Source organism: Xanthomonas sp. F14, from assembly GCF_014199865.1.
Map to the genome: position 1 here is coordinate 1,936,649 of NZ_JACHOM010000001.1, position 57,391 is coordinate 1,994,039.

49 protein-coding genes, 1 other RNA gene and 1 pseudogene (2 of these 51 cut by a window edge) are annotated in these 57,391 nt (G+C 67.1%); 21 read left to right on the forward strand and 30 right to left on the reverse strand.

Annotation, left to right across the window (positions count from 1 at the left end):
• Window positions 1–135, forward strand: the 3' end of a protein-coding gene (locus GGR73_RS08330) for an ATP-binding protein (protein ID WP_184456378.1). The gene continues 1,059 nt to the left of window position 1, outside the view; only the last 135 of its 1,194 coding nucleotides appear in the window; the start codon falls outside the window, past its left edge; its stop codon occupies window positions 133–135.
• Between the two features lie 62 nt (window positions 136–197).
• Here the strand turns inward: GGR73_RS08330 and GGR73_RS08335 are convergent, their stop codons facing one another.
• From GGR73_RS08335 to rraA, 3 genes are all read right to left on the reverse strand, one after another.
• Window positions 198–1,463: a cation:proton antiporter gene (locus GGR73_RS08335; protein WP_104554007.1), complete on the reverse strand. Its 1,266-nt coding sequence runs from the start codon at window positions 1,461–1,463 to the stop codon at window positions 198–200.
• 323 nt (window positions 1,464–1,786) lie between these two features.
• Window positions 1,787–3,460, reverse strand: a complete 1,674-nt coding sequence (locus tag GGR73_RS08340) for a serine hydrolase (RefSeq protein ID WP_160954497.1) — start codon at window positions 3,458–3,460, stop codon at window positions 1,787–1,789.
• Entirely contained in the window at window positions 3,402–3,902 is a 501-nt protein-coding gene (rraA, locus tag GGR73_RS08345; RefSeq protein WP_024939752.1) for a ribonuclease E activity regulator RraA, read from the reverse strand. Before rraA ends, GGR73_RS08340 begins: the two co-directional genes overlap by 59 nt.
• 279 nt (window positions 3,903–4,181) lie before the next feature.
• Between rraA and GGR73_RS08350 the strand changes: the two genes are divergently transcribed.
• Together GGR73_RS08350 and GGR73_RS08355 are read left to right on the forward strand one after the other, a co-directional pair.
• The gene (locus GGR73_RS08350; protein ID WP_184456380.1) at window positions 4,182–5,015 is read left to right on the forward strand and encodes a DUF72 domain-containing protein; all 834 of its coding nucleotides are present in this window, start codon (window positions 4,182–4,184) and stop codon (window positions 5,013–5,015) included.
• A 37-nt stretch (window positions 5,016–5,052) separates the two neighbouring features.
• Complete coding sequence (locus GGR73_RS08355) at window positions 5,053–6,000, forward strand: DMT family transporter (protein ID WP_016903967.1); 948 nt, start codon at window positions 5,053–5,055, stop codon at window positions 5,998–6,000.
• An 87-nt stretch (window positions 6,001–6,087) separates the two neighbouring features.
• On the opposite strand, the gene GGR73_RS08360 is transcribed toward GGR73_RS08355, so the two are convergent.
• The 4 genes from GGR73_RS08360 to GGR73_RS08375 form a co-directional block, all read right to left on the reverse strand.
• Entirely contained in the window at window positions 6,088–7,212 is a 1,125-nt protein-coding gene (locus GGR73_RS08360) for a GGDEF domain-containing protein (RefSeq protein ID WP_202397395.1), read from the reverse strand.
• Between the two features lie 74 nt (window positions 7,213–7,286).
• Window positions 7,287–8,009 (reverse strand): pseudouridine synthase, encoded by a 723-nt coding sequence (locus GGR73_RS08365; protein WP_016903964.1) that lies wholly within the window; start codon window positions 8,007–8,009, stop codon window positions 7,287–7,289.
• A 48-nt stretch (window positions 8,010–8,057) separates the two neighbouring features.
• On the reverse strand, window positions 8,058–10,463 hold the full coding sequence (locus tag GGR73_RS08370; RefSeq protein WP_184456382.1) for an EAL domain-containing protein: 2,406 nt from the start codon (window positions 10,461–10,463) through the stop codon (window positions 8,058–8,060).
• Between the two features lie 273 nt (window positions 10,464–10,736).
• On the reverse strand, window positions 10,737–12,653 hold the full coding sequence (locus tag GGR73_RS08375; protein ID WP_184456384.1) for a DEAD/DEAH box helicase: 1,917 nt from the start codon (window positions 12,651–12,653) through the stop codon (window positions 10,737–10,739).
• A 172-nt stretch (window positions 12,654–12,825) separates the two neighbouring features.
• On the opposite strand from GGR73_RS08375, the gene GGR73_RS08380 reads away from it, so the two are divergent.
• The 4 genes from GGR73_RS08380 to GGR73_RS08395 all read left to right on the forward strand — a co-directional run bounded on the left by GGR73_RS08380 (window position 12,826) and on the right by GGR73_RS08395 (window position 14,721).
• Entirely contained in the window at window positions 12,826–13,326 is a 501-nt protein-coding gene (locus tag GGR73_RS08380; protein ID WP_184456386.1) for a sigma-70 family RNA polymerase sigma factor, read from the forward strand.
• Between the two features lie 27 nt (window positions 13,327–13,353).
• Window positions 13,354–14,001 (forward strand): hypothetical protein, encoded by a 648-nt coding sequence (locus GGR73_RS08385; RefSeq protein ID WP_184456388.1) that lies wholly within the window; start codon window positions 13,354–13,356, stop codon window positions 13,999–14,001.
• A 160-nt stretch (window positions 14,002–14,161) separates the two neighbouring features.
• Entirely contained in the window at window positions 14,162–14,404 is a 243-nt protein-coding gene (locus tag GGR73_RS08390; RefSeq protein WP_024939760.1) for an RNA-binding S4 domain-containing protein, read from the forward strand.
• Window positions 14,401–14,721: a hypothetical protein gene (locus GGR73_RS08395; RefSeq protein ID WP_046343502.1), complete on the forward strand. Its 321-nt coding sequence runs from the start codon at window positions 14,401–14,403 to the stop codon at window positions 14,719–14,721. Before GGR73_RS08390 ends, GGR73_RS08395 begins: the two co-directional genes overlap by 4 nt.
• A 210-nt stretch (window positions 14,722–14,931) precedes the next feature.
• Here the strand turns inward: GGR73_RS08395 and ubiM are convergent, their stop codons facing one another.
• The 6 genes from ubiM to GGR73_RS08425 all read right to left on the reverse strand — a co-directional run bounded on the left by ubiM (window position 14,932) and on the right by GGR73_RS08425 (window position 18,991).
• The gene (gene ubiM, locus GGR73_RS08400) at window positions 14,932–16,110 is read right to left on the reverse strand and encodes a 5-demethoxyubiquinol-8 5-hydroxylase UbiM (protein ID WP_184456390.1); all 1,179 of its coding nucleotides are present in this window, start codon (window positions 16,108–16,110) and stop codon (window positions 14,932–14,934) included.
• A 31-nt stretch (window positions 16,111–16,141) separates the two neighbouring features.
• Window positions 16,142–16,217: non-coding RNA, sX9 sRNA (locus GGR73_RS08405), on the reverse strand.
• A 201-nt stretch (window positions 16,218–16,418) separates the two neighbouring features.
• Window positions 16,419–16,820 carry an MAPEG family protein gene (locus GGR73_RS08410; RefSeq protein WP_102253783.1) on the reverse strand — a complete coding sequence of 134 codons (402 nt, stop codon included), beginning with the start codon at window positions 16,818–16,820 and terminating at the stop codon, window positions 16,419–16,421.
• Window positions 16,821–16,845: 25 nt separating this feature from the next.
• Window positions 16,846–17,355, reverse strand: a complete 510-nt coding sequence (locus GGR73_RS08415; protein WP_047126840.1) for a DUF4019 domain-containing protein — start codon at window positions 17,353–17,355, stop codon at window positions 16,846–16,848.
• 150 nt (window positions 17,356–17,505) lie between these two features.
• A complete protein-coding gene (locus GGR73_RS08420; protein WP_054591543.1) occupies window positions 17,506–17,754 on the reverse strand; it encodes a hypothetical protein in 249 nt (82 codons plus the stop codon).
• Window positions 17,755–17,818: 64 nt separating this feature from the next.
• Window positions 17,819–18,991, reverse strand: coding sequence for a COG3904 family protein (locus GGR73_RS08425; protein WP_102584936.1), 1,173 nt, complete (start codon window positions 18,989–18,991; stop codon window positions 17,819–17,821).
• A 148-nt stretch (window positions 18,992–19,139) separates the two neighbouring features.
• Here GGR73_RS08425 and GGR73_RS08430 point away from each other — a divergent pair, with 148 nt between their 5' ends.
• Genes GGR73_RS08430 through GGR73_RS08445 form a run of 4 tightly spaced genes read left to right on the forward strand, consistent with a single transcriptional unit; the run spans window position 19,140 to window position 23,861 of the window.
• Window positions 19,140–20,603 carry an AlkA N-terminal domain-containing protein gene (locus tag GGR73_RS08430; RefSeq protein WP_184456392.1) on the forward strand — a complete coding sequence of 488 codons (1,464 nt, stop codon included), beginning with the start codon at window positions 19,140–19,142 and terminating at the stop codon, window positions 20,601–20,603.
• Window positions 20,600–21,142, forward strand: coding sequence for a methylated-DNA--[protein]-cysteine S-methyltransferase (locus GGR73_RS08435; protein ID WP_016904575.1), 543 nt, complete (start codon window positions 20,600–20,602; stop codon window positions 21,140–21,142). The genes GGR73_RS08430 and GGR73_RS08435 overlap by 4 nt, the downstream gene beginning before the upstream one ends.
• Before the next feature lie 36 nt (window positions 21,143–21,178).
• Window positions 21,179–22,474, forward strand: a complete 1,296-nt coding sequence (locus tag GGR73_RS08440; RefSeq protein WP_184456394.1) for an alkaline phosphatase family protein — start codon at window positions 21,179–21,181, stop codon at window positions 22,472–22,474.
• Window positions 22,475–22,517: 43 nt separating this feature from the next.
• Window positions 22,518–23,861, forward strand: coding sequence for a chloride channel protein (locus GGR73_RS08445; RefSeq protein ID WP_102581349.1), 1,344 nt, complete (start codon window positions 22,518–22,520; stop codon window positions 23,859–23,861).
• 255 nt (window positions 23,862–24,116) lie between these two features.
• Here GGR73_RS08445 and GGR73_RS08450 read toward each other — a convergent pair whose 3' ends face one another.
• Window positions 24,117–24,299: a 30S ribosomal protein THX gene (locus GGR73_RS08450; protein ID WP_016904806.1), complete on the reverse strand. Its 183-nt coding sequence runs from the start codon at window positions 24,297–24,299 to the stop codon at window positions 24,117–24,119.
• 135 nt (window positions 24,300–24,434) lie between these two features.
• A complete protein-coding gene (locus GGR73_RS08455; RefSeq protein ID WP_024939915.1) occupies window positions 24,435–24,851 on the reverse strand; it encodes a MerC domain-containing protein in 417 nt (138 codons plus the stop codon).
• Between the two features lie 163 nt (window positions 24,852–25,014).
• On the opposite strand from GGR73_RS08455, the gene GGR73_RS08460 reads away from it, so the two are divergent.
• The 5 genes from GGR73_RS08460 (at window position 25,015) to GGR73_RS08480 (ending at window position 32,245) form a co-directional block, all read left to right on the forward strand.
• Window positions 25,015–27,081 (forward strand): TonB-dependent receptor, encoded by a 2,067-nt coding sequence (locus tag GGR73_RS08460; protein WP_184456396.1) that lies wholly within the window; start codon window positions 25,015–25,017, stop codon window positions 27,079–27,081.
• 417 nt (window positions 27,082–27,498) lie between these two features.
• On the forward strand, window positions 27,499–27,927 hold the full coding sequence (locus tag GGR73_RS08465; RefSeq protein WP_104625756.1) for a MarR family winged helix-turn-helix transcriptional regulator: 429 nt from the start codon (window positions 27,499–27,501) through the stop codon (window positions 27,925–27,927).
• Complete coding sequence (locus GGR73_RS08470) at window positions 27,924–29,147, forward strand: MFS transporter (RefSeq protein WP_184456399.1); 1,224 nt, start codon at window positions 27,924–27,926, stop codon at window positions 29,145–29,147. The genes GGR73_RS08465 and GGR73_RS08470 overlap by 4 nt, the downstream gene beginning before the upstream one ends.
• 399 nt (window positions 29,148–29,546) lie before the next feature.
• The gene (locus GGR73_RS08475; RefSeq protein ID WP_102251659.1) at window positions 29,547–31,922 is read left to right on the forward strand and encodes a TonB-dependent receptor; all 2,376 of its coding nucleotides are present in this window, start codon (window positions 29,547–29,549) and stop codon (window positions 31,920–31,922) included.
• Between the two features lie 74 nt (window positions 31,923–31,996).
• A complete protein-coding gene (locus tag GGR73_RS08480; RefSeq protein ID WP_184456401.1) occupies window positions 31,997–32,245 on the forward strand; it encodes a hypothetical protein in 249 nt (82 codons plus the stop codon).
• A gap of 7 nt (window positions 32,246–32,252) precedes the next feature.
• Here GGR73_RS08480 and GGR73_RS08485 read toward each other — a convergent pair whose 3' ends face one another.
• Both GGR73_RS08485 and GGR73_RS08490 read right to left on the reverse strand, forming a co-directional pair.
• The gene (locus GGR73_RS08485) at window positions 32,253–33,284 is read right to left on the reverse strand and encodes an aldo/keto reductase (protein ID WP_184456403.1); all 1,032 of its coding nucleotides are present in this window, start codon (window positions 33,282–33,284) and stop codon (window positions 32,253–32,255) included.
• Between the two features lie 153 nt (window positions 33,285–33,437).
• A complete protein-coding gene (locus GGR73_RS08490) occupies window positions 33,438–34,649 on the reverse strand; it encodes an MFS transporter (RefSeq protein WP_102251656.1) in 1,212 nt (403 codons plus the stop codon).
• Window positions 34,650–34,749: 100 nt separating this feature from the next.
• Between GGR73_RS08490 and GGR73_RS08495 the strand changes: the two genes are divergently transcribed.
• Window positions 34,750–35,664, forward strand: a complete 915-nt coding sequence (locus tag GGR73_RS08495) for a LysR family transcriptional regulator (RefSeq protein ID WP_046343521.1) — start codon at window positions 34,750–34,752, stop codon at window positions 35,662–35,664.
• A gap of 914 nt (window positions 35,665–36,578) precedes the next feature.
• On the opposite strand, the gene GGR73_RS08500 is transcribed toward GGR73_RS08495, so the two are convergent.
• Window positions 36,579–36,782: a hypothetical protein gene (locus tag GGR73_RS08500; RefSeq protein ID WP_184456405.1), complete on the reverse strand. Its 204-nt coding sequence runs from the start codon at window positions 36,780–36,782 to the stop codon at window positions 36,579–36,581.
• Window positions 36,783–37,016: 234 nt separating this feature from the next.
• Here GGR73_RS08500 and GGR73_RS08505 point away from each other — a divergent pair, with 234 nt between their 5' ends.
• Window positions 37,017–37,925, forward strand: coding sequence for an AraC family transcriptional regulator (locus GGR73_RS08505; protein ID WP_184456407.1), 909 nt, complete (start codon window positions 37,017–37,019; stop codon window positions 37,923–37,925).
• Between the two features lie 113 nt (window positions 37,926–38,038).
• Here GGR73_RS08505 and GGR73_RS08510 read toward each other — a convergent pair whose 3' ends face one another.
• Window positions 38,039–38,512 (reverse strand): (R)-mandelonitrile lyase, encoded by a 474-nt coding sequence (locus tag GGR73_RS08510; RefSeq protein WP_024939905.1) that lies wholly within the window; start codon window positions 38,510–38,512, stop codon window positions 38,039–38,041.
• Between the two features lie 169 nt (window positions 38,513–38,681).
• Between GGR73_RS08510 and GGR73_RS08515 the strand changes: the two are divergent.
• Window positions 38,682–39,331: pseudogene (locus GGR73_RS08515) on the forward strand (LysR substrate-binding domain-containing protein); the annotation flags it as partial.
• Window positions 39,332–39,841: 510 nt separating this feature from the next.
• Here GGR73_RS08515 and GGR73_RS08520 read toward each other — a convergent pair.
• Genes GGR73_RS08520 through GGR73_RS08535 form a run of 4 tightly spaced genes read right to left on the reverse strand, consistent with a single transcriptional unit; the run spans window position 39,842 to window position 46,402 of the window.
• Window positions 39,842–40,525 (reverse strand): TetR/AcrR family transcriptional regulator, encoded by a 684-nt coding sequence (locus GGR73_RS08520; protein WP_184456410.1) that lies wholly within the window; start codon window positions 40,523–40,525, stop codon window positions 39,842–39,844.
• A complete protein-coding gene (locus GGR73_RS08525) occupies window positions 40,518–42,014 on the reverse strand; it encodes an efflux transporter outer membrane subunit (protein ID WP_184456412.1) in 1,497 nt (498 codons plus the stop codon). The genes GGR73_RS08520 and GGR73_RS08525 overlap by 8 nt, the downstream gene beginning before the upstream one ends.
• Before the next feature lies 1 nt (window position 42,015).
• Window positions 42,016–45,159, reverse strand: coding sequence for an efflux RND transporter permease subunit (locus GGR73_RS08530; RefSeq protein WP_184456414.1), 3,144 nt, complete (start codon window positions 45,157–45,159; stop codon window positions 42,016–42,018).
• 16 nt (window positions 45,160–45,175) lie between these two features.
• A complete protein-coding gene (locus tag GGR73_RS08535; RefSeq protein WP_184456416.1) occupies window positions 45,176–46,402 on the reverse strand; it encodes an efflux RND transporter periplasmic adaptor subunit in 1,227 nt (408 codons plus the stop codon).
• A 130-nt stretch (window positions 46,403–46,532) separates the two neighbouring features.
• Between GGR73_RS08535 and GGR73_RS08540 the strand changes: the two genes are divergently transcribed.
• Window positions 46,533–47,150, forward strand: coding sequence for a TetR/AcrR family transcriptional regulator (locus tag GGR73_RS08540; protein WP_039526278.1), 618 nt, complete (start codon window positions 46,533–46,535; stop codon window positions 47,148–47,150).
• A 158-nt stretch (window positions 47,151–47,308) separates the two neighbouring features.
• On the opposite strand, the gene rtcA is transcribed toward GGR73_RS08540, so the two are convergent.
• The 3 genes from rtcA to GGR73_RS08555 all read right to left on the reverse strand — a co-directional run bounded on the left by rtcA (window position 47,309) and on the right by GGR73_RS08555 (window position 51,847).
• On the reverse strand, window positions 47,309–48,379 hold the full coding sequence (rtcA, locus tag GGR73_RS08545) for an RNA 3'-terminal phosphate cyclase (RefSeq protein ID WP_456362931.1): 1,071 nt from the start codon (window positions 48,377–48,379) through the stop codon (window positions 47,309–47,311).
• Between the two features lie 135 nt (window positions 48,380–48,514).
• Window positions 48,515–49,735 carry an RtcB family protein gene (locus GGR73_RS08550; RefSeq protein WP_039526275.1) on the reverse strand — a complete coding sequence of 407 codons (1,221 nt, stop codon included), beginning with the start codon at window positions 49,733–49,735 and terminating at the stop codon, window positions 48,515–48,517.
• Window positions 49,736–50,296: 561 nt separating this feature from the next.
• Entirely contained in the window at window positions 50,297–51,847 is a 1,551-nt protein-coding gene (locus GGR73_RS08555) for a VWA domain-containing protein (protein WP_184456418.1), read from the reverse strand.
• Between the two features lie 187 nt (window positions 51,848–52,034).
• On the opposite strand from GGR73_RS08555, the gene rtcR reads away from it, so the two are divergent.
• Window positions 52,035–53,645 (forward strand): RNA repair transcriptional activator RtcR, encoded by a 1,611-nt coding sequence (gene rtcR / locus GGR73_RS08560; RefSeq protein WP_184456420.1) that lies wholly within the window; start codon window positions 52,035–52,037, stop codon window positions 53,643–53,645.
• Between the two features lie 208 nt (window positions 53,646–53,853).
• Here rtcR and GGR73_RS08565 read toward each other — a convergent pair whose 3' ends face one another.
• The 4 genes from GGR73_RS08565 to GGR73_RS08580 all read right to left on the reverse strand — a co-directional run.
• Window positions 53,854–54,348: a Fur family transcriptional regulator gene (locus tag GGR73_RS08565; protein WP_167763960.1), complete on the reverse strand. Its 495-nt coding sequence runs from the start codon at window positions 54,346–54,348 to the stop codon at window positions 53,854–53,856.
• A gap of 15 nt (window positions 54,349–54,363) precedes the next feature.
• Window positions 54,364–55,767 carry a glutamate--tRNA ligase gene (gltX, locus tag GGR73_RS08570; protein WP_054592981.1) on the reverse strand — a complete coding sequence of 468 codons (1,404 nt, stop codon included), beginning with the start codon at window positions 55,765–55,767 and terminating at the stop codon, window positions 54,364–54,366.
• A 67-nt stretch (window positions 55,768–55,834) separates the two neighbouring features.
• Window positions 55,835–56,926: a DUF3616 domain-containing protein gene (locus GGR73_RS08575; protein WP_184456421.1), complete on the reverse strand. Its 1,092-nt coding sequence runs from the start codon at window positions 56,924–56,926 to the stop codon at window positions 55,835–55,837.
• 172 nt (window positions 56,927–57,098) lie between these two features.
• Window positions 57,099–57,391: the end of a carbon-nitrogen hydrolase family protein gene (locus GGR73_RS08580; RefSeq protein WP_184456423.1), read on the reverse strand. The gene runs 592 nt beyond the window's last position; only the last 293 of its 885 coding nucleotides appear in the window; its start codon lies off the right edge, out of view — the gene reads right to left on this strand; the stop codon is at window positions 57,099–57,101.

A 57,391-nucleotide genomic window follows, 5' to 3' on the forward strand; every position in this document is an offset into this window, starting at 1 on the left:
CGCCATTCCGGTGGCAGCGGCCTGGGCCTGGCGATCGCCTCGGCCATCTGCCAGGCGCACGATGGCCGCTTGATCCTGGGCAATCGCGTCGGCGGCGGGTTGTCGGCCAGCGTGCAACTGCCGTTGTCGCGCTGAGGGGTTCGCGCGGTTGCGCCGCCGCGCTCGCGGCGACCTGGCATGCCAGGCAGCTGCGAGCATCAACGTTGCTGCAGGCTCGGCACCGCAGCGGTCACGTCGGCATGGCGACGCATGATCCAGTTGAACAGCGGCGTGGCCATCAGCGTGGAGAGGATCGCCATCAGCACCAGCACCGAGAACAGGCCTTGTTCGATCACGCCGGCCTGCAACCCGATGTTGATGATGATCAGTTCCATCAAACCGCGTGCATTCATCAGCGAGCCGATCGCCATCGCATCGCGGTTGTTCTCGCCGGTGATGCGTGCGGCGGCCCAGCAGGCCAGTCCCTTGCCGATGAACGATGCGGCCAGAATCGCCACGCCGGCCAGCATGATCTGCGGCTGCAGCAACACGCTCAGCTGCGTCTTCAAGCCGGAATAGGTGAAGAACATCGGCAACAGGAACACCACCACGAACGGCTGCATCATCTCGCGCAATTTTTCGGTCAACGCGCCCCTGGGCAGGCAAACGCCGAGCAGGAAGCCGCCGAAGACTGCATGGATGCCGATCGCATCCATCGCCCAGGCGCTGAGGCAGAACAGCATCAGGATGACCGCCAACACGCCATTGCTCAGCGGTTGGTCCTGCACCACGTAACGCTCGAGACGGCGCAGCAGATGCCGGCCGACAAAGATCATGAACGCCGCATACGCAACGCCACCGCCGATGGCCAGATAGGCGCTGCCCCAGCTGCCGCCAAAGCTGGCCAGCACCACGGCAAGAATGCACCAGGCCGCCGCATCGTCGAACGCACCTGCAGTGAGTGCCAGCGTGCCCAACGGGCTATTGGTCAGCCCGCGCTCGTGGATGATGCGCGCCAGCATCGGGAAGGCGGTGATCGCAATGGCCGCGCCCAGGAACAGCGATGCCTCCATCAACTTGGCTTTTTCCGAGAACAAGCCCTCCACGTTGATCAGCCACGGACACATCGCGAAGGCCAATGCGAACGGCACCGCGATCCCGGCCAGCGACACGCTCATCGCGCTGCGATAGCGTGCGCGGAAATGATCGCTGCGGAAGTCGGTGCCCACCAGGAACATGTACAGGCCCACGCCGAACTGGGCCAGCACATACAGCACGTCCAGCGTCTGCTTGGGAAACAGCGCCGCCTGCACATCCGGCAGTAATATGCCGAACAGCGACGGTCCCAACGCCACGCCGGCAATCATCTCGCCCACCACCTGCGGCTGCCCCACCCGCTTGGCCAGCAATCCCACCAGACGACAGATCAGCAGGATCACCGCAGCCTGCAAGAAGAAATACACCGACATCTGCGGAGTGGTCATGCGTTGGGCAACATCCCTGAGAAGTGCGCGGATCATAACGAGCCATGCCGGCTGGCGATAGCCATCGTGCAGCTGGCGCCAACGCGCCGTCGGGCGTCGGCACGCCTGCCTGCACCGGCAGGCCCGACCACGTGACGCATGCCCGCCGAGCCCGGTTGCCGGCACACGCCACGATCAATGCATGCTGCAGCGCGCATTGCGGCGCAGATGACACGCCAAAGCATCGCAATCGGTTGGGGATGGCGTGGACGCCACACCACCGGCCGCCGGCCACTACACGCTCCGTTCAGTGACCGTGCCCCGCTTGCAGGACGAGGGATGTGTCACTTGTGCCCCGCTTGCTCCGCTGCCACCGGCGTCAACACCAGGTCCTGGAAATCGAAGCTGAAATCGGTCAGCGGTGAGATCGCCTCCATCCGCATCTCGCGCACCGCGCCATCCGGGGTCAGCGCGAAATTGACGAAGGCATCGGCATTCAGGCTGCGATCGTCCCAGCGCACGATGAAGCTGTCGTGTTGCCAATGCTCCAGCGTGCCAACGAGCTGCGCGGTCTTGGAAAACTGCAGACGCAGGCGCTTGCCGTCCTGACGGATCACCACATCGCCGTACCACGGGTCGCGATAGGTCGCCGCATAGCTGCGCAGCGGCAGCGACGGCGTGGAGCGCGCTGCGCGTGCGTCCTGATGCTTCCTCCAGCTGGTGTCCGCATCGCCATCGGCCTTGGCCACTGCCTTGGCATAGGCGGCGGTCCAATCGGTGGCCGGCATCTGCAGGAACGCATCCAGCACCTGCAGGGTCACCGCATTGAAGGCCGCACCGATCTCCTGATTGGTCAGCACCACCACGCCCAGCTGCTGGTCGGGCACCAGCGTCAGCCGCGACACCATGCCCGGCCAGCCGCCGGTGTGCCATACCAGCCGATGGCCGCGGTAGTCGCTCAGGCTCCAGCCCTCACCGTAGCCGGCAAAATTGGGGCGTGCCGCCGCCAGCTCCGGCACGGCCGGGTCGGCAATCGCGATCGGCGTGATCATCGACCACATCTCCTGCTGCCGTTTGGCACTAAACAGCGGCGTGCCATCGGGCAGGATGCCGCCGGCCAGTTGCACCTTCATCCACAACGCCATGTCGTGCGCGCTGGAATAGATGCCGCCGGCACCGGAGTTGTTGGACCAGGTCAGCGGCGCGACAGTGCGCAATTCGGTGAAGTCGTACTTGGCATGGCCCACGGCCGCGTTGTCGCCCGGTTGCAGATGGTCGGCATTGAAGCGCGTACCGCGCATGCCCACCGGGGCGAAGATGCGTTGCTGCAGAAACGCCGCATAGGTCTGCCCGGAGACCTGCTCGATCACCTTCTGCGCCACCGCATACAGGATATTGTCGTAGGCGTAGCGATCGCGGAAACCGCCCTTCAGCGGCACCTTGGACAGGCGCTGCACCACTTCGTCGGTGCTGTAGCTGGTGGTCGGCCAGAACAACAGATCGCCCGCGCCCAGGCTCAGGCCGCTGCGGTGCGCGAGCAGATCGCGCACACGCATCTCGCCGCTGACGTACGGGTCGGACATCCGGAACCACGGCAGGTGGTCGATGACCTTGTCGTCGAGCGAGAGCTTGCCCTCGTCGGCCAGGATCGACAGCGATGCGGCAGTGAAGGCCTTGGTGTTGGAGGCGATCGCAAACAGCGTGTCGGCCTGCACCGGCGCAGGCTTGCCGATCTCGCGCACGCCGTAGCCGCGCTCCAGCACCACCTGCCCATCCTTGACGATGGCCACCGCAATGCCGGGCACATCGAACTGCTTGCGCACGCGTTCCATCTGCGCGTCGAACTGCTGCATGCCGGCGGGAAGCTCGGCCGCCTGCGTCGTCACCAAGCTTGCCAGCATCAGCACGCCTCCACTCAGCCATCGGTTCACGGTCACTGTCGCACGTCCTCTCGTTCGCTCAGGTCGATCCGCCGGCACTGTCCAGCGACAGCGGCAGCGGTGCCACCAACACGCCATTACCATCCGCATACAGCCAATGGCCGGGCACGAAGGCCACGCCGGCAAAATTCACCGGCACATCCACATCACCCAGATCGCGGCGCTCGGTGCGGCGCGGGCAGGCGCCCAGCGCCAGCACGCCCAGCGGCAGCGTGGCCAGGATCTCCACATCGCGCACGCAGCCGTGGATCAACACGCCGGCCCAGCCGTTGGCGACCGCCTGCATCGCGATCTGGTCGCCCAGCAGCGCGTGCTTCAACGAGCCCTGCCCGTCCACCACCAGCACGCGGCCGTCACCAGGCGTGGAGGCCAGCTCGCGCACCCGCGAGTTGTCCTCGAAACAGCGCACGGTGACGATCGGCCCGGAGAATGCCGCACGTCCGCCATAGGAGCGGAACAGCGGTTCGGCGATGCTCACCTCGGGAAAGCGGTCACACAGATCGGGCGTGGTCCAGGTCATCGCTGCGGTCCGAAAGTGGCGATCTCCGATGGTAGCGGCATGGCCGCGTCCGCGTAAGCGCCGATCGCCCCGCCGGCTGGCCGGGCGGTGCCGGCATCGAGTGCACAACGCCTGCATGCCGCCCCGCGCCAACGGCCGCGCCTGCCTGGCAGTGCGCGCAAGCGTTCGGGGCCGCGCTGCTTCGCTGCGGAGCCGGCGGGGCTATCATCTGGGCGGCTTGCCACATCTGCGCGTCTGCGAACATGCCAGGCGCGCGCTCACGCCAACGTGGAATCTGTCATGACCGATCTGTTCGCCGCCACCCCGCCCGCGCTCGATGGCATCCACGTCGGTATCGGCGGCTGGGTGTATGCGCCATGGCGGGAGGGGATGTTCTATCCGCAAGGGCTGGTGCAGCGCCGCGAGCTGGAATACGCAAGCCGCCACGTCACCGCCATCGAGATCAACGGCACGTATTACGGGACGCAGAAACCGGCCACCTACGCGAAGTGGCGCGACCAGGTGCCGCCCGGGTTCGTCTTCTCGGCCAAGGCACCGCGCCGCATCACCCAGTCGCGCAGACTGGCCGGCACCCAGGCGCAGGTGGACGACTTCATCGGCGGCATTGTCGAGCTCGGCGATACGCTGGGGCCGCTGGTGTGGCAGTTCGAACAAGGGCATCGGCTGCAGGCCGACGACCTGGACGCCTTCCTGTCGTTGCTGCCCAAACGCGCCGGCAAGCGCGTGCTGCGCCATGTGCTGGAAATCCGCGACCACGACGCGGTGGATGCCGCGCTGCCGGCATTGGTTCGCCGGCATGGGGTGGCCACGGTGTTCACCGATTCGGACGAGCATCCGTCCTTTGCCGATCTGTCCACCGACTTTGTCTATGCGCGGCTGATGCGCAGCCAGGCGCGCCTGCATGCCGGCTACCCGGCGCCGGCACTGGCGCGCTGGGCCGAGCGCATCCAGGCCTGGCGGCGCGGCGACGATGTGGCGGACCTGCCGCATATCGACGCATCGACGCACGCCGCAGCCACGCCGCGCGAGGTATTCGTGTTTTTCATCAGTGCCGCCAAGGAGCGCAATCCGGCCGCGGCAATGGCGTTGCTGCAGGCGTTGGGGGCGCGCTGACAGGGGCGTTGCGTCGCGTCTTCGGCGACAATGGCGCATGCCCACGACCGACCTGCGCAAGGCGCAACTGCAAATCCATTTCTGCGTCCTGCTCTGGGGCATCACCGCGATCCTGGGCAAGCTGATCACGCTGCCCGCGTTGCCGTTGGTGTGGTGGCGCATGTTGATCGTGGTGGTGGCGCTGGCGCTATTGCCGCGGGTTTGGCGCGGATTGCGCGGGCTGTCCGGCCGCGTGGTGCTGGGCTATTGCGGCATCGGCGCCCTGGTGGCCCTGCACTGGCTGACCTTCTACGGCGCGATCAAGCTGGCCAATGCCTCGGTGGCGGCGACCTGCATTGCACTGGCGCCGGTGTTCACCGCCGTGATCGAGCCATGGGTGACGCAGCGCCCCTTCCGCCCGCGCGAACTGCTGTTCGGCCTGGCAGTGCTGCCCGGCGTGGCGCTGGTGGTCGGCGGGGTGCCGGATGGCATGCGTGCCGGCGTGGTGGTCGGCGCGATTTCGGCGGTGTTCGTCGGCCTGTTCGGCTCGCTCAACAAGCGCATGGTCGCGCATGCCGACCCGCTCACCGTCACCGCACTGGAGCTCGGTGCCGGCACCTTGACCCTGACGGTGCTGGCGCCGGCCATGCCGCTGTTGCTGCCGTCGCTGCATGGCGACCTGATGATCATCCCCAGCCTGCACGACGGCGTCCTGCTGCTGGTGCTGTCGCTGGCCTGTACGCTGCTGCCGTTTGCGCTGGCCCTGGTGGCACTGCGCCATCTCAGCGCCTACTCGGTGCAGCTGGTGACCAACCTGGAACCGGTCTACGCCATCGTGCTGGCGATCGCCCTGCTCGGCGAGCAACGCGAGCTGACCGTGCAGTTCTATCTCGGCGTGGCGATCATTCTCGGCGCGGTGTTCCTGCATCCGGTGCTGGAACGCCGGCGCAAGATCGTGCATCCGGAGCTGCTCGGCACTGCCGAGGCGAAGAACATCGTCGACTGACCGCACGGCGCAACCAACAAACGCCACTGTCGCAGCGGCCCAGGCCGCGACCGACCTATCGATGACGCACCCGCGTGCGCACGCCCCCTACCCCAACGCCACCACCTGGTCGCGCCCGCCACGCTTGGCCGCATACAGGGCCTGGTCGGCGCGCTTGATCACCGCGTCCACGCTTTCCTGCGGATGCAGCGTGGCCACACCGATACTCACCGTCACCGGCAGCGCGATCGTCATCACCGCCACGCTCTGGCGCAGGTATTCGCACTGCACGCGCGCCTGCAGCAGATCCACGTTGGGCAGCAGCAGCACGAACTCCTCGCCGCCATAACGCGCAATGGTGCCGGCACCGGCCACATGCGCACGCAGCAACGCCGACAGTTCGCGCAGCACCACATCGCCCTGGTCGTGCCCATGCACGTCGTTGACGGTCTTGAAGTGGTCCACGTCCAGCAACGCCACCGACAACGGCTGGCCTGCCGCACGCGTCTGTTCCATGGCCGCGGCCAAGGCCACTGAAAACGCGCGTCGATTGGGCAAGCCGGTCAGCGGATCGGTGCGGGTCTGCTCGACCAGATCGGCATTCAGCGCGTCCATCTGCGCGTAATAGCCGGCCAGCTGCTGCTCGTACCATTCGCGCTCGTGCAGTTGCTGGCGCAGGCGCTTGCCGGCCAGGCGCAGTTCCAGCAGATGCGCGGCCTGCCGCGACAATGCCTGCAGGGCAGCACGCTGCTCTTCGCGCAGATGCGCCGGGGTCTGGTCGAAGACGCAGAGCGAGCCCAGCGCCATGCCCTCGCTGGTCACCAACGGCGCGCCGGCATAGAAGCGTACCGCCGCGCTGCCGGTCACCATCGGATTGTCGTGGAAGCGCGGGTCGAGCAAGGTGTCGTCGACCATCATCACTTCGTCCGGGCGCAGGATCGCATGCGCGCAGAACGAGATGTCGCGCGATGCTTCGCTGCGCGGCGCGCCATGCGCGGACTTGAACCATTGCCGCTGTTCGTCGACCAGCACCACCGCCGCCATCTGCGTCTCGCACAGCGTGGACGCAATCATGGTGAGGTCGTCGAAGGCACGCTCGGGCGGCGAATCCAGCACTTCGTACTGACGCAGCGCTGCAAGCCGCTCGGCCTCGTTGTCCGGCAATGTCGGTTTGATCACTCTGCCCGCTCCCCAGCTGGCTGTCGGCGGCGGAAGTATGACCGAGCCGGTCATGCACGGCCATCGGGTTGCGCCTGCGCAGCCGATGCACCGTGTTGTTGCGGTTCAGTCCAACGCGCGAGAAACGCTCACCAGTCGGTGCGTTGCGGCAGCAGGCCGCGCAACTCCGCATCGCTGAGGTTGCGCCACTGTCCGGGCTTGAGCGCGGCCAGCTTGATGTTGTCGATGCGCACCCGGCGCAGCTGGGTCACGCGGTAGCCGAATTCGGCAGACATCAGGCGGATCTGCCGGTTCAAGCCCTGCTCCAGCACGATGCGGAAGCCGAACTTGGCGATGCGCGCGGTGCGGCACGGCAACGTGGTCTCGTTGTGGATGCGCACGCCACGCGCCATGCCGCGCAGGAATTCGTCGGTGACCGGCTTGTTGACCGCCACCAGATATTCCTTCTGGTGGCGATTTTCCGCGCGCAGGATCTCGTTGACGATGTTGCCGTTGCTGGTCATCAGGATCAGACCTTCTGACTCCTTGTCGAGCCGGCCGACCGGGAAGATGCGCTGCTCGTGGCCGACGAATTCGACGATGTTGCCCTTGACCGAACTTTCGGTGGTGCAGGTGATGCCCACCGGCTTGTTGAGCGCGATGTAGACATGCTTGCGGCCACCGGGCTTGCTGGCGGCGCGCGTGCGCAGCGGCTGGCCGTCCACCAGCACGGTGTCGTCCTCGCCCACCACCGCACCGGTGCCGGCAGCCACGCCATTGACGGTGACCCGGCGTTCGCCGATCAGGCGATCGGCCTCGCGGCGGGAGCAGAAGCCGGTTTCGGCGATGTATTTGTTGAGTCGGGTCGTCATCGGCCGATTATCGGCGATTTGGAGCGGCGCGCGTGCACCAATCTGCGATCAGGACAGCGCCAGCAGCGGCTGCCCGGCGTGCAGCAGCTCGTCCAGCGGGCATGGACGATGCAGGCTGAAACCCTGCACCTGGCCGACACCGGCCTCGCGCAGGCCGGGAATGTCCGCCTCCGACTCCACGCCCTCGGCCACCACTTCGATCCCCAGCGCAAGGCCCACCTGCGCGATCGAGTGCACTGCCGCGCGGTCCACCGCGTCATGCGCGTAGTTGCGCACGAAGCCGCAATCGATCTTGAGGACATCCACGGTGAACTGCTTGAGATAGCCGAACGAGGCCAGGCCGTTGCCGAAATCGTCCAGCGCCACATGGCAGCCGCGCGCACGCACGCTCTGCACGAAGCGCTGCGCGTGCTCCAGATCGCCGATGACCGCGGTCTCGGTGATCTCCATGCATAGCTTGGGCACCAGGCTCGGGTAGCGCTCGAACAAGGACCACACGAAATCGAGAAAATCCGGCTGCGCGATCGACTGTGCGGACAGATTGACGTGGCACAGGTCCAGCGTGGCCACATGCATCGGACTGGCCGCCAGCTGCGCGCACAGCGTTTCCAGCACATGCACGTCGACCATGCGCCCCAGGCCGTAGCGCTCCACCGCAGGCAGGAATTCGCCTGGGCTCAGCACCCGCCCGTCGCGCGCGCGCATGCGCACCAGCACTTCGTACTGCAGGCGTTCCGGATCGCTCAACACCTGGATCTTCTGCGCATACAGCAGCAGCCGGTCCTCGGCGATCGCCTGCTGCACCGCGCTGATCCAGCCGCCGTCGTGGCGCCGCCGCGCCAGCGCCAGATCGTTTTCGCCGAAGCAGCGAATGCGGTTGCGCCCTTCTTCCTTGGCCGCATGGCAGGCCAGATCGGCAGCGGTCATCAAGGCATTGACGTCGCTGGCGCCCTGGCGGATTTCCACCACGCCGAAACTGCAGCTCGGCGTCAGCGGCCGTCCGCCCTGGTGGCTCCACGGCTGACCCAGCACCGCATGCATGCGCTCCAGCAAGGTCTGCGCCTGCGCCAGATCGGTATTGGCCAGCAGGATCGCGAACTCGTCGCCGCCCAGCCGCCCCAGCCAGTCGCCGGGGCGCAACTGCATGGTGATCACGTCGGCGAAGTGGCACAGGAACTTGTCGCCTACCGCATGCCCGAAGGTGTCGTTGACCAGCTTGAAGTGATCCAGGTCGACAAAGCACAGCGCGTGGCAGAGCTGCGGCGATTGCGGCGGCTCGATCAGGCGCAGCAGCCGGCGTTCGATCTCGCGGCGGTTGATCAGGCCGGTCAAGGCATCGTGGCGCGCATGGAAGGCGACTTCATCGGCCAGCTCGTGCGCATGCGAGACGTCTTCGATCACTGCCAGCACCAGGGTCGGCTCCTCCGGGCCGGGCTCCACCAGCGACGCGCTCCAGCGCCCCCACATTACCCCGCCGTCGGCGCGCAGCAAGCGCCGCTCGCCGGACTGCAGCAGTGTCGGCCAGTCGATCAGGCCGCGGCTGTCCAGCGCGATGTGGTCCGGATGCAGCACCTCGGCCAGCGTGCAGGCCTGCAGTTCCTCCGGCCGGTAGCGCAGGATGTTGGCCATCGCGGCATTGGCATCGAGCACGCGGCCGCGCAGGTCGAACTTGACCATGCCCAGCGCCGCCTGCTGAAACGCGGTGCGGAAGCGTCCTTCGTGCGAGAGCAGATAATTGCGGATGCGGCGCATCGCCAGCACGCAGGTGATCAGCACCAGCAACAGGGTCGCCAGGCTGCAGACCACCATCACATCGTGCAGCAGCCGCGCGCAGCGGACCAGCAGCGACTGGAACTGCGCGGTATCGCCGCGCATGCGGCCGTCGAGCAGGTGCAGCTCGTCGCGCAGGGCCTGCAGCGCGCGCAGATCCGGGCGGCTGGCGGCCTGCACGGAGGCGGCCCGGTCGGCCAGGGTGCTCAGTTGCAGCAGGTCGGCGTCGGTGTGTTTCCACATCGCGATGGCGTCGCCCAGATACGGAAAGACATGGCCGTAGCGATACAGCCGCACCATTTGCGGCATGTCCTCACGGGCATTGCGGCCGGCGGCCAGCCCGGCATGGACCGCAGCCCAGTCGATCACCGGCTGCTCGACCGCCTCGCGTGCGGCGCGGTCGCCGAGCGGCACTTCCAGTGCGCGGCAGGCGGCCTGCAGGTCGGCCGGATCGCCGCTGCCCAGATAGCGCTCCAGCCAGTACACCGACTCCTGCTGGGCATTGGACCAGTGGCTCTGGCCGACGATCCAGGCCATTGCCCCGGACTGGATCTCGATCACCAGTGCCGAGAGCACCGCCATGCTGACGGCCATGCCGATCAACAAGGCCAAGGGAAGCGTCAGCCAGCCGCGCATCAGGTGCATGGTCCGCCCACCGCTCGTGCCGCCCGCCATCTGCGCCATTGTCATCCTCGCCCCCCCCTGCTGCTGCCCATGCGATTCAGGCGCCCAGTGGGCGCCTGAAGGCAGTAGCGGCCGCAACGGCGCAGTCTGTATGGCTGCGCCCGCCCGGCCACGGTTGGCGCGGAACTTAGCATGGCTAACAGGATGCCGCCGACAATCGCTGCGGTACCGACGCGTGACGCGCGCACACCGCTATGCATAGATCAGCATAGCGACTGCGGCGACCGGCCGGATGGGCCGGGCAGCCGCACGCCGCCGGGTTGTCAGCGGTGCTTACTCGCCGCGGGGCTTGGGCGGGCCCTTGCGATGTGGCGCGCCGGCGCGGTCCATCGGACGGTTCGGGCCATTCGGGCGACCGGACGGCTTGCCGCCGCGCGGGAAGCGCGGCTTGGACGGCGACGCGGCCGCTTCGCCTTCTTCCAGCTTGCGCATGTTGAGCTGCTGGCCGGACACCCAGACCTTCTTCAGGTGCGTCAGCAGCTCGCGCGGCATGTCGGCCGGCAGGTCCAGGATCGAATAATCGTCCTGGATGTCGATACGGCCGATATAGCGGCTTTCCAGGCCGGCTTCGTTGGCGATCGCGCCGACGATGTTGGCCGGCTTCACGCCGTGGGTGTGGCCCACTTCGATGCGGTAGCTCTCCATGCCGAACTCCGGCTCGCCACGCGGGGCGACCGGATCGCGACGCGGACGCTCGGCGCCCGCGCCATCGCTGGCGAACGCCGGACGTTCCGCACGCGGCGGGCGTGCCGCACGCTCGCCATCGGCACGCGGGCCACGCTCGAACTTCGGCTCGAAGCGCGGACGCTCGCCGCGATCGTTGCGCTCGCGCGGTGCAAATTCCTCGCGTGCACCACGCACCGGCGGGGTCAGCAGGAACGGCGCATCGCCCTGCAGCAACTTGGCCAATGCTGCAGCGATATCGATCGCCGGTACGTTGTTCTCGCTCTCGTAGCGCTGCAGCAGATCGCGATACATCTCGATCTGGCCGCCGGCCAGGGTCTCGGTGATGCGGGTCATGAAACGTGCCACGCGGGTGTCGTTGACCGCATCCACGCTCGGCAACTGCATTTCTTCGATCGGCTGGCGGGTGGCGCGCTCGATCGCGCGCAGCATGCCCTTCTCGCGCGGGGTGACGAACAGGATCGCATCGCCGTTGCGGCCGGCACGGCCGGTACGGCCGATGCGGTGCACGTAGCTCTCGGTGTCGTACGGGATGTCGTAGTTCAGCACATGGCTGACGCGCTCCACGTCCAGGCCGCGCGCGGCCACGTCGGTGGCGACCAGGATGTCGAGCTTGCCGTCCTTGAGCTGGGCAATGGTCTTCTCGCGGGCGGCCTGCTGCATGTCGCCGTTGATGGCCGCCGCGGCCATGCCGCGTGCCTGCAGCTTCTGCGCCAGCTCTTCGGTGGCAGCCTTGGTGCGCGCGAAGATGATCATGCCGTCGAACGGCTCGACCTCGAGAATGCGGGTCAGTGCGTCCAGCTTGTGCAGGCCGCTCACCCACCAGTAGCGCTGGCGGATGTTGGCCGAGGTGGTGGTCTTGGCCGCGATGGTGACTTCGGCCGGGTCCTTCAGATAGGTCTGCGCGATGCGGCGGATCGCCGGCGGCATGGTCGCCGAGAACAGCGCCACCTGGCGCTTCTCCGGCAACTTCTTCAGCACCGCTTCGACGTCGTCGATGAAGCCCATGCGCAGCATTTCGTCGGCTTCGTCCAGCACCAGCGTCTTGAGCTGGGACAGGTCCAGCGTGCCGCGGTCCAGGTGATCGATCACGCGGCCGGGGGTGCCGACCACCACATGCACGCCGCGCTTGAGCGCGCTCAGCTGCTGGGCGTAGGGCTGGCCGCCGTAGACCGGCAGCACGCGGAAGCCGGGAATGGCTTCGGCATATTTCTGGAACGCCTCGGCGACCTGGATGGCCAGCTCGCGGGTCGGCGCCAGCACCAGCGCCTGCGGCTTGAGCTGGTTGAGATCGGCATTGGACAGCACCGGCAGCGCGAACGCGGCGGTCTTGCCGGTGCCGGTCTGCGCCTGACCGAGCACGTCGCGGCCGGCCAGCAGCGCGGGGATGGTGGCGGCCTGGATCGGCGACGGCGACTCATAGCCGACGGCGGCAACCGCCTTCATCACAGCGTCTGAGAGGCCGAGGTCTGCAAACAGCAGCGGCGCGGGAGATTCTTGGGTCATTGGGTAACTCCGGAGGCGCCGCACGGAGCCGGCAGGCGCAAAGCAGCATAGTGTGCGCCCTCAGCCCCCCTGCTGTCGAAATTTTCGTGACAGTCCGTTCAGCTTGTGAGGATTCGCCCGCTGCGGCGAATCATCTCCTCGACCCTTGTCATCCACCCACCCGGCCGGAGCCATGTCCCTGGAAACAGACCTGCACACCCGCTTCAACGCTCTGCTGCAGCAGCACCGCGGCATCGTCCTGAAGGTCGCGACCAGCTATTGCTGGAACCCGGACGACCGCGCCGAGCTGGCGCAAGACATCACCGTGCAGTTATGGCGCGCATTCCCCGGCTACGACGCCGGCCGGCGCTTTTCCACCTGGATGTACCGCATTGCCTTGAACGTGGCGATCAGCGATCTGCGCGGCCGCAGCCGCGCGCCGCAGGACCCGCTCCCGCTGGAGGCGGTGGCCGACAGCATCGCCGACCCGCTGGCGCGCGACCCGGCACACGCGCAGCAGGTCGCCGCACTCCATGGCTTCATCGCCCTTCTGCCGCCGCTGGAACGCGCCCTGATGCTGCTGTACCTAGATGCGCACAGCTACCGCGAGATCGGCGAGGTGCTCGGCATCAGCGAGACCAATGTCGCCACGAAACTCAGCCGCCTCAAGGCGCGCATCCGCGCCGAACTCTGACCACCCACTTCGCCCAAGGAACATTCGATGGAACTCGACGACATGCAACGTGCCTGGCACGCGATGGAACACCGTCTGGATCAGCACGGCACGCAGATCGGCCACATCGTCGGCCAGGTGCGTGGCCATGCGGCGCGCACCAGCCTGCGCCCGCTATGGCTGAGCCAATCCGCGCAACTGCTGTGCGCCGTGGCGCTGCACATCGTGATCGCGCGCAGTTGGCTTGCCCACACCGATCAGGCTGCGGCCATCATCGGCGGCGTGCTGCTGCAGCTGTGGAGCATTGCACTGGCGATCTCCGCACTACGGCAGCTGCACCTGCTGGCGCAGCTGGACTTTGCCGGACCGCTGCTGCCGACGCAGCGCGCGCTCGCGCAGCTGCGGCGCTGGCGCACGCGGGTGGCCCCGTGGCTGGGCGTGGCGTTCTGGGTGCTGTGGGTGGCCGTGGCCGACGCCGGCTGGCGCGGGCTGACCGGCCTGACCCTGCCGCACGACTGGCTGCTGCTCAATCTGTTGGTGGGTGTATTCGGCGGTATCGGCACCTGGCTCGGCTATCGACGGCTGCAGCGCAAACGCCATCCGTGGCTGGAGCGCATCGACAACGCGCATGCCGGGTCCGGCGTCGTGCGTGCCGAAAGCATGCTGGACGAGATTGCACGCTTTCGACGCGAATAAGCTTGCCGACGCCGCACCACGACGCCGGCGTCGCGGATGCCGCTGGTACGCCTGCGTCGCGCTGCCATCGCGGCTGCACCTGCCGGCGCTGCGTTCGGCACGGTGGTATTGCCGGCTGCGACGGGCGGATAATCGCCGTCTTCCTGTCACCGAGCGCACCATGCAATTTCTGGAATTCGACCTGGACGGCGAGTACATCGAACTCAACCAGTTGCTCAAGCTGGCGGGTATTGCCGACAGCGGTGGGCAGGGCAAGGCGATCGTCGCCAGCGGCGCGGTCAGCGTCGATGGCGTGCAGGAACTGCGCAAGACCGCCAAGATCCGCCCCGGCCAGTGCGTGCAACTGGACGATGTGGAGATCCGCGTGCTGGCGCTGGACCCCGATGCGGAGCCGGCAGAATGAGCGTGGTGCAGGTCAGCTGGCGCAACAACGCGCCCTCGGCTGAAGACCCGGACCACGATGTCTATATTTTCTCGATCGACGTCGATTCACCCACGCCGTTCTGGTTCGAGCAGTCGATCCGTGGCGGTCACGCCGAGCGCGGCGGTTGCAGCATGCTGGCCTTGCACGAGCTGGAAGCCTGGCCCGGCGGCTGGCGCGCAGACGTGACCAAGGCCGGCTGCGCCTGGGTCATTCCACTGCTGGAAGACGCCTTGCGCAGCGGCGATGCGCGCAGCGCGATCGATGCGATTCTTGCGCGGGTCAACACGCCGGCCTGATGGCTGCGTGCCCGATGCGGCGCGTGTGACGAAAGCCGACCTCATGCAAATCCGGCCTGATCGAGCCCATCGATTGCCGAACGAGCACCCGCGAACGGGCCGCTGACCGCATTGCCCGCCCGCATGTCGAACACCGTTACAAGCCACTGCGCGTGAGGACCACAGCGCAGCGCTGCACGCACTGTGCCTCCCTGCTCCCACTTCGATACGTCAGACGCTGCGCTGGGTCAGATGCGCCGCAATCGCCTGCTTGAACGGCGCCACCGCATGCGCCGCACGCAAGGCACCACGTCGCAGCAGGCGGGCCGGCGCACGGTCGTCGGTATACAGCGCGGCCAATGCGTTGGTCGCTTCATACAGCGGCCGCGTCGCCAGCCGGTGCGCCCGCTCGTAGCCCTGCAGCAGGGCCGCAGCCCCGATGTCGCGCCCAGCGGCGGCAGCGGCGCGCACACGCTCGGCCAGGCGCGCCTGGCTCTGCAATCCGAAATTAAAGCCGTGCGCGGTGACCGGGTGCATGCCCACCGCCGCATCACCGATCAACGCGGCACGCTCGGCGATAAAGCGTTGCGCATAGGCCGCCACCAGCGGATAGGCATGCCGGCTGCCGTCCTGCTGCATCGGCCCGAGCCGATGCTCGAACGCCTCGGTCACTGCCGCACTGAAGTCAGCCGCCTCCATCGCCAGCAAGGCCTCCACCTGTCGCGGCGGCAGGGTCAGCACCGCACCGGCGCAATTGCCCTGCAGCGGCAACAACGCCAGCGTCTTGCCGTAGCCAAACCACTCCCAGGCGGCATGCCGGTGCGGCAGCGCATGCCGCATCCGGCACACCAGCATGGTCTTGCCGAAATCACGCAGCTGCGCACCAATGCCGAGCAGGCGCCGGGTGCTGGAAAAGCGACTGTCGGCCGCCACCAGCAGGCGCGCCGCCACCGTTTCCCCATCGTATAACTGCAGCACCACGCGGTCGCGCTGCTGCTGCACGGCCTGCAGCGTGCAGGCACAGCGCACCTCCAACGCAGCTTGCGCCTGCACCGCCTGCCAGGCCGCGCGACGGATCAGATGATTGGGCACCAGCCAGCCCAGATCGCCGGCACCACGCGCGGAGGCGGCGAAGGTCAGCGCGAAGTGCGAATGTCCGTCCATGACGCGGGCGTCGCGCAGCGGCGAGATCGCATCGGCGGGAAATTGCGGCCAGATGCCCAGTTGCTCCAGCAATGCACGCGAGGCATGGGTCAGCGCGATTTCGCGTCCGTCGAAAGCCGGCTCGGCCAGCTGCGCGCGCGGCTGCTGGTCGACCACCAGCACCGACAGGCCACTGCCGGCCAACGACCGCGCAAAACTCAGGCCGACCGGCCCGGCACCAATGACTGCGACATCCACCGATTGCATGCCACGCTCCTTCAGCACCAAGACCCAGAGGAGCTAACAAGACCTCGCATGCAATGGTCAGCTGGATGCGGTCGGCGCAGAGCAACCGGCATGTCCGCGTGGCACCTGCCGCATCGAGCACGCACGCATGGCGGTAAGCGCAGCCGTCTTGGTAGCGGCTCTCAGTTTAATGGCACTGGTGCTGGCCGGCCTTGATCAGGATCAAGCAGCGACCGAGCAGGCGAACCACCGCAGTCACGGGCGTGCAGCTTGTCGCTGCGTTTTCTCAGCCAATAACCACAGGCTACGCGCACGCAGCCCGGCCTGCGTCACCAGCCCAGCAACGCCCGCACCAGCTTGACGATGCCCCAGAACGACACCACCCAGATTGCGCTGCGCAGATAGGGAATGCCTGCCGCATACACAGGCACGTAAGCCACGCGCGCCCACAGGTACAGCTGCACGCCCAGTGCGGTATCTGCATTGGTACGCCCGGCAACGCTCACCGCCAGTACCGCAGCAGCGAAGATCGGGAACGTCTCCTGATAATTGCGGAAGGCGCGATCCAGCCGCGCCGCGACGCCGGTCAGGGGCTTGGGGTCGCCATCGCGGGCGCTGGCATTCCATTTGGTCCCGCGCTGGGCGGTCATGCTGGCCGAGGCGGCCAGCAGTTGCACCAGACCGAGCACCATGGCCCAGCCCAGCATCTGTAGTTCGATGGTCAGTTCCACACGGGTCTCCCGATGAGCTGCAAGATCACTTGATCGACGCGCGCAGGCTGTAACCGGCGAGACGCCAGGTCTTGTCCTCGTCCAGGCGGAACGACACCAGCTCGCGCACCGGCTGCTGGGCCTTGGCAAACCGGGTCGGGAAGCTGACGTTGACGTACAGGCCTTCGGGCACCTGCGCGCCGGCAGCGTATTTGACCCGTGTCACCGAGCCCTGCCCGCGTCCGACCACCGCCCCCAGGCGCGCACGTTCGGCGCCGATCTGGCTCACGAAGACATCGCGCTTGACCGCGGTCTTGGCGACGCTGGAGGCGCCATCCCACAGCGAGGCCACCTGGTTGGCATCGACCATCTGCGCCACCCGCAGTGCCGCCTGGGTCATCTCGGTGTTCTGTTTGGTCAGCTGCGCCTGCTGCGCCGGGCTGGCCGTGGGCGCCGCCTGGGGAGCGGCGGCCGGACGTGCAGCCGTCTGCGGCTGTTGTGCCAGGACCAGCGAGGGAGCCAACAGCAGTGCGGCAAGCAGACGAGGACGGAACATGGGGCAGATGACCTTGTGCTTAGCAAACGGATGGGAACCGCCGCAGGGTTTGCGGCGAGTGCGGCAGTTTAAGACCTGCGCTGCATGGTGAGGTGAGTGTGCAAGCGACGCGCGAGCCGGGTGCCGGGAACGCACGCCTTGACTCAAAAATCAGATGTCGCCGCCCGGCGGAACCGCCGCGACGCCGCGTGGCCGCCACAGTCGCCAACTGACCCACAGTGCGCGCGCGATGGCAGCGATCAGGGCCGCCAGGCTCAGCCACACCGCCAGCGTCGCCGGCCACTGCACATGGCTGGCCGCAGCGATCACCTGCAGCAGTTCGGCCACGCCAAACCCGGCCAGCACCAGCAGCGCCGATGGCAGATATGCCAGCGCAACGCCTTTCGTCTTTCCAAGCATGTCGCCCCCCGGCTCCGTGGTATGCCGCGACCATAGGCAGCCGGCAGTGCGGTGGGTGTGAAGCTCAGCCCTCGCCCTGGGCGGGGTCCGGCGCGGGTTCGGCAGCCGACTCTGCGGCAGGTGCCGCAGTTGGCGCTCCTGCCTCTGCGTCGGCCGCCGGCGCGGCCTGCGCTGCGGCGGTGGCCGGCAGCGCGGCGGCATCGGTTTCGGCCAGCGGGCTTTCTTCCGGGCAGGCCGCATCCGGGAAGCCGAAGCGCTGCTTCAAGGCCAGGCCGCAGGCGTTGACCGCCTCCAGATCGGCGCCCTCGCCCTTGCACTTCTGGTCGAAGGCAACCAGAAACGCGTCCTTGCGGCGCACGAAGGCGTCGCCGCACTTGCGCATCTGGCGGATGCGCTCCAGGTCGTCCTGCACCGCGTTGGTGCCATCCAGCCCGTACTCGCGCAACTCGTCCATCGTCAGCAGGCGCAGGCTGCGGTTGGGCACGGTCATCATCAGGTCGGCCACCGCCACCGCCACGCCATTGCGCTCCAGATAATCCTTGACGTTGCCGTAGACCTCGCGCAATTCGCGATTGAGTTCCGCGCGCGAGGTGGCCTTGGAACTGATCCGCATCATGCGGTGGATGCCGACCTTGCCGGCCACCAGCCGGTTGTCGCCGGCGGCCAGCACGAACACGCAGGCGCTGTGGCAGATCGAGCCTTCGCGCACCCAGATGGTCCAGTTGGATTCGCCGATGACATCGCCGGCGCGAATCGCCGCTTCCACCTGCCCGCCACTGGAATCCAGGTCCAGGATGCGATGCGGCAGCCGCAGTTGCTCGGCCACCGCGGCCAGCCGCCACACCAACGCAGCGAAGCCGGCGTTGATCTTGCCGGCGTAGCGCACCCGCAACAGGCCGGTGTCGCGACACGGCGCCAGCGCCGCCTCCACGCTGGCGCGGTCCAACGCCGGCAGCAGCGTGCCGTCGCCGGCTTCGCTGCTGTAATCGGTGGCGCAACTGATCCAGGCCTTGCCCGCGTCCAGCTCCGCCTGCGGCCAGCCGGCTTCGCCGGCCTGTGCACGCGGCCGCGGCGGCGGCGCCACCGGCTCGGGCGTATCCACCGACACCATATGGTCGCCATCGCCCTGCCCTGCGCCACTCTGCTGCGTCGCGGCGGCATCGGCCGAGGTGCTGGTGCGGTCGCAGGCCGCCAGCGCCAGCACGCATGAAAGGGACAGGCAGAGCAGTTTCAGCATGATGTCAGGCAACGGACCGCGACGGGGATCACCCTCAGTCTATGGCTGAATGGACGAAGCGTTTGACCCTGCCATGAACGCGGCGGCCCGGTGCAACCCTGTCCGAAAACGGCCAGCCCGGGCCGGGGCGAGCGCATAGACTGGCGCCATGCAAACCGCCACGCCCGACCGACTCCAATGCGACCGCGCCCGGCTGGCGCGCGATGCACGCTTCGACGGCTTGTTCTTCACCGCGGTGCGCAGCACCGGCATCTACTGCCGGCCGGTCTGTCCGGCGCCGCCGCCCAAGCCGGGCAACATCAGCTATTACCCCAGCGCGGCGGCAGCCAGTGCCGCCGGCTACCGGCCCTGCCTGCGCTGCCGCCCCGAGCTGTCGCCGCAGGCGCAGCAGCATCTGGGCGAAGAGAGCGTGCAACGCGCACTGGCGATGATTGCCGACGGTGCCCTGCAGGAGCAGCCGGTGCAGACCCTGGCCGACGCAGTGGGCCTGAGCGCACGCCAGCTGCAGCGGCAGTTCGTGCAGCAGCTCGGTGCCACCCCGATCCAGGTGCATGGCACGCGCCGGCTGCTGCTGGCCAAGCAGCTGCTGACCGAGACCGCATTGCCGGTCACCGAGGTCGCGCTGGCGGCCGGCTTCAACAGCCTGCGTCGCTTCAATGCCGCGTTCCTGGAAGGCTGCGGGACGCCGCCATCGGCGCTGCGCAAGCAGCGTGCCGAGGTCCCGGGTGGCGAGTTGACCCTGCGCCTGGGCTACCGCCCGCCGCTGGATCTGCCGGCGATGCTGGCATTCCTGCAACGCCGCGCGATTCCCGGCATCGAGCAGGTCGACGCCAGCGGCTACCGGCGCGTGATCGGCACGCCGGGCAACTCAACCCTGATCGAGGTCAGCGCGGCGCCGCAGCGTGCGGAGTTGTTGCTGCGCATCGGCGCCACCGACCCGCGCCAGATTCCGCAGATCGTGCGGCGGGTGCGCCGGCTGTTCGATCTGGATGCAGACCTGCAGGCGGTGCACGCCACGCTGGCGACCGAGCCGCTGCTGGCCGAGGCGATCGCGCGCCGCCCCGGGCTGCGCGTGCCGGGCGGCTGGGACGGCTTCGAGGTGGCCGTGCGCGCCGTGCTGGGCCAGCAGATCAGCGTGGCCGGCGCGGCAACGCTGGCAGCGCGGCTGGTCGACCGGCATGGCGGCCATCATCTGGAGATGCCGCCCGGCCTGGACCGCATCTTTCCGACCCCGGCACAGCTGGCCGAGGCGCCGCTGGAACAACTCGGCCTGCCGCGGGCGCGCGCCGCCACGCTGCGTGCATTAGCCTCGGCCTGCGCGCAAGGGCAGCTGCATTTCGGCGCCGGCCAGCGCCTGTCCGAGTTCGTCGCCGCCTGCACCGCGTTGCCCGGCATCGGGCCGTGGACCGCGCACTACGTCGCCATGCGTGCGCTGTCGCATCCGGACGCGTTTCCGGCCGGCGACCTGATCCTGCAGCAGGTGCTCGGCACGCCCGAGCGCCTGAGCGAGCGCGCCACCGAAGCGCGCTCGCAGGCCTGGCGGCCGTGGCGCGCCTACGCCGTATTGCACCTGTGGCATCTCGCTGTCGATCGCAAGGACACCCGCTCATGAGCACGTTGTATTACGACACCTTCCCATCGCCGATCGGCGCGCTCAGCGTGGCCGCCGATGCTGCCGGCGTGCACCACATCCTGTTCGCGCAGAACCGCTACGACGCGGTCGGCCGCGCGCGTTGGCAGCACGACCCCGATGCGCCGCTGGTGCGCGAGGCACGCGAGCAATTGCTCGACTATCTGTATGGCGGGCGGCGCAGCTTCGACCTGCCACTGGCCCCGACCGGCACGCCGTTCCAGCTGCAGGTCTGGCATACGCTGGCGCAGATTCCGTTCGGGCAGACCTGGAGCTATGCGCAACTCGCGCATGCGGTGGGACGCCCGGCCGCCAGCCGTGCGGTCGGCGCTGCCAATGGGCGCAATCCATTGCCGATCGTGCTGCCCTGCCACCGCGTGATCGGCGCCAACGGTGCGCTGACCGGCTTTGGCGGCGGTCTGCCGACCAAGCAGGCCTTGTTGCAGCTGGAAGGCTGGTCGCCGCGCCAGGGCGCAGCGGCCGACGATCTGTTCGCCGCATCCGCCGCCGGCACGCGCTGACTTCGCGACGTCATTGCCAGGCCGTAAACTGGCGCGATGATTGATCGACGTTTTGTGTTTGCCGCGCTCGCACTGCTCGCGGCCTGCAGTTCTCACGCCCCTTCGCGCAGTACGCCAGCCCCCGCCCCGGCGGCGCCCGCGTCGGTCGACGCACCGCACAGCGATTCAGCGCACAGCGTGCTGCTGATCTCCATCGACGGGCTGCGCGCGGACATGCTCGATCGCGGCATCACCCCGACTCTGTCGCAGCTCGCGCACGACGGCGTACGTGCGCGCTGGATGACGCCGTCGTACCCGTCGCTGACCTTTCCCAATCACTACACGCTGGTCACCGGCCTGCGCCCGGACCACCACGGCATCGTGCACAACAGCATGCGCGATGCGACGCTGGGCGGCTTCTGGCTGAGCAAGCAGGATGCCGTCGGCGATGCGCGCTGGTGGGGTGGCGAGCCGCTGTGGGTGGGCGCGGAAACCCATGGCCTGCATGCCGCAACCTGGTCGTGGCCGGGCAGCGAGGCGGCGATCGGCGGCGTGCGCCCCACCCGTTGGCGCCATTACGAAGAAGGCACCAGCCTGGACGCGCGCGTGGACGAAGTGCGGGGCTGGCTGGCCGCCTCCGGCGCCGACCGCAACCGCCTGGTCACGCTGTATTTCGAACACGTGGACGAAGCCGGCCACGACCACGGCCCGGAGTCGCGCGAATACGCCGACAACGTGCGTGCGGTGGATGGCGCGATCGGCCGGCTGCTGGCCGGCATGCAGCGCGACGGCACGCGCGAGCGCACCAATATCGTCGTGGTCTCCGACCACGGCATGGCCGAAGTGGCGCCCGGGCATGCGATCAGCGTGGAAGACATGGCGCGCCCGGACATCGCCACTGCCGTGACCGACGGGCAGGTGATCGGCTTTGCGCCATTGCCGGGACAGCAGGCCCGCGCCGAAGCCGGCCTGCTCGGTGCGCATGCGCAGTACGACTGCTGGCGCAAGACGGAGCTGCCGGCACGCTGGCACTACGGCACGCATCCGCGCATTCCGCCGATCGTGTGCCAGATGCACGAGGGCTGGGATGCACTGTTCCCTGACAAGCTGGCCAAGCGCCCGCGCGATCAGATGCGCGGCTCGCACGGTTTCGATCCGGCGCTGCCGTCGATGCGTGCGGTGTTCCTGGCGCAGGGCCCGGATCTGGCGCAGGGCAAGCGCTTGCCGGGCTTCGACAACGTCGATGTGTATGCGCTGATGACCCGGCTGCTGGGCATTCCTGCCGCGCCCAATGATGGAAATCCCGCCACGCTGCTGCCGGCTCTGCGCGTGCCGCCGGCCGCCGGCCGCTGAGTGACGCGTCGCGGCCGCGCGGCGCGGATGCGACAATGGCGCCATGTCTGCTCCTGATCCCTCGCCGCGCCGGCTTCGGCTGCGGCCGTTGTTGTCCAGCCAAGGCTGGCGTCGCCGCGCCGCACTCTGGGGTGGCGCAATTGCAGTAGCACTGGTGGCGATCGTGTTCGCCAAGGCCAGCGACGCCGCCTTCCAGTTGTTCCAGCGCATCACCGCGCATTCGATCTGGTGGGCACTGCTGCTGACGCCGGGCATCTTCGCCCTGCTGGCCTGGCTCACCTCCGGCGCGATGCGGCCGACGCGTGGCAGCGGCATTCCGCAGGTCATCGCGGCGCTGGAACATGACGACGCCGCATTCCGCCAGACCAATCTGTCGCTGCGCGTGTCGATCGGCAAGCTCGCCCTGACCACCCTGTCGCTGCTCGGTGGCGCCTCGGTCGGACGCGAAGGCCCCACCGTGCATGTCGGCGCCAGCCTGATGCATGTGTTCGGGCGCTGGTTCGGGTTTCGCGATCCGCGCGAGCTCTCGCATTTCCTGCTTGCCGGCGGCGCGGCCGGTATCGCCGCGGCGTTCAACACGCCGCTGGCCGGGGTGGTGTTTGCGATCGAGGAATTGAGCGGGCGCTTCGAGCACCGCTTCTCCGGCACCTTGCTGACCGCGGTGATCGTCGGTGGCGTGGTGTCGCTGGGCCTGCTGGGCAACTACACCTACTTCGGCAAGGTTGCGGTGGCCTTGCCGCTGGGCCAGGCCTGGCTGGCGATCGCGCTATGCGGCAGCGTGGCCGGCCTGCTCGGCGGCATCTTCGCGCGCCTGGTGCTGGCCAGCGTCAGCGGCAAACCGCGCTGGCTGGCAACGCTGCGCCAGCGCCACCCGGTGCTGCTGGCCGCGCTGTGCGGGGTGGCCTTGGTCGGGCTGGCACTGGTGTTCGGGCAAGGCGCGTTCGGCACCGGCTACGAGCAGGCGCGCAGCCTGGTGCAGGGCCATGCGGTGGTCGGCCACGAATTCGGGCTGATGAAGCTGCTGGCCAATCTGGTCTCCTACCTGGCCGGCATTCCGGGCGGGCTGTTCTCGCCGGCGCTGGCGGTGGGCGCCGGCATCGGCCACAACCTGTCGGTGCTGATGCCGGGCGTGGACCCGCGCACCTTCGTGCTGCTGGGCATGTGCGCGTATCTGACCGGCGTGACCCAGGCGCCGTTGACCTCGGCGGTGATCTCGCTGGAACTGACCGACACCAGCCAGATGCTGTTGCCGATCCTGGCTACCGTGCTGATCGCGCGCGCAATGTCCGGGCTGGTGTGCAAGACGCCGATCTATCGCGGCCTGGCCGAACAGTTGCTGGCGCCGATGCCGTCCCGCACCTCGCCGGCTACGGCGACGACGCACTGAACATCACAGACGGGAGAGCGGAGCAGGGTCGACCGACCGCAGTGTGCAGCTGCCGGCCATGACCGCCGCGCACTCCGGACGGGCTGTTCCACCATGCGCGAACCGACGCCAGCGGCGCGCGCGTCGCCGCTTCGACGCAGGCCGGTAGCGGAATGGCTGCTAGGGCGAGCGCTGCAGCGCGCGTCTGCGCCGATGCCGGACATAAAAAAACGCGGCGCAAGCGCCGCGTTCTGGTGTCGCGAAGCGGGCTAGGGATCAGCCGGCCTTGGCAACGGTCTTCTTGGCGACAGCCTTCTTGGCCGGAGCCTTGACCACGCCCTTCTTGGCAACCGGGGCAGCTGCACCCACGACAACCTTGCTCACCGCGTGCGAACGCGAATTGCCGTAGCTGGAATTGTAGCGCTTGCCCTTGGCGGTCTTGCGGTCACCCTTACCCATGTTCGTCGACTCCTGAATGTGAATACTGAATACAAAATCCCCGCGCTGAACACGGGTCTGGCGAGGTTTACGCCGGCGGCGCCCTCGCGCAAGGCCGGCAAGCCTACCACGTAGGCCCTGCCCGCGCAGCCCGGGCTAGTGCGCGCAGCTGGCGTCGTGGACGTGGGCGTGCCCGTGGTTCAGACGCAGGTTGACCAGGTGGGCGATGCCGACCAGCGCGCCGCCGAGCGTCATCACCACCGCATGCGGCACCACCGCGTGGTGCAAGGGGTCATAAAGCAGGCCGGCCCACAGCAACAGCAAGCCCGGCAGCAACAGTGCCAGCGCGTGCAGCGCCTTGTGGCGGCGATAGCCCAGCACCAGGCTGAACAGCCCCAGCAGCGTCACGAACACCACGATGGCCAGTTCGACCCCATCGCCCAGCCAGAACGACAAGCCCAACGACGGGGCCAGGGCCAGTACCAGCGGCAGCACCGCGCAATGCACCGCGCACAGCAGCGAACCGGTCGCACCGAAGCGGTCGAGCACATGGCGAAGGGACGGTAGAGGCATGACTTCCAGCAGGGGCTCGCGGCGACGTGGAATAATATAACATCTTCCTTGTTCCAGACCCGCACCGCTGCATCGCGCAGGTGAGCGGGTCCTGCCGTCGGCACAGTCGCCAAGCTGCGCCCTACCATTGATATACAGTAACAATCACAGAGTCCGGCCCGCCATGCACCCTCGCCTCGCTTTCTCGCTCCGCCGCTCCACGCTCTCGCTGGCGCTGACCAGCCTGCTGACGCCCGCCCTGGCCCTGGCCGAGGACGCACCGGCAGCCGCCGACCCGCAGACCCCGCCCAGCTCGGACACGCGCCACGACGCCACCGCTTCCAGTGGCCGCCATATCAAGGACCTGGACAAGGTCGTCGTCACCGCCAGCCCGTTGCGCGATGCGGCCGGCGAGTTGAGCCGCCCGGTCGAGGTGCTGGCCGGCGAGCGTCTGGACGAGGTACGCAGCTCCAGCCTGGGCGAGACCGTGGCCAGCCTGCCCGGCGTGCAGAGTTCCAACTTCGGCCCCGGCGTCGGCCGGCCGATCATCCGTGGCCTGGACGGCCCGCGCGTGGCGGTGCTGCGCGATGGCCTGTCGACCCAGGACGTGTCCACGGTCAGCCAGGACCACTCGCCGGCGATCGAGCCGTTCCTGGCCAACCAGATCGAGGTGCTCAAGGGCCCGTCCACGCTGCTGTACGGCTCCGGCGCGATCGGCGGCGTGGTCAACGTGGTCGACGGGCGCATTGCCGAAACCCCGGTGGACGGCTTCAGCGGCCGCGCCGAAGTGCGCTTCGACGGCGGCGACAAGGACGGCAACACCGACATGTTCCGCGTCGATGCCGGCAATGGCAGCGGCCTGTCGATCCATGCCGACGGCGTTTACCGCAACCAGAACGATTACGACACCCCGCAGGGGCGCCAGCTCAACAGCTGGATCGACTCCAAGGTCGGCTCGGTCGGCGCTTCGCTGTCCGGCGACTGGGGTTTCGTCGGCCTGTCGGCCTCGCGCTTCCGTGACAACTACGGCAACCCCGGCGAGCCGGGCGACCCGACGATCGGCGAGCGCGGGGTGTCGTTGAAGCTGCAGCAGGACCGCTACGACCTCAAGGGCGGGCTGACCGATCCCTGGGGCGAAGGCAGCGCACTGCGCTACAGCTTCGGCCACACCGATTACGCGCACACCGAGTTCGAAGGTGCCGAAGTCGGCACCGTGTTCACCAAGCGCGCCAACGAAGGCCGCGTGGAAGCCTCCTTCACCTTCGGCGGCGGCTGGCAGACCGCGTTCGGCCTGCAGGGCAGCGACACCACCTTCCAGGCGATCGGCGAGGAATCCTTCGTGCCCAAGACCGACACCCGCTCGCTCGGCGTGTTCGGCGTGGCGCGCAACAGCTGGGAGCGCGTCACCGCCGAAGTCGGCGCGCGCGTGGACAAGGTCAAGTACCGCACCGACATCGGCGTGGACCGCGACTTCACCCCGACCAGCTTCTCGGCCAGCGGCGGCTTCCGTTTCAACGAACAATGGCGCCTGACCGCCAACCTCGACCACGCCGAACGCGCACCGGCCGAGGAAGAGCTGTTCGCCAACGGCCCGCACATCGCCACCCTCGCCTACGAGATCGGCGATGCGGATCTGAAGACCGAAAAGGCCAACCAGGCCGAGCTGGGCCTGAACTTCCAGAACGCATGGGTGGATGCCAAGATCGCCGCGTACTACAACCGCTACAACGACTTCGTCTACATCGTCGATACCGGCGGCCAATGGTTCAACGAAGAAGACAACGACTTCCTGCCGATCCGCCAGTGGACGCAGAACGATGCGGTCTTCCACGGTTTCGAGGGCGAGGCCACCTTCCATCTGGCCGACAACGACACCGGCGCGTGGGATCTGCGCGTGTTCGGCGACACCGTGCGTGCGCGCCTGAAGGATGGCGGCAACCTGCCGCGCATCGCACCGGGCCGGGTCGGCGCGCAGATGCGCTGGAACGCCGATGCATGGCGCGCCTCGCTCGGCGCCACCCGCACCATGAAGCAGGACAAGGTGGCGGTGAACGAAACCCCGACCGATGGATACACCTTCGTCGATGCGCATCTGGCCTACCACGTGGACCGTGGCAGCAACGCGTGGGAAGTGTTCCTGGACGGCAACAACCTGACCAACCAGGACGCACGCGTGCACACCTCCTTCCTCAAGGACGACGTGATGCTTCCCGGCCGCAGCGCCTCGTTCGGCGTGCGCCTGTTCTTCTGACGGTACCTCTCTCCCGCCGTCATAAGCGAGGCCGCCTTCGGGCGGCCTCGTCATGTCCAGCGGCGGGGCTGCCGGCCTCGGCGTTCTGCCGTGCTGCGCGTACCGGCGCGGCGATGGCAGCCCTGCCCTGCAATGCTGCTCGCAGCGAAGAGCCGATGCGCTGCATTGCGCGGGCTGGCTCTACGCACCGCTGACAGATCACACCGGGGCCGCTTGCCGGCGTTGGCCGATAGCCGACGCTGCCCGGTACGCACCCATGCATGTGCCAGCGCCGTCATTGCCGCGCGTTGGGCGGTCTGCGATTGCCGCGCAGACTTGATCGACCATGCTTCGACGGACAAGCGCGCCACATTCGCCATGCGCTTGCCAATAGGTGCATATGCACGCAAAGTGCGAGCATCCTCGTGGAGCATCGCCATGTCCGGGACCAGCCCCTGCACCTGCTTCCAGCTGCGCCGCGCCGCACGGCGCACCTCGCAGCTATACGACCATGCCCTGGCACAGGTGGGCCTGAGCCTCAACGAATACTCGATCCTGCGCCGGCTGGTCAGCGCACAGCCGTTGGGTGCGTTGGCGCACTCGCTAGGCATGGATCGCACCACGCTGACCCGCAATCTCAAGCCGCTGCTGGCGGCGGGCTGGGTGCAGGCACGTCGCGGCGAGGATGCGCGCCAGAAAGTGGTGGTACTGAGCCGCAGTGGACGCGGGCTGCTGGTGCGCGCCCTGCCGCATTGGCAACGCGCACAGACGCAGCTGGAAACGCTGTTCGGCAGCGCCTCCACCGCGCAGCTGCACGCCACCTTGATGCAACTGGATGCGGCCCTGGACGCGGAGGCAGCGGCATGAACACCTCTGCGAGCGCCCGCGCCAGCGCGCAGTGGGGATTGCTGCTCACCGCCTCGGCCATGCTGATGCTGACGATGGGCGCACGCCAGACCACCGGCCTGTTCGTGGAGCCGATCCATCGCCAGACCGGGATCGGCATCGCGTCGATCAGCTTCGCGCTGGCGGTGGGGCAACTGGTCTGGGGCGCGGTGCAGCCGGTATTCGGCGCGATCGCCGATGCGCGCGGGCCACTGCCGGTGCTGCTGTTCGGCGGCGTGCTGTTGTCGCTGGGCCTGGGACTGAGCCCGTGGCTGGCCAGCGAGTGGGGCCTGATCGTCTCGCTGGGCATCTTGGCTGCCGCCGGTGCGGGCGCCGGCAGTTTTTCGGTGCTGATCGGTGCCACTGCCGGACGTCTGGCGCCGGAGCGGCGCTCGTTCGCGGCCGGGCTGATCAATGCCGGCGGCTCGCTCGGCCAGTTCGTGTTTGCGCCACTGGTGCAGCTGATGATCGGCGCCGCCGGTTGGGCCAGGGCGATGACCGGGCTGGCGATGATCTCCCTGCTGACCTTGCCGCTGGCCTGGCCGCTGCGACGCAGATCGCCGCCGCCGGGCATGCACATGCCGATCGCAAACGGCGACATCGGCTTGCGTGCGCAACTGCAGGTTGCCCTGCGCGATCGCAGTTACTGGTGCCTGCATCTGGGCTTTTTCACTTGCGGCGTGCATATCGCGTTTCTGGTCACGCACCTGCCCGGCGAGATCGCGCTCTGTGGCCTGCCCGCCAGCGTGTCGGCGGTGTCGATCGCGTTGATCGGCCTGTTCAACGTGGCCGGCAGCCTGGTCGCCGGCAAGCTCGGCGAACGCATCCGCATGAAGTGGCTGCTGTGCGCCTTGTATGCCAGCCGTGCGGTGCTGATCGGCTTGTACCTGATCGCGCCGCCGACGCCGCTGACCTTCTACCTGTTCGCCGCGGCACTGGGCTTTACCTGGCTGGGCACGGTACCGCCGACGGCAGGCTTGATCGGCAAACTGTTCGGCCCGCGCTACCTGGGCACCTTGTTCGGCCTGACCTTGTTGTCGCACCAGATCGGCGGCTTCTTCGGGGCGTGGCTGGGCGGGCTGGCGCTGGAGCGCTTCGGCGACTACAGCTGGATGTGGTACGCCGACATGCTGCTGGCAGTGATCGCCGCACTGATCAACCTGCCGATCCGCGAAGCCGCGCCGGTACGCGCAGCAGCGTAAAGCAGGCGCAAGCGTGCGCCTGCCCGCAGCGACATCGCTGCGCCATTGCACGGTGCCTGGCAGCACATGCGCAAAGGCCATCGTGCCGCGACGATGGATCGCATTGGCTGCCGCTGCGGTGCGCGTTGGAACGACCCACACGCGGTCCGATAGCGACACGCGTGCACTGCGCACGCGCTGTCCGGCGCCTTACCGCATTGATCGATGGCGAGCACGTCGCCTGCGCCGAGTGCCGCAGCGCACAACAGCTTTTGCCGGCAACTCCGTTAGAACAACAGCGCGACGTGTGTCGCTGCGTTGCGCGACCGGCCACTGTGACGTGCTGCCGGTCACCCTTTGGCGGCGCGTGTACGACGCGCGCATTGCCGCCAGCTGCGACGTCATCCCAGGAGAGCTTTCATGACCGCATCGATGCCCCGCTATGCCCTGTCCCTTGCCATCGGCGCCCTGCTTGCGCCTGGCGCGCATGCGCAGACGTCCACCGCCGAGCCGCGCAGTGAGGCCACCACGCTGGATGCAGTGATCGTCAGCGGCACCGCGCGCTTCAAGGGCCTGGCCAAGCGCGATGCCAGCTTCTCGATCACCACCGCCAGCCCGGAGCAGATCCAGCAGGCCGTGCCGCAGAGCACTGCGGACCTGCTGAAGATCGTGCCCGGCGTATGGGCCGAGCCCAGCGGTGGCGGCACCGGCGCCAATATCTTCGTGCGCGGCATGCCGTCCGAAGGCGATGCGCCGTTCGTGACCATGCAACTGGATGGCTCGCCGCTGTTTCCGCCGCCGACCCTGTCGTTCCTGGAAAATTCCACGCTGTTTCGCGTCGACGACACGGTCGAGCGCATGGAGGTATTGCGTGGCGGCTCCAGCCCGATCTTCTCCAACGGCCAGCCGGGTCTGACGGTCAACTTCATCCAGAAAAAAGGCCAGGACGAGCCCGAAGGCAGCGTACGCCTGACCGGCGGCAACAACGCGCTGCGCCGCATCGATGTCTTCAACAGCGGGCCGATGGGCAATGGCTGGTACTACAGCGTGGGCGGTTTCTTTCGCGAAACCGACGGCGTGCGCGACCCGCAGTTTTCCGCCGACAAGGGTGGCCAATTCAGCGCCACCTTGAGCAAGCGCTGGGACAGCGGCGAGCTGTCGTTCTACGCGCGGCATACCGACGACAACAATGCCTTCTATACCGCCATTCCGCTGCTGTCGCGCAACAACGGCAACGACCTGTCCAGCTTCCCCGGCCTGAATGCGCAAACCGGCACCCTGCTCGGCCGCGACTTCCGCAATGTCGATCTGCTGGTCGGGCCGGATGGACAGACCATCCGCCGCGATCTGGCCGACGGCCGCGGCGTCAACATCGATGTGTTCGGCGGCGAACTGAACTGGGAGACCGGCGACTGGACCATTGCCGACCGCTTCAACGTGATGAGCGGCAGCGCGCCGACCTATGCGTTGTTCACCGGCGATGCGCCGGTGCGATTGAGCGATTTCATCGCCAGTTACGGCACTACCGGCAGCGGTAGCTTCACCAATGGCGGCGGCGTCGTCGATCCGAATCAGCAAGTGCTGGAAGCCGGCTGGTGGTCGGTGGACAAGCGCCTGAATTCGGTCACCAACGATTTGCGCCTGAGCCGCGAATTGTTTACGGGCAACACGCTCACCGTGGGCGCGTACTACGCCAAATATTCCTCGGCAGACACCTGGTACCTGGGCAACACCATGCTGCTTACCGCGCAGAACAACGCGCGCCGGATCGATCTGGCGCTGGACAACGGCCAGCAGGCCACGCGCCAGGGTTTCACCAGCACCGCGTTCTTCAACCTGCGCGCCAACTACGATGGCGAGAACATCGCCGCCTTCGTCGCCGACGAATGGGAGCTCAACGCGCGGCTGCGCCTGGACCTGGGCGCCCGCTACGAACGCCAGAGCGTCACCGGCGATGTGCACGACACCGCCACCGTCGATCTGGACGGCAACCCGGACACGCTGTACGACAACGCCACCTCGCTCGCCCTGGCCAGCACGCGCCGCATCGACCAGGACGATGAGGCGTTCTCCTGGACGGCGGGCCTGAACTTCACGCTCGATACGCACAACAGCCTGTTCGCACGCGTCAACTCGGGGGTGAAGTTCCCAGGCTTCGACAATCTGCGCGATGGCCAGAATCGCGTGCAGGAAGTGGATCAGTACGAACTCGGGCTCAAGTCCGGTGCCAGCAGCTACGACCTGTACCTGACCGCGTTCTACAACACCTTCAAGAACTCGCCGTTCCAGGCGTTCCTGGCCAATGGTGAAAACTTCACCACCGTTGGCGACTCGCGTGCGCGCGGGCTGGAGGTGGAAGGTGCCATCCGCCCGTTCGGCGGCTTCGAGCTGGCCGGCACCGGGGTGTGGCTGGATGCCAAGTACCGCAACTACCGCGAGTTCACCGGCAACCAGGTGATGCGCCAGCCCAAGCGCCAGTTCCGCATCACGCCCAGCTACTACTGGATGCTGCCGTTCGGCGACCTCAAGGTGTTTGCCACCTATTCCTACATCGGCGACCGCTTTGCGGACCTGGCCAACAGCCAGCGGCTGCCGTCCTACGACATGCTCGACATCGGCGCCAACCTGCATGTGGGCGAGCACTGGGAAGTGACCGCCAGCGGCAGCAACGTCACCGACACGCTGGGCCTGACCGAAGGCAATGTGCGTGTCCCGGGTGCAGCGACCGGCGGCGTGTTCATGGGCCGGCCGATCGCCGGACGGCAGTACCAGATGTCGGTGGCGTATCGCTGGTAGGCAAGCCAAGACGTCATCCCGCGCGGCAGTCCACGGCTGTCGCGCGGTCCACGTCCGAGCGCGCGGCCGCGTCCTTGGACGCGCAACGCGGAAGCGCAGGCGCGGCGCATGCCTACCTGTGCCAGTGGTCCAGCTGCTACACCTTCGCGGCCATGCGACCACTGCGCTTTCTCACCGCCGGCATCGGCTGCGCAACCGCGCACCGGGAGCCGATCGACGCCCTGTCGCATCCGTCATTCAACCCGGATGCGCTCTTCCGGCTCTTTCGAGACATCAAGGTGCCCTATCCCGAGGTAGTTCCGCGCACGGCACGGCCATTGTGATGCGGCATCACACCGGCAGCGGGCTGCGTTCGGCAAAGTGCCCGCGCCAGTACGGGTAGTACGGATACGGCGGCTCCACCGCGCTCACCGCATCCAGGCGCGCGCGTTGCGCGTCCGTCAGCGACCAGCCCACCGCGCCCAGGTTCTGGCGCAGCTGCGCTTCGTCACGTGCGCCGATCAGCACCGTGCTCACGGTGGGCCGTTGCAGCAGCCAGTTGATGGCGATCTGCGGCACGCTGCGGCCGCTCTCGTCGGCAATCGCGTCGAGCACATCGACGATGTCGAACAGGCGCTCGTCGCTGATCGCCGGGCCGGCGGCCGCGGTGGCATGCAGGCGACTGTGTTCGGGCAATGCCTGGCCGCGGCGCAGCTTGCCGGTCAGGCGCCCCCAGCCCAGCGGACTCCACACCACCGCGCCCACGCCCTGGTCGATGCCCAACGGCATCAGCTCCCATTCGTAGTCGCGCCCGGCCAGCGAGTAATAGGTCTGATTGGCGACAAAGCGGCTCCAGCCCTGCGCATCGGCCACCGCCAACGACTTCATCAGCTGCCAGCCGGCATAATTAGACGCACCCAGGTAGCGCACCTTGCCGGCGCGGACCAGCCCATCCAGCGTGGACAGGGTTTCTTCCACCGGCGTCATCGCATCGAAGGCATGCAGTTGCAGCAGATCGATATAGTCGGTGCGCAGGCGCCGCAACGAGGCATCCACCGCGCGCAACAGGCGGAAGCGCGAGGCACCGGCATCGTTGGGCCCATCGCCCAGGCGCAGGCCGGTCTTGGTCGAGAGGATCACCTGATCGCGGCGGCCCTGCAGCGCCTGGCCGAGAATCTCTTCAGAGGCGCCGTCCGAATACACATCGGCGGTGTCGAACAGGTTCAGGCCCGCCTCCAGGCATAGATCGATCATGCGCTGCGCCTGCGCCACATCGGTATCGCCCCATGCAGAAAACAGCGGCCCCTTGCCGCCAAAGGTACCGGCCCCCAGACCGAGCGCCGGGACCTTGAAACCGGAACGGCCGAGAAAACGTGTCTCCATCGCAATGCTCCTTGAAACCGAAAGAAAATCCGCGCGCTGGCGGTCGATCCGGCCATGCGCGATGCCAAGCGCCACGCTCTGCTCGCCGACCACCCGCGCGATCGCACAGGGCTGCCGGTTGCGCGGTCACTGCGCTCGTGCCTAAGAAACGAATCAACCTGCCGGCGCACACACGCCCGGCGCGGCGGTACGCCGGCGTTGCAGTTGCACGCTCCACAACGCGATCCCCAGGCCGAGCGCGCTCAACAGCGCGGCGACCCAGGGCGTGGCGACCAGGCCGGCATGGGTGGCGATCACCACGCCGCCCAGCCAGGCGCCCAGCGCATTGCCCAGATTGAACGCGGCGATATTGAGACTGGAAGCCAGGTTCTGGCCGGCACCGCGCGCATGCTCGAGCACGCGCAACTGCAGCGGCGCCACGGTGGCGAAGGCGGCCACGCCCAGCAGCCCGACGAACACCACCATCGCGGTCTTGTTGTGCAGGACCAGGCCCATCGCGGCGAGCACCACCACCAGTGCCGCCAGGCTGCCCAGCAACGCGGCGGTGGGGCGCCGGTCGGCCAGACGCCCGCCCAGCAGATTGCCCACGATCATGCCGACGCCGAAGACCAGCAACACCGGCGAGACCGCCGTCTGCGCGAAACCGCTCACGTCCACCAGCAACGGCTGGATATAGGTGAATACCGCGAATACGCCGGCATAGCCCACCACCGTGATCGCCAGGGCCAGCAGCACCTGCCCGCGCCCCAGCACCGCCACTTCCTGACGCCACGACACCGGCGCGGCCGCGCCTGCGTTCGCCGGTACCCACAGTGCCACCGCGGCCGTGGCCAGCACGCCGACGACCGCAACCGCCCAGAACGTCGCCCGCCAGCCCAGCTGCAGACCCAGCCAGGCGCCGGCCGGCACGCCCAGCAGGGTGGCCACCGTCAGGCCGGCAAACATCAGCGAGATCGCCGAGGCACGGCGCTCGGCCGGGACCAGCGAGGTGGCCACCACCGCGCCCACGCCGAAGAAGGTGCCGTGCGCCAGCGAGGTCAGCACGCGCGCAACCATCAGGCTGGTGTAGTCCGGCGCCAGCGCGCAGGCCACGTTGCCCAGGGTGAAGATCGCCATCAAGCCGACCAGCACCGCCTTGCGCGGCAGCCTCGCACTGGCCAGGGTCAGCACCGGCGCCCCGACAAACACCCCCAGCGCATAGCCGCTGATCAGCAGGCCGGCAGCGCTGAGCGACACGCCCAGGTCGGTGGCCACCTGCTGCAGCAGGCCCATGATCACGAACTCGGTGGTACCGATGCCGAAGGCACCGATGGTCAGCGCCAGCAGCGCTGGCGGAAAACGGGAAGAACGCGCGGAAGCGGACATGGGCATGGACCAGGGAAGACAACCCACAGCCTGCGCTCCAGCGTCCTAAGCAAAAACCCCTGTTATCCTGATTCACTATCAAGCAATCATTGAGAATCGCATGGACCGCCTCGGCGATATCGCGCTGTTCCTGCGCGTGCTCGACTCCGGCTCGATCACTGCCGGCGCGCGCAGCCTGGATTTGTCGGTAGCGGTCGCCAGCCAGCGCCTGAAGCGGCTGGAGCGCGACCTGGGCGTGCGCCTGCTGCACCGGACCACGCGCCGGCTGCACCCGACCCCCGAAGGCCAGCGCCTGGCCGAGCGCGGCCGCGTGCTGGTGCAGGATCTGGACGCGCTGGCCGACGATCTGCGCGAGAGCGCACACGCGGTCGGCGGCATCCTGCGCATGACCATGTCGGCCTCGTTCGGGCGGCAGTACGTCTCGCCCTTGCTGCCGGAATTCCAGGCCCGTCATCCACGCGTGCACATCAGTGCGCACCTGAGCGACGACCTGGTGGACCTGGTCAAGCAAGGCTTCGACCTGGCGATCCGCATCGGCCCGCTGGACGACTCCGGGCTGGTGGCGCGGCGCATCGCCGACAACCGCCGCACCCTCGCCGCCTCGCCCGACTATCTGCAGCGCCATGGCACCCCGCGCACGCCGGACGACCTGGCCGGGCATGCCGGCGTGCTGCTGATGGGCCGCGACGGCCGCCAGGATGTCTGGCAGCTGCAAACGCCGGAGGGCGGCCTGGTGCGCGTGCGCATGCAGAGCCGCTTCGAAAGCAATTTCGGTGAGTTGATCCGCGATGCGGCCGTCGCCGGCCAAGGCATCGCGTTGCATTCGTACTGGCATATCGCAGAAGAACTGCGCAACGGCCGGTTGGTCGAGGTACTTCCCGATTACCCGCCGCCAACCTCGCAGATCAACGCGGTGATGCCGGCGCGCCAGCTGCAGCCACCGCGTGTGCGTGCATTCGTGGATTTTCTGCAGGAACGCCTGGGCGACGTGCCGCCGTGGGAGCTGGGCGGTTGAACGCGAGCGCGTCGGTCGCGTCGGCCGATGCCGGCTGGACGCGGATCGATGCGTGGCTGCGAGGCGACGTCTTGGTTGGTTAGTGGCTGGATTGGACCGAGTCCCGCTGTTGGATCAGTGGTGGGCGGCGATCTGCGAGTTTGCTGCAGGGCTCCTGCCCGCTCACCACCGCGGAGCACGTTGCAAGCCGGAGAGCCCGATATGGGGGGTTGCGGATAGATCAGTTGTAAGGAAGGCGATCTGCCGCCTTGCTGCAGGGTCCTTGCCCCCCACCATCGCAGCACACGCCGCAAGGCAGAGTGGACGATCTACGGCGTTGCAGATATGTCAGCTGTAAAGCGGGCGATCTGCCGCTTGGCTGCGGGGCCCTTGCCCGCCCACCATCGCGGGACACGCCGCAAGTACGTCCGTGTAGGCTCTTACGCGGCATCCATGCCGCGTAAGGTCCCGCGACGGTAGGCGGGCAAGGACCTGCCTGGATGGTCGGTGTGCACGATTAAAAGCAGTGCCAGATGCGCGTTGTTTGATGCCGATGTGCCAGCTCACCGCCCGATGCATCTCTAACGACAACCAGTCGGGATATTCGGTACGCATAGCTACGAGCAGTACGTCATGTGCATTTTTGGATAGCGATGTACCTGCGCGACCCAACAGTCAACGACCAATGCACTTCGCGAGACAAGCAGCTCTTATGCGAGCACCGACCACCTTTCTGGTGCGGTGTCCTCGCCGGTTGCGGGACCCTTGGCGGCATGGATGCCGCCAAGGAATCTCCACGGATGGATTCACGGCGCGTCCCGCAAGTGGTGAGGGCACCGCGCACTCGACTCACCAATCAATAAAGCGCGTGCGGCCGGCACGTTGGCACCGTCGCTCTAGGGTCAAGGATGTCGCTGGCGCCCTAGCGCCCTCGTTTAGCGCCCTGCACGCAGCAAGCGCCGGTGCAATCCACGCCGCTGCGCTTCGCTGAGCAGATGCCCATGCGTGTTCAACAATCCAAGGATTTGCCGATGCGCTTGCGCCGTGCGGCGCGCAAGTTCGGCCGTGGCGGCAGCCTCGAGCGCCTTCCAGTCGGCCGGGCTTGCCGGTGCGGGGATGGTCGAACGTCTTGCGGGCATGGGACGGGGGTGGTCACGGGAACAGACACCCATGATACGGCGCGTGTGTGAGCGCAGGATCGTGTCTGGCCTGCGATTGTCGGGCGTCGGGCGCGCAGGCCTGCCCGCCGGTGCCGGCGCCACCCGGCGCTGCCTTTGCCGCTGCTGCGGTCGTCATGTGGGCTCCATGACAGTGGGTCTTGTACGATCGACGGCATCGCGGCCGAGCCGCCTGGTGCCACCGCCGAGTCCTGCATGTCCGCCTTGACCGAGATGACCGACATCCTGCTGCGCCATGCTCCTGGCGACGGCATGCACGCCACCCGGATTGCCGGGCTGCAGATCATGCGCAGCGCCTCGCCCACCGTGTCGGTGCCCACGGTCTACACGCCGATGCTGTGCCTGGTGGCGCAAGGCCGCAAGCAGGCGATGCTGGGCGCGACGGCGTATCTCTATCACCCGCAGATGTATCTGGTGGCCTCGGTGGATCTACCGATCGTCGGTTCGGTGATCGAGGCCAGCGCCGCGCAGCCGTATCTGTGTTTCTGCCTGGATCTGGACACCGCGGTGCTGAGCGACCTGGCCGTCAGCCACCCGGAGCTGGTGGAGCCGCAACGCGATGCGGCCCAGGCCGGCTTGTTGCTCAACCACAGCACCCCGCCATTGCAGGACGCTGCAGTGCGGCTGGCGCGTCTGCTCGATCAACCGCAGGAGATCGCCGCGCTGGCACCGCTGGTCCTGCGCGAAGTGCTCTATCGCCTGATGGCCGATCCGGCCAATGCGGTGGTCCGCCAGATGGCCATCGCCGACAGCCGGCTCAACCAGATTTCCAAAGCCATTGTCTGGCTGCGCGAGCACTACGCACAGCGCTTCCGCATCGAGCAGATCGCCGATCTGTCGGCAATGAGCCGCTCCACCTTTCATGCGCATTTCAAGGCGGTCACTTCGATGACGCCGCTGGAATACCGCTCGCATCTGCGCGTGCACGAAGCGCGCCGGCTGATGCTGGCCGAAACGCTGAATGCCGCCGATGCCGGCTTCCGCGTCGGTTACGAAAGCGCCTCGCAATTCAGTCGCGACTACGCACGCATTCTTGGCGCGCCGCCCGCACGTGACGCACAACGGTTGCGTGCCGGAGCACAGGCTGCGACACAAGCGGCGTAAGCTCATTCGTGCGCAGTGACGCAGCGGAGCCTAGTCACGCGCTCCTGCACTAAGCGACATGCATCACCTACGATGACGCGGCAGACCGCACCACGTCACCGTTGAGCGCCGTGTCATTCGGCCGCGTACTGCGCCTCGCTGACCTGCTCCAGCCACGTCACCGGCGAGCCGTCCTGCGCTTCGGCGATGGCGATATGCGACATCGCCACGGTGGCGTTGGCACCGTGCCAGTGCTTGACGCCCGGCGGAATCCACACGATGTCGCCCGGGCGGATCTGCTGCGCCGGCTTGCCCCATTCCTGCACGCGTCCGGCACCGGCGGTGACGATCAGCGTCTGCCCCAGTGGGTGGGTGTGCCAGGCGGTGCGCGCGCCAGGTTCGAAAGTCACCGTGGCGCCGCCCACCCGCGCCGGCGCGTCGGCCTGGAAGGGCGCATCGATGCGCACCTTGCCGGTGAAATAGTCGGCCGGGCCGGCCGCAGATGCGGCGCCACCGGCCTTGCTCACCCTGATCGCCTGTTGCTCTTCACCACCGGGCGTGACGGCAGCCATCATCGACAGCGACATCGCAGTTGCGAACAGATTCATGGCAGTGCTCCTCGATCCAAGTGCCTGCACTGTAGCGCGCGTGTGCGCCGGCATTACCCGGGCAACCGCGCATGCACCTAGAAACACAGCGCATCAATGCGGCAATGACATCTCGGATTTGAAGCCATCACGCACCATCGCGCATGATGCAGCGGCATGAATGGCATGCGCGCTCACCGACTTCCGCGACAAGCCGGCCGGCACCATCCGTATCACCACCGCCGGCCACGCCGCCGATGCCTATATCTGGCCGGGGTTGTCGAACGTACTGCCCGACTATCCCGACCTCAAGATCGAGGTCACCGTCGATTACGGGCTGGCCGACATCGTTGCCGAGCGCTATGACATCGGCATCCGGCTGGGCGACCAGGTCGCCAAGGACATGATCGCGGTACCGATCAGCCCGATGCAGCGCATGGCGGTGGTGGCGCTGCCGGACTACGTTCGTGCACCACACCATCCCCGCCGCGCCGGCCGAGCTGGCCCGGCACAATTGCATCGGCTTGCGCCTGCCCACCCATGGTGGCCTGCTGCCCTCGGATTTCGAAAAGGACGGCCGCGAGGTCAAGGTGCGCGTGGAAGGCCAATGGACCTTCAACGGCAGCAGCGCCATCCTGCGTGCCGCGTTGGCCGGCGGCGGACCCGCGTTCTTGCCGGAAACCATGGCGCTAGGGCACATCGCCGCCGGCCGGCTACGCCGCGTGCTGGAGGACTGGTGCGAGCCGTTCGATGGCTCACGCCTATTACCCCAGCCGCCGCCAATCCTCGCGCGCACTCAAGGTAGTGATCGATGCGTTGCGGCACGACCTGGCGCGCTGACACACCCGTGTAGGAGCGTGCCTGCGCGCGACCAGACCTTCTCAGTAACGCCCCATCGCGCGGGCACGCTCCTACGACGACCTCGGCTTGCGGACGGGTTGAAGGGGGTGATCGATGCGTTGCGGCACGATCTGACGCGCTGACACGCCCGTATAGGAGCGTGCCTGCGCGCGACCAGGCCTTTCTCGGTAACGCCCCATCGCGCGCGGGCACGCTCCTACGACAGCGTCGGCTTGCGGACGGGTTGAAGGGGGGGATCGACGCGTTGCGGCGCGCTCCGGCGCGGTGACACGCTTGTGTAGGAGCGTGCCTGCGCGCGACGAGGCCTTCTCGGTAACGCCCCATCGCGCGCGGGCACGCTCCTACGACAGCGTCGGCTTGCGGACGGGTTTGAAGAGATGATCGACGCATTGCGACACGATCCGTTGCGGTGACACGCCCGCGTAGGAGCGTGCCTGCGCGCGACTAGGCCTTCTCGTTAACGCCCATTGCGCTGCCCTGCCGCCGCCGCTAGAACCCGCTCGGCACCTCGCGCTTGCCTTCCGCTGTCACCACCGGCGGTTGCGGCCGATACGCGCGCAGGAACAGCGCCACCGCACTGGCGACATACCCGTGCTGCGTGGCAGCCGGTGCCTGCCACGTGTCGCCACGCAGCGCCGCATTGGCCGGCATCCCGGTCATCAATCCAAAGAAATGCACCGAGGCATCCGGCAGATTGTCGATGACCAGGCTGCCCTGCTCCACTTCGCGCGCCAACACCGCACGCATCGTGGTGTCGTAGCGTTCGAAGCCCAGCGTCCACATCTCCTCGCGTATCTGGCTGGGCAGTGCCGGCGGCCGCACCAGGCCGTAGGCGGCATCGCCCAGCGCATTGCTGGCCGCCATGCGCACGACCGCGTCGGCGATGGCGAGCAGACGCACGGGCAGCGGCCCGCGCATGTTCAACAGCGCCTCCCAGGGATTGGGCGACTGGTGCGCCAGCGCCTCCAGGGTGGTACGGAACAGCACCTCCTTGGACGCGAAGTGCGCATACACCGTGGCCTTGGACACCACTGCGCGCTCGGCGATGCTGTCCATGCTGGTCTTGTCGAAGCCCTGGCGTGGAAACAGCTCGGCTGCCGCGCGCAGGATCGCGCCACGCTTGTCGTGCGGCGCGCGCCTGGGCGCCGGGACCTCGGCAGCGACGTCATCCACGTGGCTGCCCCGTCGCCGTCGTGGCCACCGCCGGGTCGGCCGATTGCAGCCAACCGCCGCCCATCGCCTTGTAGAACGTCGCCAGATTGGTGAAGCGTGACAGCTGCGTGGTGATCAAGTTCTGCTGCGCGCTGTACAGCGCGCGCTGCGCATCCAGCGCCTGCAGGTAGCTGTCCACGCCGCGTTCGAAGCGCGCCTGCGACAGCCGGTAACTGTCGGCAGTGGCATCGACCAGGGCCTGTTGCGCCTGCAATTGCCGGCCCAGGGTCTCGCGTTGCGCGAGCGCATCGGAAACCTCGCGGAACGCGCTCTGGATCGCCTTTTCGTACTGCGCCACTTCGATATCGCGGTTGGCCTTGGCCATGTCCAGGTTGGCGCGATTACGCCCGGCGTTGAAGATCGGCAGCGTCAGCGCGGGCACGAAGCTCCAGGCGCGGGTGCCGGAATCAAACAGGTTGGACAGGCTGCTGCTGGACGAGCCGGTCGATGCGGTCAGGCTGATGCTCGGGAAGAACGCCGCGCGCGCCGCACCGATGTTGGCATTGGCCGCACGCAGGTTGCGCTCGGCCTCCAGGATGTCCGGGCGGCGCTGCAGCAACTGCGACGGCAGCCCGGCCGGCACGCTGGCCAGCACGTTGCCGTCCACGCTGGCGCCGTCGGGCAAGGCCTGCGGCAACAGCTCCGCCGGCACCTGCGTGCCGACCAGCAGCACCAATGCGTTGCGGTCTTGCGCCACCTGCGCGGTGTAACGCTCCACATCCACGCGTGCGGATTCCACCGTGGTCTGCGCCTGGCGCAAGCTGAGCTGCGAGGCCACACCCAGCTCGAAGCTGCGTTGCTGCAGGCGATAACTGTCGCCCTGGCTGCTCAAGGTGGACTGCGCCAGCTGCAGCAACTGCTGATCGGCCGCCAGCGTCAGATAGGCGGTGGCCACTTCGGCCACCAGACTGATATGCGTGCTGCGGCGTGCCTCGGCGGTGGACAGGAACTGCTGCAGCGCCTGTTCCTTGAGACTGCGCACACGTCCGAACAGATCCAGCTCGTACGCACTGACGCCGATATTGGCGCTGTAGGTCCGGAACACCTGCGGCTGGCCCGGAATGGCCAGCTCCGACGGCGTGCGCGCGTTATTGGCGGTACCGGTGCCCTGCACGGCGGGCAGCAGCGCAGCGCGCTCCACCCGGTACTGCGCACGTGCCACCTCGATGTTGAGCGCGGCCACGCGCAGGTCGCGATTGTTCTCCAGTGCCAGCGCGATCACCTGCTGTAGCGCCGGGTCGGTGAACACCTGCCGCCAGCCGATGTTGGCGATATCGATCGCCTGCGCGGGGCTGGCCGTATCGGTGGTAGTGGATGCCGTCGAGAGCTCGGTGCCGGCAAAGCGCTCGGGCACCGGTGCGTCGGGCCGTGCATAGCGCGGCATCAGCGTGCATCCGGACAGCACGCCGGCCACCGCGATCGCGGTCAATGTCATGCGGATCGGTGTCATCTCAGTGTCCTGCCGGTTGCGGTGCGGGCGAAGTGGGCTGTGCGCGGCGGGTGAACAAGCCGCTGATCAGCACGAAGAACAACGGCACGAAGAAGATCGCCAGAATCGTGCCGGACAACATGCCGCCGATCACCGCGGTGCCCAAGGCATGCTGCGCGCCTGCACCGGCACCACTGCCGAGCACCAGCGGCACCACGCCCAGGATGAAGGCCAGCGATGTCATCAGGATCGGCCGCAAGCGCATGCGTGCTGCCTCCAATGCGGACTCGATCAGGCTCTTGCCGCTTTCATGCAGTTCCTTGGCAAATTCCACGATCAGGATCGCGTTCTTCGATGCCAGGCCAATCGTGGTGAGCAGGCCCACCTGGAAGTACACATCGTTCATTTTCCAGGTCAGCATTGCGCCCAGCAGCGTGCCGAACACGCCCAGCGGCACCACCAGGATTACCGAGAACGGAATCGCCCAGCTTTCGTACAACGCGGCCAGACACAGGAACACGATCAGGATCGACAACCCGTACAACAAGCCGGTCTGGCCGGTCGAGGATTTCTCCTGCCGCGACAACCCGGTCCACTCGTAGCCGATGCCCGGCGGCAACTTGGCCGCCGCCGCTTCGACGATCTGCATCGCCTCGCCACTGGACGCAGCACCCGGCATCGCCATGCCCAGGATCTCCACCGACGGCACGCTGTTGTAGCGCTCCAGACGCGGCGAGCCGGAACTCCAGCTGGCAGTGGCGAAGGCGTTGAACGGCACCATCGTGCCGGCGCTGTTGCGCACGAACCAGCGGTCGATGTCCTGCGGATTCATGCGGTACACCGCATCGGCCTGCAGCATCACCTTCTTGACGCGGCCCTTGTCGATGAAGTCGTTGACGTAGGTACTGCCCCAGGCGCTGGAGAAGGTGTTGTTGATATCGGCGATCGACACGCCCATGGCCTGCGCCTTGTGCGAATCGATTTCCAGCTTGAACTCGGGCGTGTCTTCCTGCCCGTTCGGGCGCACCGCCACCAGCCGCTTGTCCTGCGACAGCTCAGCCAGCAGCTGGTTACGCGCCTGCATCAAGGCCTCGTGGCCGAGGTTGGCGCGGTCCTGCAGCATCAGGTCGAAGCCGGTCGCATTGCCCAGCTCCGACACCGCCGGCGGTGCGAACGCAAACACCTTGGCATCGCGAATGGTGCTGAAGAACGCACCGGCCTTGCCCGCCACGTCGGTGACGCTCTGGCCCTTGCCGGTGCGCTCGTCCCACGGGCGCAACTTGACGAAGGCAAAGCCCACGTTCTGGCCGGTACCGGCAAAGCTGAAACCGGAGACGGCAAAGATGCCGGCAACCGAGTCCTTCTGATCGACCAGGAAGTGATGCTCCACCTGCTTGAGCACCTCGCCGGTGCGCGCATCGGTGGCACCGGGCGGCAACTGCACCAGCACGAACAGCGTGCCCTGGTCCTCGTCCGGCAGGAAGCCCACCGGCAGCTTCATGAAGCCGAACACCACCAACGCCAGCAACACCGCGTAGGCCAGCATGTAGCGCCAGCCCTTGCCCAGCATGTGCCGCACCACACCCTGGTAGCCGTTGTTGCCGCGATCGAACACGCGGTTGAACCAGCCGAAGAACCCGGTGCTCGCCAGACCATGGCCCTTCTCCACCGGCTTGAGCAAGGTGGCGCACAGGGCCGGGGTCAGGATCATCGCCACCAGCACCGACAAGGTCATGGCCGAGACGATCGTGATCGAGAACTGCCGGTAGATCACACCGGTAGAACCACCGAAGAACGCCATTGGCACGAACACCGCGGCCAGCACCAGGGCCACGCCGACCAGCGCGCCGGAGATCTGGTCCATCGACTTGCGCGTGGCGTCCTTGGGCGACAACTGCTCCTCGCCCATCACGCGTTCGACGTTTTCCACCACCACGATGGCATCGTCCACCAGCAGGCCGATCGCCAGCACCATCGCGAACATGGTCAGCGTGTTGATGGTAAAACCGAACGCCGCCAGCACGCCGAAGGTGCCGAGCAACACCACCGGCACCGCAATGGTCGGGATCAAGGTCGCGCGGAAATTCTGCAGGAACAGGTACATCACCAGAAACACCAGCACCACCGCTTCGATCAGCGTATGCACCACCTGCTCGATGGAGATGCGCACGAACGGCGTGGTGTCGTACGGCTTTTGCACCTTCATGCCGGGGGGGAAGAATTTCTCCTGCTCCTCCAGGCTCTTGTCGATCGCGCGCACCGTATCCAGCGCATTGGCGCCGGTGGCCAGCTTGATCGCCAGACCGGCGGCCGGCTTGCCGTTGTAGCGGCCCACCGTGTTGTAGCTCTCGCTGCCCAGTTCGATGCGTGCCACATCGCGCAGGCGCACCTGCGAGCCATCGGACTGCGTGCGCAGCAAAATGTTCTCGAACTCCTCGGCGGTCTTCAGCCGGGTCTGCGCGGTGATGGTGGCATTGAGTTGCTGGTTGGGCACCGCCGGCAACGCGCCGAGCTGGCCGGCGGAAACCTGCGCGTTCTGCGCCTGGATCGCGGTGCGCACATCCACCGGAGTCAGGCTGAAGTTGTTCAACTTGTTCGGGTCCATCCATACCCGCATCGCGTACTGCGAGCCGAACAAGGTGGTGTCGCCCACGCCTTCGACGCGGCTGATGGTTTCCTGCACGTTGGCCGCCACGTAATCGGACAGGTCTGAATCGCTCATGCTGCCGTCTTCGGAAGTGAAGGCCAGCACGTTGAGGAAGTTGGTGGCCGACTTGGTCACCGTCACGCCCTGCTGCTGCACTTCCTGCGGCAGCAACGGCGTGGCCAGCGACAACTTGTTCTGCACCTGCACCTGCGCGGTGTCCGGATCGGTGCCGTTGTCGAAGGTCAGCGTGATGGTCACCGCACCGCTGGATTCGCTGGTGGAGGCCATATAGCTGAGGTGGTCCAGCCCCTTCATCTTCTGCTCGATGACCTGGGTGACGGTATCTTCCAGGGTCTGCGCCGAGGCGCCCGGATAGTTGGCGGTGATGGCGACGGCGGGCGGCGCGATGCTGGGGTATTGCGCAATCGGCAAGGTGGCGATGGACAGGATGCCGGCCAGCATCACGATGATGGCCAACACCCAGGCGAAGATCGGACGATCGATAAAGAAGCGTGCCATGACGTGTGATCCCGCCTCAGTTGGCCGCACGCGGTGCGGTCGGGGCGGAAGGAGTGCCAGCGGCTGCATTGCCGGCACCGGCAGCCGGCCTGCCCTTGGGCTGCCACGGCACGGTCTTGACCTCGATGCCGTCGCGGGCGCGCGAGACGCCTTCGACCACCAGCTGCTCGCCGGCCTTCAGGCCGCTGCGCACCAGCCATTGGTCGCCGACTTCGCGGTCGGTTTCCAGCACGCGCAGGTGCAGCTTGTGGTCGGCGCCGACCACGAACGCGGTCGGCTTGCCGGCGCCATTGCGCGAGACCGCCTGCTGCGGCACCAGCACGCCCTGCTCCTTGATGCCTTCCTGCAGCACCGCGCGCACATACATGCCCGGCAACAACTCCGCATTCGGGTTCGGGAACACCGCGCGCAAGGTGATCGAGCCGGTGTTCTGGTCGACGGTGACATCGGAGAACGCCAGGTGGCCCTGCAGCGGATAGGTGCTGCCGTCTTCCAACAGCAGCGACACCTTGGCCGCGTCGTCGCCGGCCTTCTCCAGCTCGCCGCGCGCCATCGCCTGCTTCAGGCGGAGCAAGGCCGCGCTGGGCTGGGTGACGTCGATGTAGATCGGATCCAGTTGCTGGATGGTGGTCAGTGCGGTGGCCTGGTTGGCGGTCACCAAGGCGCCCGGGGTGACGCTGGAGCGGCCGATGCGGCCGGAGATCGGCGCGTCCAGGCGCGCGAAGGCCAGGTTGATGCGCGCGGTTTCCACGCTGGCCTTGCCGGCGGCCACATCGGCCTCGGCCTGGCCCAGCGCGGCGGCGGTGTCGTCGCCGTCCTGCTGGCTGATCGCCTTGATCTGCACCAGTTCGGTGTAGCGCTCGGCCTTGAGCCTGGCAGTGCGCAGGTTGGCCTGCGCCTTGGCCAGGGTGGCCTGGGCGCTGGCATAGCTGGCGCGGTAGGTCGCCGGATCGATCTGGTACAGCGTCTGCCCGGCCTTGACGTCGCCGCCCTCGGTGAACTGGCGCGACTGCACGATGCCGCCTACCTGCGGGCGAACTTCGGCGATCAGGTAGGGAACCGTGCGTCCAGGCAGCTCGGTGGTCAGGGTCACCGGCTGCGGCTTGACGGTCAGCACGCCCATTTCGGGCATGCCCTCCTCCGGCGGCGCGCCGCCCGGCGGGCTGCCGCAGGCACTGAGCAGGACGGTGGCAGCAACGGCAGCAGCGAGCAGGGGCAGGCGAAACGAAGCATGAGGACGCACGAGGAGGTCTCCGACGGGACGCAGGATGGTTAAATCTAAACGGTACGGTTCGGTATCCTAATAAGCGCATCCGTGGGCGTCAAGCATTCCTGCCCAGTCGGTATACTTAAGCGCCCAAGGGAGTCAGTGGATGCGGGTCAGAACCGAAGAAAAACGCGACGCCATCGTGCAGGCGGCCAGCGAGGTGTTCCTCGAACTGGGCTTCGAAGGTGCCTCGATGTCGCAGATCGCCGCCCGCGTCGGCGGCTCCAAGCGCACGCTCTACGGCTATTTCCCGTCCAAGGAGGAGTTGTTCGTGGCGTTTGCCAAGGACATGTCCGACCGCTACATCGACCCGCTGCTGGACGCGCTTTCGCAGAGCAACGGCCCGGTCGCCGAGACCCTGCAGCGCTTCGGCGAGGACATCCTCGGTTTCCTGTGCGCGCCCAGCTCGATCACCATCTGGCAGACCATCATCGGCGTGTCGGGGCGGTCGGACGTGGGCGCGCTGTTCTTCAATTCCGGTCCGGAAGAAGGCGTGCAACGCATGGCCGATTACCTGCAGACGCAGATGGATCGCGGCGCGATCCGCTGCGCCGACGTCTTGATCGCGTCAAGGCAGTTCGGCGGGCTGCTGGAGGCGGAAACCCTGATGCCCTGCCTGTTCGGCGCACTCAAGGACCCCTCGCCCGAATATCTGCGCGGCGCCGCACAGCGCGCGGTGGAGATGTTCCTGGCGGCGTATGCGCTCGAGTCGGCACCGGGTTGATGCATCGGGCAGGCATGGCGCGAAAGCGCACTCCTGCACTGCGCACGCTCGTCAGAGGGCATCGCCCAGTGCGGCAATGCCTTTGTGCATGACACTGGCTTTCAGGTGTCCCACGCCGGGCGCGCAGGCGCTGCCGGCAACGCCACGCCTGCCCCACTTCAGCGATACACAGACACGCGCCACTGACCATCTGCCATCGGCAGCCAGGTGATCTCCACCGGCAGGAACTTCTCGATCAGCCGGGCATTGCTGGCCAGATGCTTACTGATGGCATCGGTCGTGAACCCGCCACTGCCGGCCAACGCCATCGGCAGCAGCAACTGGTCCGACAGATACTCGCCAACGCAGGCGCCACCATCGAGATACCGCTGCACCTGATCGGCAAGGCGCTCGCCCACCCGCTCGGCGGGCACACCGCGCTCGCCGTAGCCGGCAAAGGTCTCGACATGCGCTGCATGGCGCACACGCACAAGCGCAACATTGCCCGGTCCCAGCGCAGGACGCACGCTTTCCACATGGCGCGGGCTAGGGTCCACGCCCAGACGTGCAGCCAACACGCGTAACTCGCGATGCCCAATCTTGGTCGACAACCCGGAAATCAGGATCTTCGCCTCGATCGACTCCAACGCCCCACGTGCATCAAACACGGCGTGCTGGAGCTGCGCACAAGGCTCCACCGCCACCCGCAGCACTCCACCGCCGGCCGGATAGAAGCCATGGCGCTCCAGCACCGCCGACACGCGCACGCCCATTCGCTGCAAGGCAGGCAGATAGCAGTCGGCGATGAAGTCCACATTCGGCGCCAACGGGTTGTGCGTCCCGCCTTCGAAGGTCAGGCTGGAAGGGGTTGCTGCCTGCCAAAGCGCAGGTAGCACCGTCTGCAACACCAGGGTGGCAGAGCCCGCACTTCCGGTCGCGAAGCGATACGTCCCCGGCAACACCTGGCCCGGCTCGAACCGCAATGCCGTCGCGCCGATCTGCGCGCCATGCGTACGCGCCTGACCAATCGCCGCCGCCGCATTGACGGCCGTCAGGTGCTGACGCATCAAGCCCGGGCGTGAACGTGCTCCGCGGATGTTGTGCATGACAAAGCCGGTTCCGGTGCACAGGCTCAACGTCAATGCGGTGCGCAACAACTGTCCACCGCCTGCCGCTCCATCGATTTCAATCATGTCCATGACGCACGTCCATTCAAATAAACGCCCTGATGTCGAGATCGGGGCTGTCAATACCTTGCCGGCGCAGTGTAGGTGGATCCAATACCCAGGCGGCGCCCGCTGGCTGCACCTGCACTGCAGCGGAGTGTCCGATGCCGCAGCGTCGATGCAACGCATCGCCAGCGCTGCGGTAACCGATGCGCAGGCCTATCCCTTGACGCAGACCACCTGCCGAAGCGTATGCACGATTTCCACCAGGTCGCGCTGTGCATGCATCACCGCCTCGATCGGCTTGTACGCCGCGGGCGACTCGTCCACCACGTCCTGATCCTTGCGGCATTCCACATGCGCCGTGGCCTTGATGTGGTCGTCGAGGCTGATGCGCCGCTTGGCCTCGGTGCGGCTCATGACCCGTCCGGCACCATGGCTGCAGCTATGGAAGCTGTCGGCATTGCCGAGCCCGCGCACGATGAAGCTCTTGGCGCCCATGCTGCCGGGAATGATGCCCAGCTCGCCCTTGCGGGCACTCACCGCCCCCTTGCGCGTCACGAACACGTCCTTGCCGAAGTGGTGCTCGCGGCTGACGTAGTTGTGGTGACAGTTGACCGCCTCCGCCTGCGCCTCGAACGGCTTGGCGATGACCGTGCGCACGGCCGCCACCACGTGCCGCATCATGATTTCACGATTGATTCGCGCATAGCGTTGCGCCCAATCCACTGCAAACACGTAGTCGGCATAGTGCTCGCTGCCTTCCGGCAGGTAGGCCAGGTCCTGGTCCGGCAGGTTGATCATCCAGCGCCGCATTTCGTTCTTGGCCAGCTGGATGAAATGGTTGCCGATGGCATTGCCGACGCCGCGCGATCCGGAGTGCAGCATGAACCATACGCGCTGCGCCTCATCCAGGCAGACCTCGACGAAATGGTTGCCGGTTCCCAGCGTTCCCAGGTGCTGCAGGTTATTGGTCTTCTGCAACCGTGGATGGCGCTCGCAGATCAACGCAAAATCGCTCGCCAGCTGCGACCAGCCATCGATCGCATGCCCCGGCGGGGTCTGCCATGCGCCCTTGTCGCGCGCACCCGGCGTGCGCCCGTGCGGCACCGCGCGCTCGATCGCGCTGCGGATCGCGGCCAGGTTGTCCGGCAGGTCGCTGGCCACCAGCGTGGTACGCGCTGCGATCATGCCGCACCCGATATCCACGCCGACTGCGGCAGGCACGATCGCGCCGATAGTCGGCACCACCGACCCCACCGTGGCTCCCTTGCCCAGATGCACGTCGGGCATGACCGCGATCCAGCGGTGGATGAAAGGCAGCTTGGCGATGTTCTGCAACTGCTGGCGCGCTTCGTCCTCGAGCGGAACGCCGCGCGTCCACAGCTTGATCGGGGCCGCACCCGGCTGGGCAATCACATCGTAGTGTTCGATGCTCATGGAAATACTCCTTGAAAATGACTGAATAAAAGCGCGGTGACAAAAGTGATGGAACGCTCTGCGGAACGCCGGCGTGAACCGGCGTGACACAGCGGGAATCGAACCCAACCCAATCAGGGGAACCAAAGTAGTTCCATCGGCATTCACCGCAAAACCAAACCACGCTGCCTGCGACAAGATCAATGACACGCACGCTCTACCACTGAGCTACCGTCGTGACGGGCGGGATTCGAACCCGCGACAATGGAGTTTCACTTGCATTCGCACGACAACGCAGACAACAAGACCGACGGCGACCACGACAACGGAGATGAAACATCCTGCTCTAACCAGCTGAGCTACCACCCCACACAGGGTGGGCGGGACTCGAACCCGCGACCTGGAGCGTAAGAGGCTGTAGTTTCATCGGCATTCGTGACCACCGACGGCGAAACTTGTAGGTGGCAACCAGACCATGACACTGCTGCCAGGTCAGTCGCTACCGATTGTTCAACACATAGCATTCCTGCCACCACCCGGCGGGCCCCATTGCCCGCCGGGTCTGCACACGTCCGTGTGTGCTCACAGCTCGATCGAGCCGATCCGCTCGACCCAGCGCGTCGCACCCGCACCCTGCGCTGCGAACGTCGCGATCAGGTCGAACACCGCATCGCTGAAACCGCCGACATGCAGGATGTCGTCGCGCTCCAGCGTCTGGCTGGTTGCGACCGGCTGCAAGTCGATGCACACCATGCGGGCCTGCGGACAACGCGCCCTCAACCGCGTCCATTCCTGCATGGTTGCCGTTGCCGCACCGCTGCGGGTATCGCGCCAGCTTTCGTTGTCCGACACCAACACCAGCAGATCCACCTGAGCCCGCATTGCGTTCAAGTGCGCCAGCGGCGCACTGACGCTGGTGCCGCCACCGCATTGCGCCGCCAACTGCTGCGCCTGGGTGAGCACGCTGTCGCGTGGATTCAACCGCGGCGAACGCACCTGCGTGTCGAACGGCAGCACTGTGGCTTGCGGGTTCGTACGCTGCACGCACGCGGCGATCAAGGCCGCCACATCCACGCAACGCACGCTGGTGGTCGCCCCCTTGCGGTAGCCGGTGACCGGCGATGCCATCGATCCCGAGACATCGACCGCCACCACCACCTTGCCCTCCAGCACCGGCACCTGCCGGGTCGCGATTTCCATCGCATCCTGCAAGGCAGCACCGATCTGCGGCGGCAACTGGCTCGCCGCGGTGTAGGCCACCTGCAATTGATACGGAAACACACGGGCACGCTGGATCTGCTCCGGATCGCGCAGGCGTGCGGCCACCTTGGCCACCATCGTCGCATCGGCAAACACGCCATGACGCGCAAACGTATTGAGGTTCATCCTTAACGTCTGCCACGACACCCGCTCTGCCAGCAGTGCCCAGTGCGCCCGCGTCAACGGCACTGCCGTGTAGTACTGGAACGGCAGATCCGGCAACGCCTCGCCCGGCGAACGCTTGAACGCCTCGTACGCCTGCAGTACCGCCGGCAATGCGGTCTCCTGGTAGGGCTTGCCGATCACCCATGCATACAGGGCCTCGCGCTCGGCATCAGCCGGCTTCGGGTGCACCATGCGGATCACGTCGGCCAGCGACGGCTGCTGCCCGATCGCCGCCTGCACGATGGTGGCCACCGACGCCTGCTGCAACCACTGCCGCACCATGCGCTTGGGCAGCGAACCCAGCGACTTGCGCCCGACCTGACCGCTGCGCATGATCTGCACGAAGTTGCGCAACAACCGGCCGTTGTCGACCACGCGGGGAAACGCACGGGCAAAGACCTCCGCGTCGCGGGTGGTCAACATCGCCAGCAACAATGCCGGCATGTCCTTCATGTGCGCTACCTGACGTGCATAGATCGCGGTCTTCGCAACGAATGCCGGCGGGACCCGCTCGCACAAGGTCAGCATCTGCTGCAACTGCGCGTCGGCGCTCGCATAGTAGGTGCCGTTCAAGCAGCCGGTAGCCGCATACAACGCCAGCGCACCACGCGGCGTGCGCTCATAGGCGCAACCGCCGGCCTCGTTCTGGGCGGCCGCCTTGGGCAGCAATGCGCCACGCGGCGAGGAGAAGAGTTGAAGATTGGCCATGTCCGGCTCCTGGCGGGAACTGCCCACGGCGGGGCGATGAGCCATACTCAGCAATGCGCGTGCCAACTTTGGCAGCCAATGTATAAGGCACTGTTTTTCAAGGGTTTAATTTTATTTCCATGACACGCCGGTACGGCAAGTTTGATATTTTTCGTATACTCCAGGCGCGCTATTTATCTGGATGGATATGGACAGGACCAAGGTCATTTTCGGCATGCTCGGCGTGCAGCTGGATGCCGGCACCGGGCCGGGACGCTGGGAAAAGTGGAGACCCACCGTGTCACTGGGCATGCACGACGACTTTTTGGTTGGCCGCGTCGAACTGCTCGCCGATGCGCGCCGCCATGCAAAATTGGCGAGCGTGGTCTGCAACGATCTTGCCCAGGTGTCGCCAGATACCCAGGTGCAACAGCACGACACCTACCTGGCCGACCCTTGGGACTTCGAGGGCGTGTACGCCACCCTGCACGACTTCTTTGCCAGCTATACGTTTGCGCCGGAAGATGAGGACTATTACCTGCACATCACCACCGGCAGCCACGTCAGCCAGATTTGCTGCTTCCTGCTGACCGAGAGCCGGCACTTCCCCGGCCGGCTGCTGCAGACCTCACCGCCCCGCAAGCAAGGCAGCGGGGAGGCGGGCAGCTATGCGGTGATCGATCTCGACCTCTCTCGCTACGACCGCATTGCGCAGCGTTTCGCGCAACAGCAGATGCAGGACCGCGCCCTGCTCAAGAGCGGCATCGCCACGCGCAACCCCGCGTTCAACCGGATGATCGAGCAGATCGAGACGGTAGCCACGCGCTCCAAGGCGCCGATGTTGCTGATGGGACCCACTGGCGCCGGCAAGAGCCAGCTGGCCAAGCGCGTGTTCGAGCTGAAAAAGCTCAAGCACCAGCTGGGCGGACGCTTCGTTGAGGTGAACTGCGCCACGCTGCGCGGCGACGGCGCCATGAGCACGCTGTTCGGCCACACCAAGGGCGCCTACACCGGCGCGATCAGCGATCGCCCCGGATTATTGCGCTCCGCCCACCAGGGGCTGCTATTCCTGGACGAAATCGGCGAACTTGGGCTGGACGAACAGGCCATGCTGTTGCGCGCCCTGGAGGAGAAGCGCTTTTTGCCGGTCGGCAGCGACAAGGAGGTGGACAGCGAGTTTCAACTGATCGCCGGGACCAACCGCGACCTGCAGCAGCAGGTGCTGCAAGGGCGCTTCCGCGACGACCTGCTGGCACGCCTGAATCTGTGGACCTACCACTTACCGGGACTGGCCGAGCGCATGGAGGACATCGAGCCGAACATCGATTTCGAACTGGAGCGGTGGTCGCGCGAACAGCATCAGCGGGTCGCCTTCAACCGCGAGGCGCGTGCGCGCTACCTGGCCTTCGCGACCAGCGCAGAAGCGCGCTGGAACGGCAACTTTCGCGACCTCAGCGCCTCGGTCATGCGCCTGGCGACCCTGGCCAATGCCGGCCGTATCCAAACCGAACTGGTGGACGAGGAAATCATTCGCCTGCGCCAGCAATGGAATGGTGCACAAGCGGCGTCGCCGCTGGAGGCCTTGCTGGGCGATGGCGTGGCGCAGCTGGATCGCTTCGATCGCGTACAGCTGGAAGACGTGGTGCGCCTGTGTGCGCGCAGCAGGTCGCTGTCGCAGGCTGGCCGCGAGCTGTTCGCGGTTTCGCGCGGACAGCGCGCCAGCACCAACGACGCCGATCGCCTGCGCAAGTACCTGGCGCGCTTCGGCCTGGACTGGGAACAGGTGAAGACGAGTCCAGATACCACAGCGCAACGCTGAGGCCACAAGGCCTCAGCGTTGCGAGGCAAGCTGCTGCGCGAGCATCACTCGCCCTGTAATGCCCCCGTTATTTCCGGGACGCGAGCGCGCGCTACCTACACGCTGCACCCGGAATCGCACTCTGCTCGGCATTGCCGCAGCAGAACCAGGCACCGCCTGCCCACGACAACGACAACTTTGTCCGTCAGCGACTGCCGCGCGCCGGCGGTCAGCCGGCCACCGCGCACTTGGCGCACAGGCCGTGCACTTCCAGCGTCTGCGCCTGCGGCTGGAAGCCCAGCGCCTTGGCGCGCGCTTCCAGTTGCGCCACCACCTCGCGGTCTTCCAGTTCCACCGCGCTATGGCAGCGGTCGCAGATCAAGAACGGCACCGAGTGCTGGGCGCTGTTGGGGTGGTGGCAGGCGACGAAGGCGTTGACCGACTCGAGCTTGTGCACGAAGCCGTTGGCCATCAGGAAATCCAGCGCGCGGTACACCGTGGGCGGAGCGTCGGCGCCAACGCCCTTGCCTTCGCGCACCCAGTCCAGCAGTTCGTAGGCCTTGACCGGCTTGCCGGCGTCGGCGATCAGCCGCAGCACATTGGCGCGGATCGGCGTCAGCCGCAGGCCGCGCTCGCTGCAGGCGCGCTCCACCGCGCGCACGAAGCCGTTGGCGTCGTCGACATGGTGATGCGGTGCAGTGCAGGCGTGTTCGTTGGTTTTCATCACAGGCTCCGGCGGTCAGCCCGCCCCTATCTTGATGAGTGCCGCATCGATGCGTTTCAAGGCGCCCTCGCGTCCGGCCAGGTACACCGTCTGCGAAATGTCCGGGCTGACCTGGGTGCCGGTGATGGCCACGCGCAGCGGCTGGGCCACCTTGCCCATGCCCAGCTCCAGCGCGGCGGCCGCGTCGTGCAACGCGGCCGAGACGGTCTCCACGCTCCATTCGCTCTGTGCCGCCAGCAGTTCGCGCGCCTTGCCCAGCGGCACTTCTGCGCCCAGCTTGAGGTGCTTCATCACCGCCGCTTCGTCGTAGGTTTCCAGCGGCTGGTACCAGACCACGGCTTTTTCGGCCATTTCCTTCAAGGTCTGCACGCGTTCGCGCAGCGCCACCACCACATCGGCGGCGGCCGGGCCGGCGGCGACATCGATGCCCAGCCTGGCGAGCTGGTATTCCAGCTGCGGGGCGATGCTGGCCGGGTCGTCGGTCTTGAGGTAGTGCTGGTTGACCCAGCCCAGCTTGGCCATGTCCAGCCGCGCGGCCTTGGAATTGACGTTCTTCACGTCGAACAGGTCGAGCAGTTCCTGCCGACTGAACAACTCCTGGTCGCCGTGCGACCAGCCCAGACGAGCCAGGTAGTTGATCAGCGCATGCGGCAGATAGCCGGCGTCCTTGTACTGCATCACGTCGGCCGCGCCGGTGCGCTTGGACAGCTTGGCGCCCTGCTCGTCCAGGATCATCGGCATGTGCGCGAACTTCGGCACCGGGGCGCCCAGCGCCTCATAGATATTGATCTGGCGCGGAGTGTTGTTGATGTGGTCGTCGCCGCGGATCACCTCGGTGATGCCCATGTCCCAGTCGTCCACCACCACCGCGAAGTTGTAGGTGGGGAAGCCGTCCGGGCGGAAGATCACCATGTCGTCGAGCTCGCTGTTGGCGATCTCGATGACGCCCTTGATCAGGTCGTCGAACACCACCGTGCCGCCGACCGGATTCTTGAAGCGGATGACCCGGTTGGGGTCGTCGCGGTACGGCAGGTTCTGCTCGCGGGCGGCGCCGTTGTAGCGCGGCTTTTCCTGCCTGGCCATCGCGGCCTCGCGCATGGCGTCGAGTTCCTCGCGGGTTTCGTAGGCGTAATAGGCCTTGCCCTGGGCCAGCAGCTGCTCGGCGACCTCCTGGTAGCGGGAGACGCGCTGGGTCTGGTAGATCGGGCCCTCGTCGTAACCCAGGCCCAGCCATTCCATCGCCTCCAGGATGGCGTCGATCGCGGCCTGGGTGCTGCGCTCACGGTCGGTGTCTTCGATGCGCAGCACGAACTGCCCGCCGCGGCGGCGTGCCTCCAGCCAGCAATACAGGGCGGTGCGGGCGCCGCCGATGTGCAGGTAACCGGTGGGGCTGGGGGCAAAACGGGTGCGGCAGGTCATGGAGCGCTCGGCAAAACGGGAGTCGGCCGATTTTACCTTGACCAGCGCAGACCTGCCCGCGCGCGGCTCAGCGGTTGCGTAACAGGTCGCCGTAGACCACGTCATCGCCGCCACTGCGCGCCGGGCCGGGCGCGTCGTACAGCACCAGCCAGCTGGGCGTGTCGCCGGCCAGGTGGCTGGGAAGATTGCAGATCGCCTCGGCGCGGTCGCTGTCGGTGCCGTGCGGCAACACCGCCGATTCCAGCAGCGCGTGCTGAAAGCGCACCGGCGCCTGGTTGGCGGCCAGCACTGCACGCGCGCCCGGCCATTTGAACAGGCGGATTTCGCCGTTCAGCACCATGGTCGGGCCCGCCAGCAGGTACAGGTCGTCGCCGGAATAATGCAGGTCGCGGATGCCCAGCCCGCCCAATTGCAGGAAGTGCTTGCGCAGCAGCGTGCCGTCCTCGTCCAGCGGCGCCAGGCGCAGGTGCTCGCCATGCGCCTGCACCCGGATCTCCAGCAGCGCCGACCAGCCGCGCAGCACCGGGCCACGCAGGCCCAGCAGCAGGCGCTCGCCGTCCACCACGATGCCTTCGATATCGAAGCCGTTGTCCTTGCCCGGGATCTTCAGGAACGGGCCGAAGTGCGAGTCGTCGGCCAGCAGCTCGGTGAGCTGGTTGTGTTTGGCATCGCCCTTGAGCCGCAGCGCGCGACGGCCGTCAGCGGCTTCGCGCACCAGGCGCGGGGTGCCGTCGGCATCGCGCTCGATCGGCAGGCAGGCCAGCAGGCGGCGGTTGGCGTCGAGCTTGAGCTTGGTCAGGCGTTTGGCGTTTTCGGCATCGTCGCGACTGCGCTTGGCGTTCTTGCGCTTGAGCCCATGCGAGCCGATCACCCAGAGGAATCCCTCCGACAGCGCCATGCCTTCCAGATCCGCCTCCTCGGCCGCCTCGCCGGGCAGGTCCAGCAACTCGGCCAGCGCAAAGCTCTGCCCCTGGCCGAAGCGCAGCGTCTCGCGCTGCACGGGGTCGAGCCTGCGCAGGCGATCCACCGCGCAGGCCTCGTCGCCGGCCACCCACAGCCAGTCGTCGGTGAAAGCCGCGCCGGACAGATTGCTGTGTACCAGCGCGCCGGGCGCGAACTCGAGACGGACGCTGTGCGGAATCAGGATTTTCTTGGCCATGGGAACCTGGTGGGAGGTATTGCAAGGGATGAAAGTGGCTGAGGTACCGTAGCGCGCGGTCACCACTTGAGGCACGGCGCGTGAACGTTGCAGCGTACGTATGGCAGTGCCGTCGCGAACACCGGCTGCGCTCGCCCGACGATGAACATCGTCCTTTGAGGACCACGCTCTATCAGTCGAACGTCGCCAGCCTGGCACGTGCAACGTGAGCGCCCAATTGACCGACCCAATCGCGATCGTTGGCGACCTGGGCCTGCGCGCGGCTGGCCTCGAAGGCGGCAAAATCCAGCTCCGCATACGCCCACACGGCAGTGCCCTGGGTCTGCGCCAGCACACCGTCGGCGGGGAAGCCGACATCCATCGGTGCGAACACCGCCGCTTCGCCGGTATTGACGTCCAGCGCCGGGCTCCACGGCGCTTGCCCGGCCGTGACCGATTGCGCGACGAACACACGGTTTTCCAGCG

Coding starts and splice junctions, on each gene's coding strand:
- GGR73_RS08335 (WP_104554007.1), bottom strand. CDS start 1,463: ATGACCACTCCGCAGATGTCGGTGTATTTCTTCTTGCAGGCTGCGGTG.
- GGR73_RS08340 (WP_160954497.1), bottom strand. CDS start 3,460: ATGGCGTGTTGGTGGCACCGCTGCCGCTGTCGCTGGACAGTGCCGGCG.
- rraA (WP_024939752.1), bottom strand. CDS start 3,902: ATGACCTGGACCACGCCCGATCTGTGTGACCGCTTTCCCGAGGTGAGC.
- GGR73_RS08350 (WP_184456380.1), top strand. CDS start 4,182: ATGACCGATCTGTTCGCCGCCACCCCGCCCGCGCTCGATGGCATCCAC.
- GGR73_RS08355 (WP_016903967.1), top strand. CDS start 5,053: ATGCCCACGACCGACCTGCGCAAGGCGCAACTGCAAATCCATTTCTGC.
- GGR73_RS08360 (WP_202397395.1), bottom strand. CDS start 7,212: ATGACCGGCTCGGTCATACTTCCGCCGCCGACAGCCAGCTGGGGAGCG.
- GGR73_RS08365 (WP_016903964.1), bottom strand. CDS start 8,009: ATGACGACCCGACTCAACAAATACATCGCCGAAACCGGCTTCTGCTCC.
- GGR73_RS08370 (WP_184456382.1), bottom strand. CDS start 10,463: ATGGCGCAGATGGCGGGCGGCACGAGCGGTGGGCGGACCATGCACCTG.
- GGR73_RS08375 (WP_184456384.1), bottom strand. CDS start 12,653: ATGACCCAAGAATCTCCCGCGCCGCTGCTGTTTGCAGACCTCGGCCTC.
- GGR73_RS08380 (WP_184456386.1), top strand. CDS start 12,826: ATGTCCCTGGAAACAGACCTGCACACCCGCTTCAACGCTCTGCTGCAG.
- GGR73_RS08385 (WP_184456388.1), top strand. CDS start 13,354: ATGGAACTCGACGACATGCAACGTGCCTGGCACGCGATGGAACACCGT.
- GGR73_RS08390 (WP_024939760.1), top strand. CDS start 14,162: ATGCAATTTCTGGAATTCGACCTGGACGGCGAGTACATCGAACTCAAC.
- GGR73_RS08395 (WP_046343502.1), top strand. CDS start 14,401: ATGAGCGTGGTGCAGGTCAGCTGGCGCAACAACGCGCCCTCGGCTGAA.
- ubiM (WP_184456390.1), bottom strand. CDS start 16,110: ATGCAATCGGTGGATGTCGCAGTCATTGGTGCCGGGCCGGTCGGCCTG.
- GGR73_RS08415 (WP_047126840.1), bottom strand. CDS start 17,355: ATGTTCCGTCCTCGTCTGCTTGCCGCACTGCTGTTGGCTCCCTCGCTG.
- GGR73_RS08420 (WP_054591543.1), bottom strand. CDS start 17,754: ATGCTTGGAAAGACGAAAGGCGTTGCGCTGGCATATCTGCCATCGGCG.
- GGR73_RS08425 (WP_102584936.1), bottom strand. CDS start 18,991: ATGCTGAAACTGCTCTGCCTGTCCCTTTCATGCGTGCTGGCGCTGGCG.
- GGR73_RS08430 (WP_184456392.1), top strand. CDS start 19,140: ATGCAAACCGCCACGCCCGACCGACTCCAATGCGACCGCGCCCGGCTG.
- GGR73_RS08435 (WP_016904575.1), top strand. CDS start 20,600: ATGAGCACGTTGTATTACGACACCTTCCCATCGCCGATCGGCGCGCTC.
- GGR73_RS08440 (WP_184456394.1), top strand. CDS start 21,179: ATGATTGATCGACGTTTTGTGTTTGCCGCGCTCGCACTGCTCGCGGCC.
- GGR73_RS08445 (WP_102581349.1), top strand. CDS start 22,518: ATGTCTGCTCCTGATCCCTCGCCGCGCCGGCTTCGGCTGCGGCCGTTG.
- GGR73_RS08450 (WP_016904806.1), bottom strand. CDS start 24,299: ATGGGTAAGGGTGACCGCAAGACCGCCAAGGGCAAGCGCTACAATTCC.
- GGR73_RS08455 (WP_024939915.1), bottom strand. CDS start 24,851: ATGCCTCTACCGTCCCTTCGCCATGTGCTCGACCGCTTCGGTGCGACC.
- GGR73_RS08460 (WP_184456396.1), top strand. CDS start 25,015: ATGCACCCTCGCCTCGCTTTCTCGCTCCGCCGCTCCACGCTCTCGCTG.
- GGR73_RS08465 (WP_104625756.1), top strand. CDS start 27,499: ATGTCCGGGACCAGCCCCTGCACCTGCTTCCAGCTGCGCCGCGCCGCA.
- GGR73_RS08470 (WP_184456399.1), top strand. CDS start 27,924: ATGAACACCTCTGCGAGCGCCCGCGCCAGCGCGCAGTGGGGATTGCTG.
- GGR73_RS08475 (WP_102251659.1), top strand. CDS start 29,547: ATGACCGCATCGATGCCCCGCTATGCCCTGTCCCTTGCCATCGGCGCC.
- GGR73_RS08485 (WP_184456403.1), bottom strand. CDS start 33,284: ATGGAGACACGTTTTCTCGGCCGTTCCGGTTTCAAGGTCCCGGCGCTC.
- GGR73_RS08490 (WP_102251656.1), bottom strand. CDS start 34,649: ATGTCCGCTTCCGCGCGTTCTTCCCGTTTTCCGCCAGCGCTGCTGGCG.
- GGR73_RS08495 (WP_046343521.1), top strand. CDS start 34,750: ATGGACCGCCTCGGCGATATCGCGCTGTTCCTGCGCGTGCTCGACTCC.
- GGR73_RS08500 (WP_184456405.1), bottom strand. CDS start 36,782: ATGCCCGCAAGACGTTCGACCATCCCCGCACCGGCAAGCCCGGCCGAC.
- GGR73_RS08505 (WP_184456407.1), top strand. CDS start 37,017: ATGTCCGCCTTGACCGAGATGACCGACATCCTGCTGCGCCATGCTCCT.
- GGR73_RS08510 (WP_024939905.1), bottom strand. CDS start 38,512: ATGAATCTGTTCGCAACTGCGATGTCGCTGTCGATGATGGCTGCCGTC.
- GGR73_RS08525 (WP_184456412.1), bottom strand. CDS start 42,014: ATGACACCGATCCGCATGACATTGACCGCGATCGCGGTGGCCGGCGTG.
- GGR73_RS08530 (WP_184456414.1), bottom strand. CDS start 45,159: ATGGCACGCTTCTTTATCGATCGTCCGATCTTCGCCTGGGTGTTGGCC.
- GGR73_RS08540 (WP_039526278.1), top strand. CDS start 46,533: ATGCGGGTCAGAACCGAAGAAAAACGCGACGCCATCGTGCAGGCGGCC.
- GGR73_RS08550 (WP_039526275.1), bottom strand. CDS start 49,735: ATGAGCATCGAACACTACGATGTGATTGCCCAGCCGGGTGCGGCCCCG.
- GGR73_RS08555 (WP_184456418.1), bottom strand. CDS start 51,847: ATGGCCAATCTTCAACTCTTCTCCTCGCCGCGTGGCGCATTGCTGCCC.
- rtcR (WP_184456420.1), top strand. CDS start 52,035: ATGGACAGGACCAAGGTCATTTTCGGCATGCTCGGCGTGCAGCTGGAT.
- GGR73_RS08565 (WP_167763960.1), bottom strand. CDS start 54,348: ATGAAAACCAACGAACACGCCTGCACTGCACCGCATCACCATGTCGAC.
- gltX (WP_054592981.1), bottom strand. CDS start 55,767: ATGACCTGCCGCACCCGTTTTGCCCCCAGCCCCACCGGTTACCTGCAC.
- GGR73_RS08575 (WP_184456421.1), bottom strand. CDS start 56,926: ATGGCCAAGAAAATCCTGATTCCGCACAGCGTCCGTCTCGAGTTCGCG.